The following is a 54,781-nucleotide window of genomic DNA, read 5'->3' as shown; positions in this document are numbered from 1 at the left end:
TCTGCCGGGCGCCGGACACCGGATCGGTGCGGGACACCGCGGTGCGGGGCTCCGGATCGGTGACGGGCTTGGACTTCGGCACGGACCGCGTACGTGACGGTGCAGGTGCGGGCTCTGGGCGAGCGACGCCGCGGAGCCCGTACGACTCGATGCGCTGCATCACGTCACCGACCCTCGGACCAAGCCTGCCGGGCGGCGACCATGCTGGCTCGGGCCTGGTTCATGTTCCGCCGAAGCTGTTCCAGCCGGTCGAAGTGCGCATCGGCCAGGTTGAGCACCCGCTTGCCCACCTGAGGCATCGTCTCGATGGCGCCGCGCCACTCTTCGGGGTCGGACTCGTACTTGCGAAGCTCTGCGGCGGCCTCGTTGAAACGCCGTTCCGCAGCCTCGATGTCTTTCAACATCAGCACGGTTTTACTCCTCACGCGCTGCTCGCTGGACCTCTCGGCCCAGCGGTGATGGATGTTCCAGTGGACGGCGAGTGCCACGCCGCGTGAGGGCTCCGACCAGTGCCAGGTCCGCGCCTTACCGCCCATCCTCCCACCGGCCACCGACAACCGCTGCTACACCGCGCCGCACCACGGGCACCGCTTCGGCTTGTCCTCGTTGGCGGGGTTCGTCAGCAGCCATCGCTCGCCGCCGCAGGTCCAGCACGGCGCCCGGTCCGGCTCCTCATGCTCCGAAGAGGGATCGCCGTCCCCCGGGACGATCGCCCAGGTGCCCGTCACGTGTTGCTCCCATCGTCCAGGAGGTCACGCAGCCGGTCGCCCAGCCGCACCCGCTCACGCTCCCAGAAGGCGACCATCAGGTCAGGCGGGTCGCCCAGGTAGCCGACCTGCGTCGGCATCCCCTTGCCCTGCTCGGCCGCACGCACGGACACGAGCATCCGGCCCCACGCGGTCACCTGCCGCTCCGCGTCGTCCACCTGCCGGTTGAGTCGCTGGATCTCCAGCTTCACCGCCCGCCGACATCCCTCCGAGCAGTACAACGGGGGCCGACCGCGGCCGGTCGGCGCTGGAACGGCCCTCGTGCAGCCCTGACGCCTGCACGAGCGTTCTCGTTGGTTCATGGCCTGCTCTCACCCCTTCGCTGGGAATAACCGCCTCAGAAGGCGTTCTGGAGACTTGGCAGCGGGAAACTTGCCCTATGGGGGGTCAAGGGCTGTGAGCGGCCCGTCAAGTTTTGACCCGCCCCTGCCCGTGTCACGGCTGTGTCGCGCGTTGTGCGCATCCGTGGTGTGTGAGCCCGTCGCCGTCGAGGGCGGGCCGGTCCTCGGCCCGCAGTGGTCGGCCGCACCGTGCACATGGTTGTGGGCCGCTCTTGCGTAGGGCTTCGGTCAGTAGGTCGAGGCGGAGCTGGTCGGTCCAGTGCAGGTGTGTCCGTCGTCGTGGTCGGGCTGCGCGTGGTGGCATGGCTGTCTCCTGTCTGCTGTGTGCCCGTCTGTCGTGTCGTGTCGGTGGTGGTGGCCGGTTACCCCGGGCGGGTGGTGCTGGGCTGGGAGGTGGGCGCCGTGTCGCAGTCGCAGGTGGTGTGGCGTTGCCCGAAGCACTCGGCGCACTGCTGGACGCTGCATCGGGGGTGGTGCCGCTGGCCGAGTGGGGCGGTGCAGCCGGGGCAGTGGGGCGGCGGCTGGGCGGCGTAGTAGGGCCAGGTGCCTTCGTCGCCGTAGGCGGGCGTCTGCGGTGTCGTGTTGCTGGGCATGGCGGGTTACCCCTTCCGGTCGGTGCTGGGCTGGGAGGTGGGCGTCTGCGGCTGGGACGGGGCACTGCTGCCGCTGCCGCCCCACACGTCGGGGATGGCGGCCGGGTCGGCGTCCGCCGGGCGGGCGATGTAGTCGTCGTCCTGGTGGCCGACGCAGGTGTCGGCGTCGGGCCGGGCCGGGAAGATGCAGCCCTTCAGGCGGCATCGGCGGCTGGGTGGTGGTTGCTTGCGGCGGGGTGCCGGTACGTCTCGCCAGCTACCGGGCAGGGCCTCGGTTGCGCGGTCAGCCATCGGTGTCCTCCCCGCCGGGGCAGAAGTCGAGTGGGCCGTACTGCGTGCCGCAGTGCGCGCAGTGAGCCCAGGCGGGGTGTTCGTCTCCGCAGTCCTGGCAGCGGGTGTCGGGGCCGGTGCCGTCGTCGTCGACCACGACGGTGGGGTCGCCGCAGCGCGGGCAGAGGATCGCGTCTGGGCAGGCGTAGGTGTGGCCCGCGTCGCTGGCCGACCCGCAGGTTGAGCAGTCACTCATCGGTGTCCCCCTGCTGGCCCGCGGTCCATGAGTTGTTGGACCTGGCGGCCGGACAGAGTTCCCTGTTCGGCGAGGGCTTCGGCGACGCGTTCCACCACCGGCCAGTGTTCCGTCAGTACGTCGGTCATGACGCGCTCGAACCACCCCACCGGATAGCCGGGAACGTCCTGCTGATCGAAGTCCGCGGCACACCCGCCGAAGATGATCCGTGCCGTCACCTCGTCCTCATCGAGTCCCAGTTCCTGAAGGTGTCGGGCCTCGGCGACCGGACCGGCCGCCGCCACCGATGCGTACGTGTACGCACTCATCCGCCGGGGCCTCCAGATCATTACGTGTCCAGTGAGTCCGGCCGTGCGGGGCCGCACCGTGACGTAGCGGAACGGCAGCCGGTGCAGAAGGTAGGCGACGGCGTGACCCGCTTCGTGGTAGGCGACGGTGCGGGGGTCGTCGAGATCCAGGTCAGTCATTCCTCGGTGGCCTTCCTCTGTTGAATCATCCGGAGTCTGCGTGCGTGTCGCTGGCGCAGCCCGTACGTCCGGCGTCGCTTCCGTTCGGCCCGGTCGTCTACGGGTTCGCGTGGCTCGGGGAAGCCAGTGAGTACCTGCGGGCCGATCGGTGTCGTGGACCGGGGCCGCAGGTGTGGGCGGCAGACCAGGCAGGCGATGGGGTGGCCGTCGCCGTCCTCACCGAGCCAGCCGTCCACACACCGCGCGTCGTGGCTCACCGGAGAGCACCGCGCATGTGTCGCCGCACGCTGCCCGGCGGGGTGAAGGTGTGGTTGTCGTCGATGCGCGGTGCTCTCCGGCAGTGCTCCTCGCTGCGTCCGCAGTAGTCGCACAGCACGCCGACCGGCACTGTGGACGTAGCCCGCTCCATGTCGCCGGGCTCGGCGGTGGTGATGCGCCAGTGTGGGCCGTCGAGTGCGATGCCTGCCGGTGTTCTGGCGGCGGGGTTCATCGCCCAGCGCAGGGCAGCGACGCCCAGGAGCGCGGGCCTGGCCGACCGGCGCGCGCCGAGTGCTGCCATCACACCTGGCTCATCCCACTCGGGTCGTTCGGCGCACACGAGCGCAGCGATCAGCGCAGCCTGTTCGCGGGTTGTCTCGTGGCTCTGGTTGTCATTCATTCATGCGCCGCTTCCGGGCTGGGCCTCCATGAATGAAGTGACCTTCAACCACAGAGGCAGAACGGGGTACAGAAGACTCAAGAGAGGCGCGCACAAACCCGCAGGTCAGCGCGTTGGCCGCGGACACTGAAGGTCCGGCAGGCGGACACTGAGCGTCCGCTTTTCCCCCCGTAGGCGGACACTGAGCGTCCGCCTCGGGAGCTCCAACCTGCGGAAACGTGGTCATGTGCGGCGCCGTTGACGTGCCAGCTTCGGCGCCCTGCCGATGCCGTGGTGGTGACACCAGTGACCACTCGTGCCGTTGCACAACCGCTCAGCATCGAAGTGCAGACAGAGCACCGACGAGTCGGGCTCGATGACCTTCAACCCGCGCAGCCCTTCGACGGCTCGGCGCACGTGCCGTTCTGTCACCGCATGGACCACCTCGCCAGTGATCGGGTCCATGACGGACAGCAGGCGCGCAAGCTCACCAGATCCGAACTCCGCATGGCCGATCGCGTTCACCCGCAGCACGGCCAGGTCGATCAGCCGACGCTCAACCGAACCGATCGTGGACATGGCCCAGGCCAGGTCGCATGAGTACTTGACCCACTCGCCGCTCACCGCGTCACCGCCCCGATGTCGGTGGGGCGTGCCATGCTGGTGTCGGTGGCAGTGGGGCGGGCGCCGGTTCTTCTGGGGAACGGCGCCCCGTCCGCCGCCCCCATTACCCGGCCGCCCTGCGCTCGCCATCTGCCCGCACGATCGGGCGGAAGATGCGGCGGATGGTGTCGCGCTGCTCCTCGGTGAGCTTCGGCCAGCCCTCGATGATCCGGGCCGCGTCGTCTTCGAGCTTCGCCGCCTCGTACTCCTGGCGGGCGATCCGTTCTGCTTCGCGGTTGCCAGTCAGGGTGGCGTTGCCGATGGCTGACCGCTTCTGTCGAGCCTTCTGTGACAAGGGCATCGTCGATGGACGCCTTCCGTGCTGCGGCTACCCGTCCCCATCGCCGCTGTGTGTTGCAGGTGCCCGCGCGCCACTACGCGCTGCCGGGGGCCGGTGGTAGATCCCGGCTTACCTGTCTCCGACCTTACCGCCACAAGGCAGGGCCAACCGAACGACTACGGCGCCGAATCCCCTTATCTGTAAGGGTGTTCTCTGACAAAACCGGACCTGGAGTGGACCTAATCCCACCGTCCCCCGCGTGAAAGCTGCACGGTCACGTTCGGCGACGGTTCGGCGGCAGTCATTGAAAGTTGTATCCGCCGCGGTCGCATGGTGAGACAGCAGAAGCCCCCGGCGCATGGCCGGGGGCTTCGTGGCTGGACGGCTTGGTCAGGCCTTCGGGGTGAACTCCACCCAGGACGAGTCGAAGGCGCGACGGCCGCCGCCAGCGGGCCGCAGGGTGACGGTGAACAGAACGTCGATGACCGCGCGCTGCTGGTCGAGCCCGAGAGCGTCGAACGCGGCGTGCACGTCGTCGGCGTGCACCAGCCCGGCCAGCAGCGGGGACCGGTCGAAGTCCTGCATCCCCGCCTCCGCCTCGGCGAGCTTCTGCGTCAACCGGGCCTTGCGCTCCTTGTACTCCCCCGGGCTCATCGAGCCGTCTTCCACCAGGTCACCCAGGCCGCGGATGCGCACCCGCAGCGACTCGGCCTCGGTACGCAGTGCGGCAGTGTCCGGGCGGGTGTCATCCACCAGCAGGTCGGCCGCGTCCGGCTCCCGAAGCCGCTTGCACACCACGGCGCGCACCAGGGCGTCGACCGGCTCCGCCTTCAAGCTCATGTGCGCCTTGCGGGTGCACTTGTAGATCCGCACCGGTCCGGCCGTACGGCTGCGGCTGGTGCACACCACCACCGACGTGATCCCCTCGTCCGCGCACGGGCCGCACAGGTACAGTCCGCCGCCCACCCACCGGCGCGCCAGCGGCTTCCCGTGGAACCGGTCCGGGTCGTCCAGGATGCGCTGCACCGCACGCCACTTCTCCGGGTCCACGATCGGCTCCCAGGTGCCCGGCCGCTCCTGCCCGTCGTAGACCCGGAAACCGGCGTACTGCGGGTTCCGGAGCAGGCCGTGCACCTTGCCCGCCGTCCAGGGCTTGCCGCCCCGCTCCGGCGGCTTGCCAGTGCCCTTCACGAGCCCGTTCTCGTCCAGGTCGGGCAGCGGGGTGAACAGCCCGGCGCCGTTCAGCTCGCCGATGATGCCGCGGACGCTGCCACCGGCCAGCACGCGGTCGAACGCCGCGCGCACCGCGTCGGCCTCGGCGGGCACGTGCGCCGCCTTATCCCGGGTGAAGCCGAACAGTCGCTTGGTCACGGGTGCGATGCCCCTCTCTGCGCGCTGGGCGTTCGCGAGCTTCTGCCGCGCGCCCTTCGTGGTGATCTCCAGCTTCGCGACGTTGCCCATCAGCTCCGCCACGAACATGCCCATCGGGCTGTCCAGGTCCAGCTCGCCGCCGTTCGCCAGGACGACGCGCACCCGCGCCGCCTTCGCCGCCTCCAGGAACCGAACCGCGTCGCGGCTGTTCCGGGCGATGCGGTCGAAGGCGTACGCCAGCACCACGTCCACCTGCCCGGTCTCCATGAGCCGGAGCAGCCGCTCGAAGCCGGGGCGGCGGATCTTGCCTGCCGCGCTGAGGTCGTTGTCGGACAGCTCCACGGCGGCAGCCCAGCCGCGCGAGGTGGCGATGCCGGAGAGCGCCTGCCGCTGCCGGGCGACGCCCAGCTCCTCGCCGGTGGCGTCGAGGCTGATCCGTAGGTAGGTGGCCGCGCGCAGGGTGGCCGGGACGAGCGGGGTGATGGTGGCGACGCTCATGCCCGGGCCGCCGCTTCGGTCCAGACCTGCGCCGCGTGCTGCGCCTGCGGGGTGGTGTCGTAGTCGCCGAACACCTGCCCGTCGAGCATCAGCAGGCCGACGCCGTACACCACCCAGACCAGGCTCTCGTCGGTGGTGCTGCCGGTCCACCGGCCGTCGTCGTGGTGGGTCCAGGTGAGCTGGTTCATGGTGCGTCCCCTCGGGAGTGAAAGGCGGTACAGGACGCACTATACGGGGCGCAGGCGGTAGCCGCCGTAGCGACCGCGCTCGGCCTCCACGGGTACGCCGAACTCGGTCAGCCGGGTGGCGTACCGGCGGACGGTGCGCTGGTCGACGCCCAGCCGGTCGGCGAGCTCGGCGCCGCCGAGCCGGTGGTGGGCCTGCAGGAGCTCGAGCAGCGCGAGCACCCGGGTCGTGGGGTGCGGCCGCTCGGCGGGTGACGGGTTCGGCGACATGTTCCCAGCATGCCGCGCAATGCGGGCGGATTCGGTCCGGATTCGGTTCTACGGTGGCCGACGTGGGTCAGGTAGGGACCGTTCAGACCCCTTCACGGAAGGAATCCGCACATGGCCACATACGTACTCGTCGCCGGCAACTGGCTCGGCGCCTGGGCATGGACCGACGTCACCGCCCGCCTGCGCGCGGCCGGCCACGACGTCCACCCCGTCACGCTCACCGGTGTCGGCGACCGGGTGCACCTCGCGTCCCGGGAGGTCGACCTGGACACCCACGTCGCCGACGTCGTGCACACCATCGAGTACGCCGACCTGCACGAGGTGATCCTGGTCGGCCACAGCTACGGCGGCTTCCCGGTGACGGGCGCGGCCGAGCGGGTGCCGGACCGGATCGCGCGCCTGGTCTACGTCGAGAGCGGGCCGCTGCCGAGCGGGACGTCGCAGCTGGACATGGCCGGGCCGGAGGAGCGCGAGGCGACGCTGCGGCGGATGAAGGAACGCGAGGACGGCTGGCTCCTTCCGCCGCCGTCACCGGCCGAGCTCGCCTCCGGCGCACCGGTGTACGCCGGACTCGACGAGGCGGCCAGGGCGGTGTTCACCGCCCGGGCGGTCCCGCAGCCGCTGAACGCCAACGCCCAGCCGCTCCACCTCGCCGGCGACGGCCGCCGCGACGGCCTGCCGCACACCCTGGTCACCTGCATGTTCCCGCTGGAGCAGGTGCGGGCGATGATCGCCGAGGGTCATCCGTACTTCGCCGGGTTCGGCGGCAAGGAGTGGACCTACGCCGAGGTGCCGACCGGGCACTGGCCGATGCTGTCCGAGCCCGAGCGGCTGGCGCGGGCGCTCGCCGACCTCGGCTGAACGACCAGGCGACAGGGCGACCGAGCGGCGGGTGAACGACCAGGCGACGGGCGGCTGGGCTCGCGTCCCGGCGGAGGTGGCCTACTTGGCGCCGGTCGAGGCGCCGGCGAACGCCGAGCCGTACCGGTCGCCGACCGCGGGCGGCAGCGCGTCCAGCTCGGCCAGCGCGTCGGCCGGCAGCTCCAGGTCGCCCGCGGCGGCGTTCTCCTCGAGGTAGCGCAGCCGCTTCGTGCCGGGGATCGGCACGACGTACTGCCCCCGCGCGACCACCCAGGCCAGCGCGACCTGGCCAGGCGTGGCGCCGACGCGCTCGGCCACCGCGCGCACCTTCGCCACCAGCGCCTGGTTGGCGTCGAACGCCTCGCCCTGGAAGCGCGGCAGTTGCTTGCGCATGTCGCCCTCGGGCAGGTCGGCCGCGGAGGTGATGGCGCCGGTGAGGAACCCGCGCCCGAGCGGAGAGAACGGCAGGAACGCGATCCCCTGCTCCTCGGTGTAGGGGACGATCTCGTCGAGCTGGCCGCGGGTCCACAGCGACAGCTCGGACTGGACACTGGCCACCGGGTGGATCGCCTGCGCCTCCCTGATCTCCGCCAGCGTCGCCTCGGACAGGCCGATCGCCCGGACCTTGCCCTGCGCGACGAGCTCGGCCAGCGCACCCCAGCTCTCCGCCAGCGGGACGGCCGGGTCGACGCGGTGCAGCTGGTAGAGGTCGACGTGGTCCACGCCCAGCCGGGCGAGGCTGCCCTCGATCGCGCCGCGGATGTACTCCGGCCGCGCGTTGCGGTGCAGCTGACGGGTGCCGTCCGGGATCAGCCCGACCTTCGTGGCGAGGACCGCCTGGTCGCGCCGGCCGCGCAGGGCCCGGCCGACGAGCTGCTCGTTGGAGTACGGGCCGTACGCGTCGGCGGTGTCGATCAGCGTGACGCCGAGGTCGAGGGCGCGGTGGATCACCTTGATCGAGGTGGCGTCGTCGCGTTCACCCTCGCCGTACGCCCAGGACATCCCCATGCAACCCAGGCCGATCCGGCCGACCTGCGGACCTCCGGCACCGAGCGTCGTCGTTCGCATCGTTCACTGACCCCTTCCGTCGCGGCGGATCGTCACACCTCCCGAGCCTGCCAGACCGGCTGCCGGCAGCCCAACGGCAAATCCGCACCACAGGTCGGCGCGCCGTCCTTTCTTGACGTTCGCTGTCAAGTACCTTGACGCCAGTCGTCAGGTCACTTGACGGCCGACGTCAAGCAGCTGTCACCGCCGAGGAGACACCATGAGCGCGGCCGATCGGGAGCACCGCGACCTCGCCGAGCACCTGCTGCAACTTCTGGAGCGACGGCTGTTCGACCCGCTGGAGATCCTGCTCGGCAGCGGCCCACAACTGGAGGTGCTCCGCGACCGCGCCGTCGCCCAGGCGGCCGAGTGGGCCTCCGACCTGCTCGACGACACCGAACGCCAGGCCGCCCACACGCTGGCCCGGCTGGTGAGCACCCTCTGGCCGGGCGAGGAGGTGTTCGACCCGCCCGCCTCGTGGTGGCGGACGCCGCTCGGGCAGGTCGCGGCCCGCCGGGTCGGCCACCCGACGGCCGCCGCGGTGACGTACGCCGTGGCGGGTGCGATGCTCGGCGTCACCCGGCAGGGCGTGCACGACCTGCTCACGAGGGGGAGGCTGGATCGCCATCCCGACGGCGGCGTCACCGTCGCGTCGGTCCGCGAACGGCTCCGGCTGCGTGAGGCGGCGTACCACCGGTGGTGACTGCCGACCCCGCTCGGGCCGAATGTCAACCGCGCCTTGACGGGCCTCGGCGCCGCACCCGACCAGCCCACCCTCGACATCCAGGAGCGCACATGCCCACGTCAGCGGTCGACCCGGTAAGGGATCTCGTGGTCGGCGACGGGTCGGTACCGATCGCCGTACGCGACTTCGGCGGGGACGGGCGGCCGCTGGTCCTGCTGCACGGGGCAGGAGGGAACCTCGCCCACTGGACGTCGTTCGCACCACTGCTGGCGCCGGACTTCCGGGTCGTGGCGCCGGACCTGCGCGGGCACGGGCATTCGGCGAACGGGCCATGGACCTGGACGGACGTGCTCACCGACGTGCAGGCGGTGGTCGACCACCTCGGACTGGCCAACCCGGTCGTCGTCGGGCACTCCCTGGGCGGCTACGTCGCGGCGCGGTGGGGGCGTACGCATCCCGACTGCCCCGCGATCGTCGACCTGGACGGATTCCGCAGCGCCGAGACCGGTCGGGACAACTACCCAGGGATGGATCCCCGAGCAGCTCGGCCGCGACCTCGCCACCCTCTCCCAGCTCTTCGCCGGCCAGGCGAGGACGATGGCCGAACCGCTCGCACCGAAGCAGGTGGCAGCGCTGCGCGACCAACTGGTCGGCACGATGACCGCGCTGGGTCAGCCGGCCGGACAGGTGACCGAGGTGTTCGACCGGAACCTGGTGGTGCGCGACGGTCAGACCTTCCTCCGACCGGAGGCGGAGACCGTGCAGGAGATCCGGTCACTGCTGCGGGACGACGACCTGCTGGAGACGCTGCACGAGGTGCGCTGCCCCACCCTGCTCTGCGTGGCGACCGACGACCCCCCGTCCCCACCGGCGGTCGGTGAGCTGATGGCGGCGTACCGGCGAGGACTCGACCGCGACCTCGACTCGTTGGCGGCCGCCAACCCGGCCGTCACTCTCCGACGACTGGACACCACTCACGCCATGCCACTGGAGGCGCCGAAACGGGTCGCCGGACTGATCCGCGAATTCGTGTTCGCGCAGGGCTGACCCGACCACCCCTCCGAGATCAGGGCAAGGCCCCGTCAACCGGTCCTTGCAGCCGGCGCAGCTGTCAACCGGTAGTTGCCGCGGAGCGCGACCGTCAACCGGTCGTTGCGGCCTGGAGGACGGCGCCGCGTTCGTCGGTCTCGCCCGCGGCCCACGCGTCGACCCACTCACTGAGCAGGTGCAGCAGGAGCAGGTGCATCTCCTGGGTCCGCGCGGTCGTGTCCGACGGAACCAGCAGGGACACGTCGGCGTGCTCGGCCGCCTTCCCACCCGAGCCGGCGGCGAAGAGCACCGCCCGGGCACCCGCCTCGTGCGCGGCGGCCAGCCCGGCCACGACGTTCGCGGACGTGCCGCTGGTGGTGAACCCTGCGACCAGGTCGCCGGGCCCGGCCAGCGCGGTGACCTGCCGGGCGAACACGTCGTCGAAGCTGTAGTCGTTGCCGATGCAGGTCACCACCGACGGGTCCACGCTCAGCGCCACCGCGGGCAGCGGCCGGCGTTCGCGCTTGTAGCGGCCGATCAGCTCCGCGGCCAGATGCTGCGCGTCGGCGGCACTGCCGCCGTTGCCGAACGTGTAGAGCCGCCCGCCGGCCGCGAACGTCGTGCACAGCAGCTCGCCGAGCTCCGCGACCCCCGCCAGCAGCGGCTCGACCGCCCGCGCCGTGTCCACGTGGTCGGCCAGCTGCCGGGCCAGAACGTCGTGCATCACTCGGTGACTCCTTCGTCGGTGGCGGCCGGGGTCTCGGTCAGAGGCTGCTCGAGCAGATCGGTCTCCACGATCGGCCGGTCGGCGTCGAACGGCACCAGGAACGACCTGATCTCGTACGGTCCGAAGGTCGCGGTGACCGTACGCCCGGCGAAGCCGAGGTCCAGGCTCCAGGTGGCCGGCACCCCGGCCGACTCGTACGCCCGGACCACCAGCGCGCCGCCGTCCTCGGCGCGCTTCAGGACGGTCGTGACCACCGAGCCGCTCTTCCCGACTTCGCCTTGCGCAGCGGCACCTTCCACGGCGTACGACGCGGTCGCCGGCCGTGCGCCCGGGTGGAACGACTCGTACGTCGGCTGGGCGGGTTCGGTCAACTCCGCCGCCAGCCGCACCACGCCCGCGTCGCGCCAGTCACCCGCGTGCGGCACCAGGAGGTAGCGGAAGGTCTGCCGGCCCTGGTCCTGGTAGCTGTAGAGGCCGTCAGGCTCGAGTTGACGCGGCTCGTGCCAGGCGTAGACCGGACTGCGGGCGGCGGTGATGCCGATGTCGGCACCGCTGACGTCGTAGGCGGACTTGGCGTCGTTGACCACGGCGAGCCCGGCCCGGGCGCCGCCGGGGAGCGTGCCGCTCACGTCCACCCAGGACTGGCCGGGCTCCTCCGCACCGTCGGCGGGCCGGGAGAGGTGGCCGTAGGGAATCTCGTACGTCGCGGCGGGATCCTGCAGTCCGACCGGGAACCGCAGCTTCAGCAGCCGCAGCTTCTCCTGCCAGTCCAGGTCGACCCGCACCTCCAGGTGCCGGGCGTCCGCGGCGAGGATGATCTCCTCCACCAGCGTGGACTTCTCGTACCTGCTCTCCACCCGGACGACGGTGCGCACCGGGCCGTTCTCCACGATCCGCGCCGACGTGCAGGTGAACGGCGTACCCGGGCCGGCGTAGGACACCACCCGGTGGCCCCAGGTGTCGGTGGGGTCGTCGGTGACCACCGTGTGCGGCGCGTCGATACCGGCGACACCCGCCATCAGGTCGACTCCGGCCGCCTTGTCCAGCAGGGTTTTCAGCCACCCGGTCGCCGGGTCGACCTCGGCCCGCAGGTGGGCGTTCTCCAGCACGGGCCCGGACGTGGCCTCGACAGCCACCGTCTCGGAGGCGCGATCGCCAACGGAGACAGGGGCCTGCGACCCCGGCCGGATCCAGTACAGCCGATGTCCCAACGGGGGAAGGTCTGCCGGGAAGGCCAGCCGTTTCGGGTTGGACGTGGTGGCCAGCGCGCGGGTGGACTGGGACGGCACCGGCTGCCCGGCGTCGTCCTCCACCCACGGCCGCTCGATGGACAGGCCGAACTCGCACTCGACGTCGGCCCGGACCCGCCACGGGTGCGGGTTGAACACCAGTACTGGCTGACTTCCCTCACGGAACGGGATGTCGGTGTCGCGCGCCAACGTCTGCAAGGCGAGGTTGACAGTACGCCGGGCGATGGACCGGGCCTCGCCCAACTGGTCGCGGGCGTCGTCGTAGGCGGGCTCGATCGAGGTGCCCGGCAGGATGTCGTGGAACTGGTTGAACAGCACCTGCTTCCACGCGTGGGTGAGTGCCTCGTGCGGATACGGAGTGCCCGCGACGGCCGCGGCCACGCTCGCCCAGCGTTCGGCCACGACGAGGGCGTGCTCGGCGGAGCGCATCCACGCCTTGATGCCGGAGTGCGCGGCGTAACAGCCGGCGGCGTGGTGCTGGAGGTCGCCGCGCCACACCGGAAGCTCCACGCCGGAGGCGAGCACGTCCTCGACGTAGGCGGGCGGGCTGGACAGCCGGAGTTCGCCGTACGAACCGAGCCGATCCAGCCGGTGCACGCTGTCGATGTTGTCCTTGGTCGGCCCGCCGCCGTGGTTGCCGACGCCGTAGAAGACCATCGCCGAGCCGAGTCCCGGCGGGAGCTGGGCCAGCGCCTTGTCCGTGTGGTAGGCGATGTCGGCGCGCGGACTGCAGTACTCGTGCGGGATGCGGTAGGCCAGCACGCGGGATCCGTCCGCCGCCTCCCACCAGAACGGGTTGCCCGGCAGCTCCGCCTCGTGCGGGCCCGGACGCAGGAAGCAGTACGCCGTCAACCCCTGCTTGCGCAGGATCTGGGGGAGCGTCGCGTTGTGCCCGAACGGGTCGGCGTTCAGCCCGACCGACGCGGTGACACCGAACTTCTCCCGCAGGTAACGCTGGCCGTAGAGGCCCTGGCGTACGAACGACTCACCGGTGGGGACGTTGCAGTCGGGTTCGACCCACCAGCCGCCGACGTTCACCCAGCGGCCGTCCGCGACCCGCTTGCGGATCTCCTCGAACAGCGCGGGATCGGCCTCCTCCACGAAGGCGAGCAGCGCCACCTGGTCACAGGTGAAGGCGAAGTCGGGGTACTCCGCCATCCGGTGGATCGCCGACCAGAACGTCGACCGGGCCTCCTGGAACCCCTCCGGCCACTGCCACAGCCACACCGGGTCGATGTGGGCGTTGCCGATCATGTGCAGGAGCCGCGCGGGGGCGGCCGCTGGTCGAGACATCGGTGGGGCACTCCTCTGGGATGGTCCGGCGGGCCCGCGTGGCATCGTTCCCACACGAACGTAGAGGGGCCTCACGATCTACGTCAACGCGCCGACCGGCCGCCCGCGCACGGCGGATCCCAGCGTGCGTTCGCAGCACACCCTAGGGCCGCGACGACGTACGCCGACGACCCAGCCGGGCGGTGGATCCGCGCACGATCAGCGGGCAGTCCAGCCGGGTGGTGCGCGGGCGACCGGGTTTGGCCATCCGGTTCAGCAGCAGCCGGGCGGCCAGGGCACCCAGCTCCACCGACGGCTGGGCGACCGTGGTGATGCCGGGGCTCACCATGCTCATCCACGGCGAGTCGTCGAACGCCACGAAGGACAGGTCGTCGGGGATGCGCAGGCCGAGCCTGGCCGACTGCCGCCAGACCGCCTCCGCCACGACGTTGTTGGCCGCGAACACCGCGGTCGGCCGGCGCCGGCGCGACAGCAGCTCACCGACCTTCTCCTCGATCTGGTCCGGGTCGAAGCCCACCGGCTCCACCCCGTCGGCCGGCACCTCCCTGCCCGCGGCCGCCCAGGCCTGGTGGTAGCCCCTGATCCGGCCCGCGCTGGTCGTCCATCCGGTCTCGTTGACCAGCAGGGCGATCCGCCGGTGGCCGAGGCCGAGCAGGTGCTCGGTGAGCTCGCGGGCGCCGGTGACGTTGTCGACGAGGACCGCGTCGCACTCTCCACGGCAGAACTGCCGGTCGATCTCGACGAGGGGCACGCCGTGCCGGGCGACCAGCCGGCTGGCCTCGGCCGAGACCGGCGTGACCAGCACCCCGGCGACCCGCATCGCGAGCACCGTACGGGCCGCGGCCACCTCCTCCGGGTCGCTGCCGGTGTCGTCGACCAGCACGATCGTGTAGCCCTCGTCCCGCAGTACCGAGCTCGCCCCCGCGGCGACCTCGGCGTAGAAGCGGTTGCGCAGGTCGGACACCAGCAGACCGACGGCCGGGGTGTGCCGCGCCTTGAGGCTGCGGGCGTTCCCGTCGGGTACGTAGCCGAGTTCCTCCGCCGCGAGCAGGATGCGTTCGCGGGCGGCGGGTGCGACGTACCCACGGCCGGTGAGCCCGCGCGAGGCCGTCGAACGGGACACCCCTGCCCGCTGGGCGACGTCGGCCAGTGTCGCCCGGACCGGTGCGGTGGGGATGACCGGTGGTGTGGGCCCGGCCGGCCCGGCCGCCACGGTGGCGCTCGGAACCGCGACCGGGGCGACCTCCAACGCGGCGGCATCGGCGCGTCGACGGGACTGGGGCACAAAACCTCCAGAGGGAGCGGGCGGCCACACGATGACGCCCTCCCACGTCGCCCCGCGGCCGAAGAAAATGCCGACATGTCGGCATGGACTACCGGACGGTAGCCATCGGCTCGATGAAGCGTCAACGTTCGGTGACCGCGGTCGGCTACTTTGTGGACCGCCGGTCCCGTAGCTGCGCGGTGCCGCCGCCGTCCCGGAAGGCGCCCGGCGGGACGCCCCAGTGCCGTCGGAACGCGGTCGTGAAGTGACGGACATCGGGGTAACCGCACTCCCGCGCGACCTCGGCGATGGCGGCGTACTCCCCGTCGGCCGCGTGTTCGAGCAGTCGCTGTGCCGCGATCTCCAGCCGGAGCCGGGTGAGGTACGCGTGCACCGTCGTGCCGGTGTGCGCCCGGAACAACCGGCTCACCTGCCGCTCGCCGAGGTGCACCTGGGCGGCGACGTCGCGGACCGCCACCGCCCGGTCGTAGTTGTCCTCCAGGTAGCGCACCATCGTGGCCGCGGTCCGCTCGTCCCGGCCGGCCGAGTCGGCACCGGGCCGCGGGCTCAGGCCGGGTTCGTCCACCACGGCCCGCGCCGTCTCCACCACCAGGGCGCCGGCCAGTGCGGACAGCAGTTGTTCGTACGCCGGACCGGGTGCGGCTGCCTCGGCGGTGAGCAGGTCGAGGACCGGCGGGATCCGCTCCGTCGCCCGCGACAGCACCCGCGCACCCGGTGCCGCGAACAGATCCAGCACCTCCCGCCCCTCGGCCCGCGCCGGCGTGCCGGACCGCGAGCGCCGCGGCCGGACGGGCACCAGCGTGTACGACCAGTAGTGGATGCACAGCGGGTCGGCGGTGCCGGACACGATCTCGTGCACGTCGCCGGGCCGGGCGACGAAGAGCGTCCCCGGGCCGACCGCGTACTCCCGCTCGCCGGTCCGGAAGACGCCCGTACCGGCGTAGGCGTAACAGATCTCGAAGAACGAGTGCGTGTGCAGGTAGTTCCGCCACGGGCGTGGCTCGTAGTAACCCCAGTACAGGAACTCCGCGCGGTACCCGGCCACGTCGGCGCCGACGCGGGCGGCGGTCAGCGACGTGAGCGCCCGGCCGTCGGGGGGCGGCCCGGGCGGGCGCTCGCGTGGCTGCCTCTCGTGGCCGGGCACCGGCGGGTCGCTCACATCGCCGCGGCCGCGGCGCCGCGCGAGGTCGGGTCGACGCCGCGCAGGATCATCCCCTGGCCGAGCGAGTGGGTGTGCAGGTCCTCGGTCGGCGGGTCGGCCGGGTCGCGGTACTGCACCAGCAGCGTCGTACGTGCCTCCGGCGTGGTGTTCACGCCCGAACCGTGCACGGTGAGATAGGTGAAGAACAGCACGTCGCCGGCCTCCGCCTCACACGGCGTTGCGTTCTCCAGCGGCCACTCGGAGTACGGCAGGTGCCAGCCTCCCTCCGACCGGTGGGTGAGCGGGCCGCCGCGGTGGCTGCCCGGCATCACCTGTACGCAGCCCTTCTCCAGCGGGGCGTCGTCGAAGTGGAAGATCGCCGCTCCCACCGAGTGCTTCGCATGGGGGAAGAACGGATGGTCCTGGTGCATCGGGAACGGCGAGCCCTTCTCCGGCGGCTTCACGAACAGCTTGGTGTGGTGCAGTTGGACGTTCGGCGTACCCATCACCGCGGCGGCCACGTCGGTGAAGCGCGGGTCGACCAGCAGCCTGGAGAACGCGGCGGCCTGGAACTGCACGTCGTGACAGTGCTTGAGCTCGGTGCGTTCGCCCATGCCGAGGTGCCGGGCACTCTCCCAGGTCGGGTCGGCGTCGCGGTTCAGGCGTTCGATCAGCGCGTGGCTCTCCTCGCGGTAGGCCCGCGCCTCCGCCTTGTCCAGAAGGCCTTTGACGAGCACGTAGCCGTGTTCGGCGTACGCGGCGGCATGGGACGCGAGCTGGGACTCCTCCACCATGAGGCTCATGGGGTTCCTCCTGCGGGGTCGGGTGGAAGTGGGTGCGCATCGGCGACGCGTTCGACGGTAGGCGTAGCGCGCTGCGCGTCCGCAGGCCCTGGACGGACATCCTTGTTGAAAATCCGGACACGCCGCGACCCACCCGCCGCTCCCGGACAGCCGCACCCCCGTTGGTCCGACTCGGGCCGAGGGCACAGAACGTGTCAGCTTGGTGTCGGTGCGTACCTCTAGCCTCCCGGTGTGCACCCTCAAGACGCCTGGGCCGACGAGTCCTTTGCCGAGTCCGATGACGGCAAGGGCGTTTACGTGGTGGCCGCCGCGTTGTTCGAGGGCGAGCTGAATCATGTCCGCCACGTCATGCGCGGCATCCGCACCAGGCAGCACCAGGACAAGCTGCACTGGAGCAAGATGGATCCGGCAGAACGAAGGAAGGCGGCAGAGCAGGTCGCAGCTATTGGCGGTCTCAACATCGTGGCGATCGCCTCGCCTGTACCCCGCCGAAGGCAGGAACGAGCTCGCGCGGCCTGCCTGGGCGCGTTGGTACCCGAACTGCACGGGTACGAAGTAACCCGCCTGTACGTGGAGTCTCGCGGCCAAGTTCTCGACAGGCGGGACGTCGACGTTGTGCGGGCCTGTCGTTGGTCGGCACCGGCTTCCCCGCCACTGCGGTTGGAGCACAGGCGGGGTGCCGCCGAACCACTGTTGTGGGTGGCGGACATCGTCGCCGGCGCGTGTCGGTCACATCGCCAGGGCCGGGAACCGGAATACCGGGAGGCACTTGGAGATCTGGTCTACGACATCGAGGTCGATTCGGGATGCTGAACCGGACCCCGAACATGCGAGGGGCCCGCCTCCCGGTCATGCCCCAGGTCGGTCGGGCCCTACGTCTCATCCGCCGCCCTCGACAACGGATTGCGACAAGTCTGGCACCGCGGGTGCACCCATGTCCAGCACATCCCAGTAGTCGATGGCGGGAGCGACCCGAGGCGAGATCACCTCCCGTCGACTCTCCACCCGCCGAGCGTCGCCCTGGCATGATCGCCCGAGAACGAGCTGCCCGAACGACCACGGCGACCGACCACCTACCAATCATGTGGGAACGATCCCAGGACTGTGAGGCACCGATGCCGGATCCCGGCCTGCGCGGGCTCGCCCGCCCCGACGGCACGTTCGTGATGGTCGCGATGGACCAGCGGGAGTCGCTGCGCGGCATGCTGGCCCAGACCTCCGGCCGCGGCACCGACGCGGTGCCCGATGCGGAGCTGCGCGAGTTCAAGCAGGACGTGGCGGTCGCGCTGGGACCGGAGGCGTCCGGCTTCCTCGCCGACCCGGAGTTCGGCGAGGACATCCTCGCCGGCAGCCCGTCACCTGGTCCGCGGACCGGACGGATCGTCGCCGCCGACCGGTTGGCCGCCCGTCCGGGGGAGGTGGTCGGCGACGCGGTGTTCGACCAGACGCTGGACCTGCCGAAGTACGCCGCACAGGGAGTGGTCGCGGCCAAGCTGCTGATCGTGTGGCGCGAGGACGAGCACATGGCCGACCGCGTGGAGGACGCCGCCCGGTTCGTCGCGGCCTGCCGGGACGCGGGGATGCCGAGCATCGTCGAGGGTGTCGTACGCCCGACCGGGGACCAGCAGGCGAGCGGCACGTTCGACCGGGAGGCGGCCCTGCTGCGCTGCGCGCGGGAGCTCGGCGCGGTCGAACCCTCGCTCTACAAGGCGGAGGTGCCGTACTTCGGCCGGGGTGACGCCGACCGGATCACCGCCGCCGCGGCCGAACTCACCGGATCCGTCGCCTGCCCGTGGGTGGTGCTGTCCTCCCACGTCGAACGCGCCGACTTCCCGGCCGCGGTGGCGGCATGCTGCCGGGGCGGCGCCTCCGGGATGCTCGCCGGCCGCGCACTGTGGACGAACGCGCTGCCCGCCGCGGACCGGAAGCGCTTGCTGCGCGAGGAGTCCGTGCCCTACCTCCGCGAACTCGCCGCGATCGTGTCCGCGAACGCCCGGCCCTGGCCGGACGCATGAGCCGGCTGGTCTTCGTCGGCTCGGTGAACGACGACGCGATCGCGGTCGTCCCGCACCTTCCGGGGCCGGACCAGCGGCTGCTCGCCGAAGCGCTCGTGCACGCGGGCGGCGGCAACTCCGCCACCGCCGCGGTGGCCGCCGCCAGGCTCGGCGGGGACGTCGCGTTCGTCGGGCCGATCGCCGAGGACCCGACCGGGGAACGCATCGTGGCGGACCTGACCCGGGAGGGTGTCGACGTGTCCGGCGTCGTTCCCGTACCCGCCGGTGCCGGTGGCGCGAGTGTCGTCCTGGTCGACCGGTCCTCGGGTACGCGGGCCATCTGCACCCGCCCGCTGCCGGCGTTCGAGCTCGGGCCGCGCGCACGGAAGCTCGTGGCGGACGCGGCCTGGGTGCACCTGGACCACCTGGGCTGGCCGGCGGCCCGCGACGTGCTGGCCGTCGGGTCCAGGATCGGGCCGCCCGCGCCGAGGATCTCGGTGGACGAGGGCAACCCGATCCCCGGCTTCCACCCGCGCGGCGTGCACCTCTACGGCCCGACGCTCGACCGGCTGCGGCTGACGTACGGCGACCAGCCCGTGGTCGCGCTGCTGGAACGCGCCCGCGCCGACGGCGCCGGCCTCGTGGTCGCCACCGCGGGCGGCGACGGCGCACACCTGCTGCCCACGACCGGCGGGCCGGTGCACGTACCCGGATTCGCCGTCGACGTGGTGAGCACCCTCGGGGCGGGCGACGTCTTCCACGGCGCGCTGCTGCTCGCCGTCGACCGCGGCCTGGATCCCGCGGACGCCGTACGCTACGCCAACGGCGCGGCGGCCCTGGCCTGCCGCGCGATCGACGGCCGCTCGGGCATCCCCACCCACGACGAGCTCACGAGGTTCCTCACGTCTGCGCCTTGAACGTCCGCCCCAGCCGCGGCCCCGTACCGAAGTAGTGCCGGAACACGTACAGCAGCGGGTGCCACCGGTCGGTGTCCACGTGGCTGGTTCCCGGGACGGTGATGTCGTCGGCCGCGTGTACCCGGCGCACCTGCGTCTCCACGATCCGGAAGCCGCCCTCGGCGCCCGGCCGGATCGAGACGACCTCGGCCTCGAGGTGCAGCGCACACTCGGCGACGCGCGGCGGGCGCACCGTCTGCGAGGGCACCGGGGTGAGCCCGGCCGCGCCGAACTTGTCCGGCTCGTGGCGATATCGGTCCGCCTTCGCGTCCGGGACCGGGTGGCGGCCGGTCAGCGGAGCCAGCCGTTCCACGCGTTCCCACAGGTCCGCCGACGGGAAGTTGAGGACGCACTCACGTTCGCGCTCGAGGTTCGGCACCGCCTGGCCGGAGTCGCCCAGGCCCAGGACGACGGTCGAGCCGAGCGCCCACGCCGACGACATCGGCGTGATGTTCGCCGATCCGTCCGGATTGCGGGTGGTGATCAGGACCACGGGGGTGCCGAAGTACAGGACCGAGGGCGTGATCGTCCGGTGGGCGGACGACGTGAGCTGGGTCGAGCCGAGATGGACTGACATGCCTGCGACGCTAGGGTTCCGATCGTTCGGGCGGTGCCGAAACGTGCCGTGGGTACGGTGGCGGCATGCCCGCAGACGTGGACCTCGCCCGGATCGCCGGCCTGCTCGCCGACCGCAGCCGCGCGGCCATGCTGCTGGCGATGTTCGACGGCCGCGCCTGGACCGCGAGCGAGCTCGCCCGGGCCGCCGAGGTCGCCCCGTCGACCGCCAGCGAACACCTTGCCCGGCTGGTCTCCGGCGGCCTGGCGACGGTGGTGACGCAGGGCCGGCACCGATACTTCCGGCTGGCGGGGACCGAGATCGCCGAGGCGATCGAGCCGCTGCTGCAGATCGCGCCTCCGACCCCGGTCACCAGCCTGCGCGCCGCCTCCCGCGGCCGGGCCCTCGCCGCCGCGCGTACCTGCTACGACCACCTCGCCGGGCGCGCGGGCGTGGCGCTGGCCGACGCGCTGCGCGCCCGCGGCATCGTGACCACCGACGGCCCGGCGCTCACCCCGGCGGGCCGGGACGCGCTCACCGACTTCGGCGTGGACGTGGCCGGGCTGGCCCGCGGACGCCGGCCGCTCGTCCGCGACTGCCTGGACTGGACCGAACGCCGCAACCACCTCGCCGGCGCGGTCGGCGCCGGCCTGACCGAGCGGCTGTTCGCGCTGGAGTGGCTCACCCGGGTGGGCAGCGGCCGGGGCGTGCGGGTGACCGAGGCCGGCGAGGACGGACTGCGTACGACGTTCGGCATGGCACCGCTCTCCGCGGTCGCCTGAGCGACTTTTCCCTACCGGCGCACTCGGTCATGGGTTAGGCTGCCCGGCATGCAGAGTCACGCGCAGCAGTGGTGGTGGCGCCCCCTTCCGGCGGCCGCCCCGACCTGCGCATCCTGACGCATTCGCAAGCGACGACCGCCCTCACCGGCGGTCGTTTCTCGTTGTCCGGCAGGTAGAACCACCTACGGCACGGACGCCGAACCACCGGTGCGGGCCCTCCCGAAAGGCCCACCGACGTGCTCGAACCACCCCAGCCCGCATCGACCGCGTACGCCACCGCCGGTGGCGTCGCGATCACCCGCACCGCCACTCCCGTCGAGGAGAGCGTCCTCACCAACCTCGTCGCCGATCTCGACAACCGCCGGGGCGCGGTCCTCTCCTCCGGCGTCGACTATCCGGGCCGCTACAGCCGCTGGCACCTCGGCTATGTCGACCCGCCGATCGAACTCCTCGCGTACGGCCGGCGGATCGAGGCCCGCGCACTGAACGAACGCGGCACGGTCCTGCTGCCCGTGGTCGCCGCCGCGATGTCCGGCGCCGGCGAGATCGTGCTGGACGAGGAGTCGCGTTGCGCGGTCGTCGTTCCCGAGTCGGCTGAATCCTTCGCCGAGGAAGAGCGCAGCCGGCAGTCGACGGTCTTCACCGCGCTGCGGGCGGTCGTCGCGGCGTTCGCCAGCCCGGTCGACCCGCACCTCGGGCTGTACGGCGCGTACGGCTACGACCTGGCGTTCCAGTTCGAGCCGGTACGACTGCGGCACGACCGCTCGGCCGACCCGCACCGTGATCTCGTCCTGCACCTACCGGACCGGCTCGTCGTGGTGGACCGCAAGCGGGAGACGAGCATGTTGTATTCGTACGACTTCGAGGTGGGCGGGCGGACCACGGCCGGGCTGGCGCGGCACACCGCGCCCACGCCGCCACCGGAGACCCACCCGGTGCCCGCGCCGCCGACACCCGGCCGGTATGCGGAGATCGTCCGTACCGCGCGGGAACGCTTCCGACGTGGCGATCTGTTCGAGATGACGCCGAGCCACGTGCTCAGTGGCCGCTGCGACTCACCGGCTGCCTTCTACGAACGACTGCGCACCCAGAACCCTGCCCCGTACGAGTTCTTCTGCAATCTCGGCGAGGGCGAGTACCTCGTCGGCGCCTCGCCGGAGATGTACGTACGCGTCCAGGGGGACCGGGTGGAGACCTGCCCGATCGCGGGCACGATCCGCCGTGGCCGGGACGCGCTGGAGGACGCCGCCCAGATCGCGACGTTGCTCAACTCCACCAAGGACGAGAGCGAACTCACCATGTGCACCGACGTGGACCGCAACGACAAGGCACGGGTCTGTGTGCCCGGCAGCGTGCGGGTCATCGGCCGCCGTCAAGTCGAGCTTTACAGCAGGCTGATCCACACCGTGGACCACATCGAGGGCAGGCTACGGCCGGGCATGGACGCGTTCGACGCGTTCCTGACGCACATGTGGGCGGTCACCGTGACCGGCGCGCCGAAGCAGTGGGCGATGCAGTTCATCGAGGACGCCGAGTCCGCGCCGCGGCGCTGGTACGGCGGCGCGGTCGGGTTCGTCGGCTTCGACGGGTCGATGAACACCGGGCTGACGTTGCGTACCGCCCAGGTCGAGAACTCGGTCGCGAGCGTGCGCGCGGGCGCGACACTGCTGTACGACTCCGACCCGGACGAGGAGGAACGCGAGACCCTGCTCAAGGCGCAAGCTCTCCTTGACACCATGTCCGCACCCGATCGTGGACCGTCCGGCGGTGATCGCCACATCTCCACCAGCACGGACGAATCCGCCGGTGCGGGCCTGCGGGTGCTGCTGGTGGACCACCAGGATTCCTTCGTACACACGCTCGGCGACTACTTCCGCCAGCACGGCGCGGAGGTGGTGACGTTGCGGTACGGCTTCCCGGTCGAGCGACTCGACACCCTGGAACCCGATCTCGTGGTGCTGTCACCGGGGCCTGGCCGGCCGGCGGACTTCGGCTGCGCACACCTGTTGGCCGCGCTGGAGGCTCGTGGCCTTCCCGTGTTCGGGGTGTGTCTCGGCCTGCAGGCGATGGTGGAGTACGCCGGCGGGTCGCTTGACCTGCTTCCCCGGCCCGCGCACGGCAAGCCGGGGTCGGTGCGGGTCGTGACAGAGGACGAAGAGGCCAACAGGGACAGCGGATTGCTCGCCGGACTGGGTTCGTCGTTCACCGCCGGGCGATACCACTCGCTGTACGCCACGCCGGAGAACGTTCCCGGCTTCGACGTCCTCGCGGTGACCGACGATCCGGGCGAGGTGCGGGTGGCGATGGCGCTCGCGGACGACGTACGGCGACGCTGGGCGGTGCAGTTCCACCCGGAGTCGATCCTCAGCGCGACCGGACGTGCCGGACACCACCTGGTGGCCAACGTACTGCGCCTCGCGCGATCCTCGGACCGCCACCCGCAGGGAGCCGCGGCCGTCTGACGCTGCCTTCGAGGTCATAGGCTGAGCGGCCGTGGAGTACTTCGTCTACGGCCGCGACCGCCCTGGAGCGTTCCCGCTCAAGGTCCGGATGAGCAACGAGCACTGGGACTTCATGGACCGGTACGCCGATCGGCTGGTCGCCCGTGGTCCCACGCTGACCGGGCACGGCGACGACGCCGAGTCCACGGGCAGCCTGCACATCGTGGACCTCCCGGATGTGCGGGCTGCACGTGAGTTCGCCTACGAGGAGCCGTACTTCCGTGCGGGCGCCTTCGAGTCGGTGCTGCTGTGCCGCTTCGACAACGTGCTCGGGCACACGATGTGGGACTTCACCGGAGCTGTCGAGGGCTACGGCCGGTACCTTCTGGTCGCTCTCGACGGCTCCGAGCCCGAGCCGCTCACCTCACCACACCTGATCGTGTACGGCGGTCTGCGCAGCCTCGACGGCGAAACCGTCCTCGGCCGGGCGGCTGCCGTGGAGGCACCGAACCCCGAAGCCGCGGCAGCCCTGCTCCCCGCACGCGGAGACGCTCACACCGAGGTGCATCTCTGGCGCTTCGGCGGCCGGCCAACTGAGTAACTAGGCGGAGAACCGGCTGATCAGGGCGGCCATCCGCACGTCGTGCTCCTGCACTCGGAGCCGGCCGTTGCGCATCAGGGTGACCAGCCCGTGCAGGGCGCTCCAGAACGTTTCGGCGAGCACGTCCGGACTCTCCTCGCCCGCGAGCGGACGCATCGTCTCGCGGAGTTCGGCGAAGCCCTCCTGCAGGGGAGCCGGCGACTCCGGGCTGGCGAACGGCAGGTCGACGGGGAGCGTGAACATCACGTCGTACAAGGCGGGGCGGCGTTCGGCGAAGGCGGCGTACACGGCTCCGACCCCGGTCAGGGCGTCACGAGGGTTCGGCGCCGCCGTCCGGGCGGCACGGAGATCGGCCGTGAGCTCGGCGAAACCCTCCAGCGCCACCGCGGCCATGATCGCGTTCTTGCCCTTGAAGTGGCTGTAGAGAACGGGCTGGCTGTACTCGATCTCGTCGGCGAGCCGACGCGTCGTCACCGCGTCCCAGCCCTCCGACTCGGCCAACTCGCGCGCGGCCGTGACGATCAGGCGTTCCCGCTCGGCGCGCTCGCGTTCCCGGCGCTTCTGGATCGGCATACCCGCAGGCTAGCACCGCTAGTAATCCTGCCGATGGCATGTTAGCGTCACTCTCGAATCTAGCGACGCTAGCAAAGGAACCCCTGTGCTCACCTACCTCGCCTACGGGCTCGCCATCGTCCTCGGCCTGTTCATCATCTTCATCGGCGCGCGGTTCCTGCTGGTTCCGCACGCGGCAGCAGCCGGCTACGGCGTCCCCGCCAAACAGGACGGCGACTCGGCGTACCTCACCATCAAGGGAGTGCGCGACGGCACGTACGGCCTTGTCGGGCTCGCGCTGCTCGCGTTCGCCGGCCCGCGGGCGGAGGCCTGGTTCATGCTGGTGGTCACCATTGCTCCGATCGCGGACATGCTGATCGTGCTCCGCCACGGCGGGAGCCGGGCCACCGCGTACGGCATCCACCTCGCCACGGCTGTGGTCATGGTCGTCAGCGCGGCACTTCTGTTCGCGGTGTGAGGGCTGCGATCCGCAACCCCGTAAGGCCTCTCGTACACCGTGAGGCTTCTCGTACTCCCGTAAGACTTCTCGAAAGGACCAGTCGCATGTCGCTGATCGCTTCGACCTTCGACAGTTCCGTGATCGTGCGCTCCGCGGACGCGGAGGTGGTCGGCCGCGCCCCGACCACGATCCGGTTGCTCGCGGACAGCAGTGCCACCGGTGGCGCGTTGTCCACCCAGCGGGTCAGCCTGACCGACGGCGCGGACGGCGCCAGGCCGCACCACCACGCCAACTCGGCCGAGCTGTTCTACCTGCTGGACGGTACGGCGCAGCTGCTGTCCGGCGAGCAGGTCGTGACCGCCGAGCGGGGCGATCTGGTCGTCGTACCACCAGGTCTCCCCCACGCCTTCGCCGCCGCACCGGGAGAGGACGCCGACATTCTGATCGTCATCACCCCGGGCGTCGAGCGGTTCGAGTACTTCCGCCACCTCGAGCGCATCGCCTACGGCAAGGTGCCACCGGAGAGCCTGCTCGAGGTGCAGGAGCTCTACGACACCTACTTTGCAACCAGCGCGAGCTGGGAGAACGCCCGGGCCGCGCGCTCCTGACAGGGACGGACGACGCTGAGGGTTCGCGAGATCGCTCAGGCCAGCCAGTCGTACGACGTGCCGAGTCCGGTGGCGCGCACGGCGTCGTAGGCGAGCCAACTCAGTGCGAGGTCCTGCCACGGCAGACCGACCGGCGCGTACACCGTGACCTCCTCCGGCGCTGTCCGCCCCGCCCGGCGGCCGGTCAGCACCTCCGCGAGGGTTCCGGCCGCGTGGTCGGGTCCGAGTCCTACGTTGCCCAGCGCGCCGGTGCCGGCGGCCAGGCCCACGTCGTCGACGAACACCCGGGCATGCCGGAGCAGGTCCGCTGTCAACTCCACCTTGCCTGGTTCGTCGGCGCCGAGGGAGGTGAGCTGCGTTCCGGGTGGTACGTCCGTACGCGACAGCAGCGGCTCCCGAGTCCAGGTGGCCAGCACGACCACGCCGCACTGCCTGGCCACCTCGGCAGGGTCGGCCGCGACGTCGACGTCCACCGCCCAGCGGTCCCCGTGCGCCGCGGCGAAAGCACGGGCACGCTCCGGATCGAGGTCGTGCACGACCAGCCCGCGCACCGGCCGCAGAGCGAGTAGTCCGCGGACCACGAGGTCGGCCTGCGCACCCGCGCCGACGACGCCCACCCGGTCGGCCTCGGGCCGGGCCAGCAGGTCCGTGCCGAGCGCGGCCGCCAGTCCGGTCCGCCACGCGGTGACGGTCGCGGAGTCCAGGACGGCCAGCAGCTCACCGGAGGCGAGGTCGTGCAGGCACACCAGCCCGCGCAGGGCGGGCCGCGCACCGGGGAACTTCGCGTTGACCTTCACGGTGTACGCCGGGACGCCCGGCACCAGGCCCGGCAGCAACGCGGTCGCCGTCCCCGGGCCGGGCAGGTCGGTCCGCGTCCTGCGCGGCGGGATGTCCGGCTGATCGGACCCGACCGCCACGAACCCCTGCCGGAGCGCGTCCAGGCAGGCGTTCACGTCGAGCAGTCGTTCCAGGTCGGAGCAGCCGAGCAGCAAGGTCACCGCGCAAGTCCACCACAGGGCGCCGGCCGAACCGCCCCGGCCGAACCGCCGCCGGGATCCGGTACGGAAACCGGCACAGAACCGACCCCGGCGTCCGAAGCGCCCGGCCGGGTCCCACCCCTCGTCGCCCCCGGCCCGGCGGCGCGTGGAAGGCTCGGATCCGTGCAGAGTCCCCCCCAGACCCAGAACAGCGCGGCAGCGCGGCCGAGGTCGGCGGGCGCCGACGGCATCGGCACCGACCTGACCGAGTCGGTACGCCGCGAACTCGCGAAGGCCGTCCGCGGCGCGGTCCGGTTCGACGCGGGGTCCCGCGCGATGTTCTCCACCGACGCCTCCAACTACCGTCACCTGCCGGTCGGGGTCGTGCAGCCGGTCGACGTGGATGACGTACTCGCCACCGTCGACGCGTGCCACCGGCTCGGCGTACCGCTGCTTCCGCGCGGCGCCGGCACCAGCATCGCCGGCCAGGCGGTCAACACCGCGGTGGTGATGGACTTCAGCCGGCACCTCGACGCGATCGTCTCCGTCGACCCGGACCGGCGGCGGGCGCGGGTGCAGCCTGGTGTGGTGCTGGACGACCTGCGCAAGGCGGCCGCGCCGTACGGTCTGACGTTCGGACCGGACCCGTCCACCCACAACCGCTGCACGCTCGGCGGCATGATCGGCAACAACGCCTGCGGCTCGCACTCGGTGGCCTGGGGCAAGACGGTCGACAACGTGGCCGAGCTCGACGTGGTCCTCACCGACGGCACCCGGCTCACCGCCGGGCCGACCAGTGAGGACGAGCTGGCCCGGCTGTGCGCCGACCCCGGCGCGGTGGGCCGCCTCTACCGCGACCTGCGCGCGGTCCGGGACACCTACGGCGACCTGGTGCGTACGGAGTTTCCCGACCTCACCCGCCGGGTCTCCGGCTACAACCTCGACCAGCTGCTGCCCGAGCAGGGCTTCCACCTCGCCCGGGCGCTGGTCGGCACCGAAGGCACCTGCGCGACGCTGCTCGAGGCGGAGGTGGACCTGGTCGAGTCGCCGCCGGTGCGGGCGCTGACCGTGCTCGGGTTCCCGGACCAGTTCGTGGCCGCCGACAATGTCGTACCGCTGCTCGACCTGCACCCGCTCACCATCGAGAGCGTCGACTCCAAGATCGTCGCCATCGTGCGTGCCCGCAACCCCTCCAACCCCGCGCTGGAGGCGCTACCGGACGGCGGCGCCTGGCTGTACGTCGAGACCGGCGGCGAGTCGGTCCCCGAGGCCGAGGCCCGCGGCCGCGAGGTGGCCCGGGTGATGGCAGGCCACGGAGCGACCAGCGTGGTGGTCAGCGACCCCGGCCGGATGAAGGCGCTGTGGCGGGTACGCGAGGACGGCGCCGGCAGCACCACCCGGCTGCCCGACGGCAGCGAGGCGTACCCCGGCTGGGAGGACGCGGCGGTCCCGCCGCAACGGCTCGGCGGCTACCTGCGCGGCTTCGACGCGCTGCTCGCCGAGCACGGGCGACAGGGCATCTACTACGGCCACTTCGGCGACGGCTGCATCCACGTCCGGATCGACTTCGACCTGCTCTCGACGGAGGGCGTGGCCGGGTTCCGGCGGTTCATGGAGGACGCGGCCGACCTCGTGACCTCCCACGGCGGCTCGCTGTCCGGCGAGCACGGCGACGGCCAGGCCCGGGCCGAACTCCTGGACCGGATGTATCCGCCGGCGATCCTGGGCGCGTTCGAGGACTTCCGGTCCGCGTGGGATCCGGCCGGGCTGATGAACCCGAAGCGGATCGTGCAACCGGCGAAGCTGGACGAGGACCTGCGGGTGTTCGTCGCGCCGCCCACCATCCGGGCGGACACGACGCTGGCGTTCTCCCACGACGAGGACGGCTTCTTCGGGGCGACCCGGCGCTGCATGGGCGTGGGCAAGTGCCTGTCCGCCGACGGCGGCGTGATGTGCCCGAGCTACCGCGCCACCCGGGAGGAGAAGCACTCCACCCGCGGCCGTGCCCGGCTGCTGTTCGAGATGGCCAACGGCGAGGTGGTCAAGGACGGCTGGCGTTCGGAAGAGGTACGCGAGGCACTCGACCTGTGCCTGTCCTGCAAGGGCTGCAAGACCGACTGCCCGGTCAACGTGGACATGGCGAGCTACAAGGCGGAGTTCCTCAGCCAGCACTACAAGGGACGCGTCCGGCCGGCGTCGCACTACTCGATGGGGTTCCTGCCGCTGTGGCTGCGGCTGGCCGCGCCGTTCGCCCGGCTGGCCAACGCGGCGACGAAGGTCCGGCCGCTGGCCGCGCTGGCCAAGCGGCTCGGCGGCATCGCTCCCGAACGCGACATCCCGGAGTTCGCGCCGACGACGTTCGTACGCCGCTTCCGCTCCCGTCCGGCGCCGTCGCTGCCGGCGGACGCGCCGCGGGTGCTGCTGTGGCCGGACTCGTTCACCAACGCGTTCGACCCCGACCTCGGCATGGATGCGGTGGCGGTGCTGGAGTCGCTGGGCTACCGGGTGGAGATCCCGGACAAGCCGGTGTGCTGCGGGCTCACCTGGGTGTCGACCGGCCAGCTGGGCACCGCCAAGCGGGTGTTGCGCCGTACGCTGCGCACCCTGCAACCCTGGCTTGACGCCGGCGTCCCGGTGGTGGGCCTGGAGCCGAGCTGCACGGCGTTGTTCCGCGGCGAGCTGACCGACCTGCTGCCCGACGAACCCGCAGCGGCGACGCTCAAGGGGCAGACGCGCACGCTCGCCGAGGTGCTCGCCGAGCACACCGACGACCTGGACGTACGCCGGCCCGGTCAGCGCGCGCTCGTCCAGGTGCACTGCCACCAGCACGCCGAGCTCGGCTTCGTCGCGGACCGCAAGGTGCTCGGCGCGCTTGGGGTGGAGGCGGAGGTGCTCGACTCCGGATGCTGCGGCCTGGCCGGCAACTTCGGCTTCGAGAAGGGCCACTACGAGGTGTCGATGGACTGCGCCGAACGCAAGCTCCTGCCGGCGGTGCGGGCGGCCGACTCCGACGTGGTGATGCTCGCCGACGGTTTCAGCTGTCGTACGCAGGTACGCCAGGCAGGCGAGCGTGAACCCGCCCACCTGGCCCAGTTGGCCGCCCGTGCCCTCGGCGTCGGCTCCGCGGCCCCCGACCCGGCCCCGCCGCCCGACCGCGAATCAGTCGAGTAGCGCGGTCGCCTCGACCTCGACGAGCACGTCCGGCTCGAAGAGGTAGTCGACGCCGATGAGTGAGGCCGGCGGCATCGGCATCGGCAGCCGGATCTCCTCGGCGACGGACTGCACGCCTGCCATGAAGTCGTCGATCTGCTCCGGGCTCCAGTGGGTGACGTAGAAGGTGAGGCGCAGAACGTCCGCGAACGACGCACCTGCCCCGGCCAGGCCGGCAGCTGTGTTGCGCAGCGCCTGGGCGACCTGGCCGGCAAGGCCTCCCGGCGCCACCGGCGTTCCGTCGGCCTGGCGGGCGATCTGGCCGCTGACGTGCACCTGGGTCGTTCCGGTACCCACGGCCACGTGGTGGTACGGGGTCGGCTGCATCATGCCTGGCGGGGTGAAGTGGCGGACGGTCATGACTGCTCCTGTTCTCGTGGATCCTGCGGTATACCCTTGATACCTGGTACCTCCAGGACACTTCAACGAGACCAGGTTTCCCCATGGATACCGACGGCACCGACGACACCGACGACACCGACGACATGGACACCGATGGCGAGCTGACCGTCGACGCGCCGCACCGCGAGCTTCTCGACCAGGTGCTCGACAAGTGGTCGCTGAGCGTTCTCAACGAGCTGTGCGGGCGGCCCTGTCGCTTCAACGAGCTGCGGCGCTCGATTCCCGCGGTCACGCAGAAGTCTCTGACCGCCACCCTTCGGCGCCTCGAGCGCAACGGCGTCATCGAACGCGACGTCATCTCCACGCGTCCCACCGCTATCCAGTACCGCATCACGCCACTGGGCAAGACCCTTCGGCACCCTGTGGACGTACTCCTGGCCTGGGCATCGGACAACCTGCCCGCCATCGAACGTGCCCGCGCCGCTTTCGACGCGCAGGAGAACCCCTGAGCCACGGCGCGCTGCGGAGCGGCCGGTCGCCCCGCAGCAGGCGGTCGGAGCTCAGCGCCTGGGCCCGACCCGCGCCAGATCAGGTACGTCGATCTGCAGCGGCCACGGCTGCCGGGTGCCGAACGTGTCGGTCACCGGGGCGTGCTCGAGGTAGTCCGCACCAACGAGTTCGTGCGCGACCAGCGCGAGCGCGCCTCGGGTCTCGATCCGCCAGAACACCGGGATCCCCGCCTGGGCGTACTCCCCGGGCTTGTCCTTGCGGTCCGGCAGCTCGGATCCGGGCGAGACGACCTCGACGATGATCGCGATCTCACTCGGCGGCGTCGGGTTGACGTCGATGCTCTCCTCGCGGACCACCGCCAGATCCGGCCGCCGCCAGGTCGGCGGCGCCCCAGCGCGGCTTGTACGGCAGATGGGCGGTGGTCACCGGCGTTCGCGAGGGGCGAGGGTGGGTGCGGCCAGGCGGGGGCGTTCGGCGGGACGCGGCGTGTGCGGCGGCTTGGCCTCCAGCTCGGCGAGCGCCGCCTCGATCGCCCGGTCCAGCTGCGGGTCCCGCCCGGCGCTGTAGTCCTGCGGCGTGATGTCGACCTCGATGTCGGGGTCCGTGCCGTAGTTCTCCACCCGCCAGCCCACGTCGTCGAACGCGAAGGAGTGCTCGGGCTGGGTGGTGACCGTACCGTCGGCGAGTGAGTGCCGGGGCGAGATGCCGATGACACCGCCCCAGGTGCGCTTGCCGACGAGCGGCCCCAGACCGAGCATCTTGAACGCGTGGCAGAAGATGTCGCCGTCGGACCCCGCCCACTCGTTGGTGAGGGTGACCAGCGGCCCGCGCGGCGACTCGTACGGATAGGGCTCCGGCTCCAGCCAGCGGGAGAAGTCGTAGCCCAGCCGGCGCCGGGCGAGCTTCTCCAGCAACAGCCCGGAGACGAAGCCGCCGCCGTTGAACCGCACGTCGACCAGCAGCGCGTCCCGGTCGTACTCGCCCAGGAACCCGCGGTGGAACTCCGCGAACCCGCGGCTGCCCATGTCGGGGACGTGCAGATAGCCGACCCGGCCGTCGGTGTGCTCGGCGACGTAGGCGCGGTTGGCCTCCACCCAGTCGCGGTAGCGGGCGGCTCGCTCGGAGCCGGTGGCCCGCACGGTGACGGTGCGCGGCGCGTCGTCACCGCGGACGACCGTCAGCTGGACCTCCTCGCCGGCCTGGTTGACCAGCGGAGCGCCCGGCGGCAGGTGGGTGCCGTCGGCGGCGGTGCCGATCGGCTGGCCGTTGACGGCGAGCACGGTGTCGCCGGCGGCGACGTCGACGCCGGGCCGGTTGAGCGGGGAGGTGAGGTCGTCCTTCCACCGGTCGCCGCCGAGCAGGTGCCCGATCCGGTAGTGGCCGGTGTCGGGGTCGAGCTCCCAGTCGACGCCGAGGAAGCCCTGCGCGTAGTGCGGGCCGGGCCGGTAGGCGCCGCCCATCTCGTACGCGTGGGAGGTGCCGAGCTCGCCCTGCAGCTCCCAGATCAGGTCCGACAGCTCCGACCGCGTGCTCACCCGGTCGACCAGCGGGAGGTAGCGGTCGTAGATGCGGTCCCAGTCGACCCCGGACATGTCGGCCACCCAGAAGTGGTCGCGCTGCAGCCGCCAGGTCTCCCGGAACATCTGCCGCCACTCCGCGCCGGGCCGCACCGACACCTTCACCCGGCCGAGGTCGACCCAGCCGGTCGCCCGCCTCGGGTCGTCGCCGTCGTCCTGCGGCTTCTCTCCCGCGCGCAGCACCCGCAGCCGGTCGCCCGAGTGGTAGAGCAGCGTGTGCGCGCCGCGGTCGAGGGTGAAGTCGGACAGTCCGTCGATCAGCCGGTCGGACTTCTGCGTCTCGAAGTCGTAGACGTCCAGAACGCCGCCCTCGCGGTGACCGGGTCCCTCGGGCGGGCTCTGCAGCGGCCAACTGGAGTACAGCACCTTGCCGCGGATCCCGGCGATCCGTTCGTAGCGCCCTTCCGGCACGGGGAACGCGACGATCCGGTCCGGCAGCCCGTCCACGTCGATCTCGACCGGAGGCACGTGGTCGTGGGAGACGTCCTCCTCCGCCTTGCGTTCCTCCTCCGCCTTCTTCTGGGTGGCGGCGGCCTCGCTGACCACCGGCCGGGGCTGCGGCACGAACGGCGAACCGACCGAGGTGCGCAGCGCGAGGGCGTACGGACGGGTGCCGAGCGGGAAGCCCGCCTCGAACTGCAGCGCGTCGAACACCGGCACGAAGTCGCGCTGGCCGAGGAAGTAGAGGTACCTGCCGTCGGGGTCGAAGCTCGGCGAGTGGTCGGCGAGCACCGGACGCGACGCCGGCCAGGTTTCCCCGCTCTCCACGAGGCACAGGGTGATCGCGCGGACCTTGGCGCTGCTGGGCCGGGAGTACGCCAGCCATCGGCCGTCCGGCGCCCAGGTGATCCCGGTGATCGAGCCGTGCGGCGTCTGGTCCATCGGGCGTACCGACGGGGGCTCGGCGGCGAGGTCGACCAGCAGCAGCTCGTTGCGGTGGTTGGTCACCGCCACCTGGTCCGCGTGCGGTGACACGGCCAGCTCCACGACCCGGCCGAGGTCGAGGTCGTCCAGCCACCGTGGCAGCGCGCTGCCGTCGGCGGTGAGGACGACCAGTCGTTCCTCCGGGCGGTCGTCGCTGGCCAGTGCGACCAGCCTGGCGTGGTCGTTCAGCCAGGTCAGCAGCCGGTGCCGAACGCCGTCCGGCTCGCCGTGCTGGCGGACCGCGCCCTCCCAGTGGGCGAACGAGAACGCCTTGCCCCGGGTGGTGATGGCCAGGTCACTGCCGTCGGGCCCGAGGCCGACCGAGTCGAGGTGGTCACCCGCCGGGACGAACTGCCGGTTGCGTTGCGTACGGGAACTCCCGAACTCCACCGGGACCTGCCGCGGCTCATCCTGCGCGGGATCGAGGAGGTAGAGGTCGCCCGCGTGGTGGTAGACCAGCCGGGCGCCGTCGGAGGAGAGGTTGCGGGCGTAGTAGTCGCCGTGGTCGGAGTGGCGGCGCAGGTCGTCGCCGTCCGGCGTACAGGAGTAGACGTTGCCGATGCCCTCGTGGTCGGACAGGAACCAGACGCGGTCGCCGACCCAGCACGGGCTGGCGAGGTTGCCGGGCAGGGCGACCAGCGGGCGGAACTCCCCACTGCCCTCGGGGTCGGTCCACAACCGCCCGGCGGTGCCGCCGCGGTAGCGCTTCCATCGGGCCGGGTCGGCGGTGTTGCGGCCGAGCACCACCCCGCCCGCCGGGCCGAACGCGATCGACTGGGCCTGGCCGTAGGGAAGCTCCGCGGACGGGCCACCGTCCGCGGACACGCCGCGCAGCCGGTATTCGTCCACCGGCCGGCCGGTGGTGCTGGCGTAGACGATCGTGTCAGCATCCAGCCAGCCGGCGACGCCGACCCGCGCCGCCTCGAAGGTGAGCCGCCGGGACTCACCGCCTGCCGCGGGCATGACGTAGACCTCGCCGGGACCTTCCTCCTGGCCGACGAACGCGATCCGGGAGCCGTCGGGTGACATCCGGGGGCGACCGGCCTCGGCAACGCCGGCAGTCAGCCGGAAGGCCCGGCCGCCGGTCGCCGGCACGCTCCACAGGTCGTCGTCGGCGCAGAACACCACCGTGTCACCGCTGATCGTCGGAAACCGGAGGTAGCCCGTGTTGCCGCTGTTGCCGGTGTTGGCTGAGTCGTCTGCGTTGGCTGCGTAATCGGCGTTGCCGGTCTCGCCCATACCTGGATGACCCCCTGTCGAACGACCGTGGTCCTCGGGCCCGCGCCGTCGACGCGGCGTGGGATTTCCGAGCCTATGCCGTCGTTCCGACACCTGTGATCGGCCTGTCCGCGAGCGGGCCGGGATGGATGCGGGGGCCGCGAGAACCGGCCACGATCCGCGGGAGATCCGCAGGAGATCCGCGGGAGTTGGGCTAACGGCGTACCGGCGAGACGCTCCCCTCCAGCGTCTCGCCGGTACGTCCCCCGTCACCGCTTGTCCGCGGCGACGCGGCCGGAGTCCGTGCGGAATCCGGCCGCGTCGCCACGTCCCCCCAAAGAGTGGCGCGGTCGGGCCTCCCGATCCCGGCCGCGCCGTCCCCCCGACGCTGGCGTGGCCGAGCCCCCCAGCTCGGCCGCACCGTCCCCCCACGCTGGCGTGGCCGAGCCCCCAGCTCGGCCGCGCCGCCCCCCCAGTTGCTGTGGATGAGCATGCGGGCTCAGCGTCAACGGAGCGTGAACAAGGTACGGAGCGTCAGGGCGACTCCGTCAACTCGATGACTTGACGTCACCGTCACGGCCGGGCGCGAGGCTTCCCCTCGTTTCCGGCCGATCGGCCGGCCGACGTCAGGAGGAGTACGTCCCCATGTTGGGAGTTTCGCCCACCCACATCCTTGGTCGACCGGCTGAACCGGTCTACGGCGAGGAAGCCAGGCGGCTCGTTGCCGGGCGCCGCGTCCTCGTCACCGGCGCCGGCGGATCGATCGGCGGCGAGATCGTCCGGCAGCTGTCGCGACTGGGAGTAGGCGAGATGTTCTTCGTCGACAACGATGAGTACGCGTTGTACTCCCTGCAACGGGAACTGTCCGGCAACGCGCTGCTGGACGACTCGCACTTCGTGCTGGCGGACGTCTCCGACGAGGCGAAGCTGAACCGGGTGTTCGCCTGGGCCCGGCCGAGCATCGTCTACCACGCGGCCGCACACAAGCACCTGCCACTTCTGGAGAACTCCCCCGAGGCGGCCGTCCGGACGAACGTCCTCGGCACCGCGGTCGTCCTGCAGGCGTCGATCACCCACGGGGTGGAGCGGTTCATCAACATCTCCACCGACAAGGCGGCCCGGCCCACGTCGGTGCTCGGGATGTCCAAGCGGCTGGCGGAGATGGCGGTGGCGGGCCGGGCCGGCTCGGCCACCACGGTCGCCTCGGTGCGCTTCGGGAACGTGCTCGGCAGCCGCGGCTCCTTCGTGGAGACCCTGCGCTGGCAGCTCGCCGCCGGTCGGCCGGTCACCCTCACCCATCCGGCGGCTTCGCGGTACTTCATGACCATCCCGGAGGCGGCCGCGCTGGTGATCGAGGCGTCCGTGCTGGCCCAGGCGGGTGAGACGTACGTGCTGGACATGGGTGAGCCGGTGCGCATCCTCGACCTCATCCAGCGGTTCGCCGCCCTGTCCGGCGGCCCCGAACCGCAGATCGTGGTCACTGGTCTGCGTCCGGGCGAGAAGTTGCACGAGGAGCTGTTCGACCCCTCCGAGGCGCAGCGGCCCACGGCGCATCCGCGGATCCGGGAGGTCGACGTGGCCGAGAACGGTGCCGCGTCCTGGGCGGCGATCAGGACGCTGTGCTCCCGGGCCGCCACCGCGCGCCCGGACGAGGTACGCCGGGCGATGGCCGAACTGCTGGCGGGCGCCGACCTCGCCGTCCTGGCGAGCTGAGGGCCGGTAGCCGTGACACCCATGGCAGCAACGTCAGCTCTGACGGCCGCGCTGGTCGTCCTCGCGGTGGTCGGCGTGCCGGCCGTCGCCGTGGCCGTGGACGCACTGGCGAGTCTGCGGGCCCGCGGACGGGTCTACGCGTTCGCGGGAACCCGGGCGAACTCCGACTTCGAGGTGCTGGTCCCGATCTGGGGCAGCATCAGGTACCTGGAGAACGCCGACTATCTCTCGGCACACGGCGACCGGGTGGTGCTGTGCACGCCCGCCGGCGAGAGCGACGACTTTTACTCCGACCTGTACGCGCTTGCCCGCCGGCACGGGTTCCGCGTGTTCGTCGCGTCGTTCACGGCTCCCCGGACCGGCGGGCGCCGGGCCACCTCCGGCACCGTGCGGGACCGGCTGATCAGGGACGCGCTGGAAATGGTGCGGGCGAAGTACGTCGTTCCGCTCGACGCCGACACCACGACGGTGCGGCCGCTCGACCTCCTGGTCGGCGAACTCGTACGCCAGGGTGCCGACCTCGCGTCGGTACGGCTCGTTCCACTCAACTCCGACACCCTGCTCGCGAGACTCCAGCACTACGAGTACCGGCTGGCGATGCAGTTCCGGTTCCTCGCCTCGTGGCTGGTCTCGGGCGCGTGCCACGTGGCCCGAACCGAGGTCCTCGCCGACGTGATGAGCCGCCACTCGCTGTTCTTCCAGGGCAACGACGTGGAGGTGGGCCTGATCGCGCGCGCACTGGGCTACCGGGTGGCGCACATTCCGTTCGAGGTGCCGACGACGGTGCCCGGCACACCCCGGGGGTGGTTCCGGCAACGGCTGGCCTGGGCCGGTGGGGAGTTCCGGCTGTTCGTGGTGAACGCGCGGTTCGTGGGCCGGCATCCGTGGTTCTGGGTGTACGGCGGGGTGGTCACCATCGCGCTGGCGCCCCTGCGCTGGCTCGCGGTGGACGACGTGGCCGGTGGCGTGGCACTGGTGTCGTCGCTCACGGTGGCGCTGGTGCTGTACGCCGCGCTGGTGGCGTGCCTGCACTGGAAGCACCGCGGGCCGGCGTTGTTGGTCCTCCCGTTCTACATGCTGTTCGTCAGTCTGGTGATGCCGCTGCTGGGCGTGCTGTGGTACGCGCGGATGGCCTGGCAGGACCGCAACCTGGGCATCATCCGGCCGAACCTGGTGCGGGTCGCTCCTAGGGCTCCCGAACCGACACCGGCTGGGCACGGCAGTAGCTGAGTCGAAGGTTCAGCCGACGGGACGTTCGCCGGCGGCACTGGTCCGCGGCGCGGACGACGTGGCCGAGTCCGCCGCCCGGGCCAGGTGTTCCAGCCCGGCCGAGCGGAACGCGCGCCCGGCGGCCGCGGCCGCGAGCCGGGCGTCCACCCAGGAACCCGCGGCGGCGAGGTGGCGCGCCCGGTCGAGTTGGGCCCGCGCGGCGAGCATCACCAACCCGGCTGATTCCGCGACGTGCGCGGCGAGCGCGCTGGCGCCGGCGGCCGCGGCGGGCCGTCCGTCAGCCGAGCGGATCGCGGCCCTGGCGAGCAGCCGCCAGCAACTCTCCCGCGCCAGGTCGCCCTCGGACCCGATCGCCCAGTCGAGCAGGTCGAAGTACTGGTGCGCGGCCCGCAGGTCGGTCGGCGACCGCAGCACCACCAGCCGGGCGGCGGCCTCGGGCACCATCAGGATGCACCCGTCCTCGGTCGCCCGGTCCAGCAGCGTCTGCGTGATCGCGGCGGCCTCGTCGAGGTGGCCGAGAGCGATCAGCAGGTCGGCCCGGGCGCTCGCGTGCAACTGCGTGATCAGCGGCCCGGACGCCGCCGGCAGGTCCACCCGGTCGGCCACCTGCGCGGCCTCGAGGTCGCCGCGCTCGGTGTGGATCCGGACCCGCGCCCATCCGAACGACGGGTCGTCCTCGGGCCGCGGGTACGCGGTGAGGTACTCGGCCCACATCGGCTCGAACGCCGGGGAGCCCGCGTCGTGCGCGGCCAGGCAGCGCAGCAGGTTGATCCGGCCGAGCAGGGACGGGTGGATGCCCTCGCCCGCTGCCAGCTCGGCCGCCTCCGCCAGCGGGCGTTCAACGATGCTCGGACTGCCCAGCACGACGTCCGGAAGGTTGGCGATCAGCAGGGCCTGCGCCCGCAGGTCGGGGCGGGTGGCCAGCGCGAGTGCCTCCCGCGCCAGGTGCCGGCCCTGGTGGAGGCGGCGCCTGGGGAAGGCGACGATGCGGGCGAACAGCAATCGCGCGTGCGCGCCGGCGTCGGCGGCGGCTGCCTGGTCGGCGTCCTCGACGGCCGCCCGCAGGACGCGTTCGGCGTCGGCGGTGGGCGGCGAGCCGGGCTCGACACCGAACTCGCCGTTGCCGCCGGCCGGTGGCGGCGCCGGAAGGTGCTGGACGGACCGGTCGGCGCCACCCGGGCCGCCAGGGGCGATCAGGCCGGAGCCACCCGACATACCGGCGTCGCGGCCGGGCGCGTCGTCCAGGGTGCGCAGCTTGCGGACGAGCCGGCTCTCCACCGGCAGGTCGTGCGCACGGGCGATCCGCAGCGCACTGGCGTAGGTCTCCCGGGCCTCCTCCCGCCGGCCGATGGCCGCCTCGGCGTCGGCGATCCGCTCGTCCAGGTCGGCGCGGTCGAGGGCGTCGGAGTCGGCGGGGCCGAGCGCGCGGGCCCGCAGCAGGAAGTCCCGCGCCTGGTCGGGCAGGTCCTCGGCCACGGCCTCGTTGGCCGCGTCGACGGCGGCGAGGTACGCCAGCTGCGGCTCACCCGCCGCCAGCCAGTGGTGCACCCGGTCGCCGGTCGGGATCGGGGCGTGCGCGGCGATCCGGCCGTGCAGCCGCCGCCGGACGGTGGGGCGCAGCCAGTAACGGACCGCCGACCGTCGCAGCGGGTCCCGGAACGCCACCGCGCCCCGGTAGTCACGGACCAGCAGGCCCAGGTCGACGAGCCGGTCGAGGCGGGCCTGCATCCGCCCGCGTTCCACGGCTGCGTCGGTGGCGTGGCCGACGTCGGTGGCTGCTCGTCCGCCGGAGGGGTACGCGGAGGTTCCCGCCGTGGTGCCCGCGGCGATTCCCGCGGCGATGGTGGTATCGGTGGCCTGGTCGTCGGGCCGGAGCAGCGGTACGAGCAGTTCCGGGGTCAGCGGGCGCTCCAGCAGTGCGGCGTACTGCAGAACCGTCAGCGACTCCGCGTCGAGCTGGTCGAACGCACGGGCGAGGACCGACTGCGGAGCCGACCCGATGTCCCCCTGCCCGTCGTCGGTCCGGACGGCGACGTCGTCGAGGTCCGGCATGGTGGACGCACCGCGCTCACGCACGGGCATCAGCGCCAGGCCGTCCGGGGTGGAGACGATGCGTCCCCGCCGCGACCAGGTGTTCAGGGTGGCCATCGCCCGGCCGGGCAGGCCGCCACTGACCGCCAGCAACTCCGCGACCAGCGGCTCGGTCGGCGTACCCGCGAGCAGGCCCTCGGCGAGTTCGGTGAGCTCGGTCGCGTCCAGGGGCGGCAGGTCCAGCCGGTGCACGCGGTCGACCTCGGTGCCGCCCCGGTGCACGTAGAGCAGCTCGCAGGTGTCCTTGCCGGTGCCGGAGACGAGTACGACGACGACCGGCCCGGTCGCCCGGAGCACGGCCCGGCACAGGGCGTTCCGGTACACCGGCGGTGTGTCCTCGCTCTCCCGGACGAGGACGACGGTGGGCGCCGAACGGGACATCGTGGCGGCGAGGCGTTCGGGTGGCTCGCCGCCGTCCGGCCGCTGGTCGAGACTCATGAGGACGCGGTCCACAAGGTCTGCGCGGTCTGCGCGGCCGGCGCGGCCGGGGTTCGGGCCGTCGCCGTCCGCGCGGATCAACCGCACGTCGAGCGCCCGGCACACCTCCGCGACCAGCGCGGACCGGCCCACACCCGGCTCCCCTCCGAGGTGCACGATGCTCGGCAGGCCATTGCCGACGGTGGACCGCACGATGTCGCCCAGCCACCGCGACTCCGCCGTACGTCCGACGAACGGGCACTCGGTGTGGGTCACCGGGTCGGCCGACAGCAGGTGGAGATGCACCGCCCGGGTCTGCGGCGAGGGGTCGGCGCCGAGTTCCTCGGCGAGGACGGCCCGGCAGCGCTCGAACGCGCGCAGCGCCTGCGCAGTCTGCCCGAGGCCGCCGTAGCCGTACATCAGTGCGCGGTACGCCCGCTCGGACCAGCTGTCGGTGGCGAGCACCCGGGACGCGAACTCCACCGCGTCGTGCATCCAGCCCAGCGCGACCGCGGCGTCGGCGGCGTCGGACAGCAGCGACAGGTAGGTCACCGCGAGCCGCTCGCGGTGCTCGCTCGCCCACACCGAGTCGACGTCGTACGCCCGGAAGTCGTCGACGTAGAGCGCCTCCGCCTCGCGGGTGACGGTCAGGCAGTCGGCGTGCCGTCCCTCGCGGTAGGCCCGGGCGGCGTCGGCGGCCAGCCCGGTGAACGCGACGGAGTCCACCCAGGCGTCCAGCAGCACCAGTCCGCCGGAGCGGCGGCCCACGCAGTCGACGCCCATCGCCTTGCGGATCTGGGACGCGGCGGTACGTAGGCTCGCCCGGGCCCGGGACTCGTCGACCGTGGGCCACAGGGTCTCGGTCAACGTCATCGCCGGGACCGGCTCGCCCGCGTTCAGCGCGAGCAGCCGGAGCAGGTCGGTGGTCTTGCCGGTACGCCACGCGCCGCTGGCGACGATGGAGCCGTCGGGCCGGCGGACCCGCAGTGGCCCGAGCAGGCGCACCTCGATCCGGTCGAGTCCGACGTCCCCGCTGTCCAGCAGGCCTGTCCCCATGCCACCCCCATGGCGCAGACGATGCAGCTCCGGTCCGTTGCGGTTCTGCCCGATAGGTACCGTTCTCTTTTTCGCTAGATGATGGTAGTTCGCCGGGCCTCCCAAACGCAGATTCGCGCGAGCGGCCCGGTCAGGTTGCCCGGTGACCCGAACTGGCCACGTGGCCAAACCACGCGGCAGGCATCAGCAACAACGAGGTGCGGCCGGGAAGGTCACGGGCTGAGACGCTTCGGTTGCGTAAATGGCCGGGATCGGGCGTACACCACGACGGCCTGGCACCGCGTCAGGACAACGGGCGGTAGAGGTCGGCCTGGAAGCGGTAGGCGTCCCCGCGGTAGAGCGTCGTGCCGCACAGCACCGGCAGGTCGTCGGTGTCGTAGGCGACCTCCGAACCGACCAGCACGGGCGCACCGACGGCCAGGTCGAGCAGCCGGGCCGGCTCCGGCGCGGCCGCGTGCGCCTGGACCGTGTAGGAACTACGGGCCACCGCCACCCCGCACAGGGTGTGCAGCGCCTCGTACAGCGACCGATCGGTCAGGTCCGCGCCGTCCAACCCACCGGACCGGTCACCGGCGAGGACCGTCGTGTCCAGGCAGACGGGTGCGTCGTCCAGCCCGCGCAGCCGGCGGATCTCCAGCACCGTCGACGCCCCGGCCAGGCCGAGGCGCCGCGCCTCCTCCGGCGTGGCCGGACGCGACTGCGTGCTCAGCACCCGCGACGTCGGGCGCAGGCCGCGCGACCTGGCCATCTCGGTGAAGCTCTGCAGGACGCTCGGAGGTTCGCCGACCATCCGCCGGGGAACGAACCAGCCGCGCTGCGCGGAGCGTTCGAGGTGCCCCTCCCCGGCCAGGCGGGCCAGCGCCTGGCGCAGCGTCATCCGGCTGACGCCGACCTGGCCCGCAAGGTCGCGTTCACCGGGCAGCCGGGTCCCTTCCGGGTAGACGCCGCGGCGCAGCGCGCCGGCCAGGCGGGCGTACGCCAGTGCCGCCGCGCTGCCGACGCCGGCGCCGTCGGAGTCGGTGCCGGCGGTGAGGTCGGCGGTGGGTGCGGCAGCCGCCCGGGCCGGGTCGTTCGTACCCATCTGGACCCGCTCAGGTGGCCAGGAACGCCGGGGGCGGCGCGGTGTCCCGCAGCCGTTCATACACGGCGGGTACGAGACCGACGCCGGCATCGGCCAGCGCGTCCAGGACCGCGCCGGACACCGGGGGCAGGGTGGCCAGACGCGGACGGGCCGCCGGGAAGACCCGCGGCAGGGCGTCCAGCAGCGCGGCCGTCACCGGCGAACCCGCCGCACACAGGACCGGTCCGGCGAGGACGACCGGAACGCCCGGTCCGGCATCCACACCGTCAGCATCATCCACACCGTCCGCGGGCACCGCGTCGACGGCGAAGCCGACCCGCCGGGCGGTGACCCGGGCGTAGTCGGCCAGGTGCCGGCCCTGGTCGAGGACCAGCGCCGCGGCCACCTCGTCCCCTTCGACGGCGGCCGCGACCACCTCCCGCGCGGCGGCGGCCTGCCGGGCCCAGCCGTGGCCGGTCTCCCGGCCGGTGAACGAGTGCAGCAGGGCCTCGACGTCGGTGGCGCCGAAGAACGCCAGCAGCCGCGCGGTCAGCGCCGTTGCCGGGCCGAGGTCGAGCTCGGCGCGGTAGACCGCGCGCAACGCGCTCCCCACCAGGCCGGAGGCGCCGTGCGCGTCCTGGATCCAGAAGCTCATGCTCCATTCCGTACCCGTCGGGCCGCGCCCGGCCACCGCCGAGCCGGTACCACCGATCACGGCGACCCCGGCACCGATGGCGCCGACGGCGTCCCCGGCGACACCCGCTCCGCCCGGCCCCCCGCACCGAATGGCGGCGAACCCGTCGTTGAGCACCGACGGCGTGCGCAGGGCGGGCAGCCGACGGGCGAGGGCGTCCATCCAGTACGCGTGGTCCTCGGGCCAGTCCACCCCGGCCAGCCGGAACGCCGACGCACGTACGTCGCCCTCCCGGGCACCGGCCGTTGTCAACGCGTCCTTGACGGCGGCGACGACCGCGTCCACGGCGGCCGCCGCTGACTCCGCGCCGTAGATGTCACCGTTGCCGGAGCGGGCGTACCCGACGACGCGACCGTCCTCGTCGCAGAGCAGGGCGACCGTCTTGCTGTTCCCGGCGTCCACGCCGAGGTGCAGTGGCTCCATCTACGGCAGCAGCCGCTCGGGCAGGTGTGCGGCGTGGGCGTGGGCCATCTCGGCGTACAGCTCCTCGGCCACCGGCAGCGTGGGCACCAGCGGGTGCGCCGCCAGCGCACGGACCCCGGCGGTCGCGTCGCCTTCCCAGCCCGCCTTGGCGGCCAGCACCTGGTGTTCGGCCAGGGCCTGGACCAGTCCGCGGACCGCGTGCGGCAACGGCTTCTGCGGCAGCGCCCGGAAACCGCTCGCGTCCACGTGGGTCGGCACTTCCACCACGACCTCCTCGTCGAAGCCGGGCAGGACGCCGCCGGTGTTGGGCAGGTTGACCGGGAGCACCTCGCCGGTGTCGTTGTAGAAGGCGTTCATCGCGTCGATGGCGAGCTCGAGCTCGTGGATGCCGCCACGCGAACGTGCCGGGTCGAGCTCGGGCGCCTCCGAGGTCGCCTGCTCGGTGTAGTGCTGCCAGTAACCCGGCACCGCCGCCACGATGTCCTCCGCGCGGGTGGTCGGCTTGCCCCGCAGGTGCCGCAGCACCTCGTCGCGGAAGTAGTAGTTGAGGAAGTAGTACGACGGCACCGACTCCATCGTGACCGCGAGCTGCAGCAGCCGCTTCGTGTCCGCGGGCACGGCCGGGTCGTCCCGGCGTGCCTCGTAGGCGTCGCGCAGCAGCGGGATCAGGTCCTTGCCCTCGTAGGTGTGCTCGGTGCTCCAGCAGTTGTGGTTGATCCCCACCATGGTCGTCTTCAACAGGTCGGGGTCCAGGCCCGCTGCCTCGGCGACCCCGCGCGGGAAGATGATCGGCCCCTCGCACAGCGACACGATCGGGATGTCGGTGTAGCTGGTCATCGCCTGGGCGACGATGTTGACCGGGTTGGTGTAGTTGAAGATCCGGGCGTTCGGCGCGACGGCGGCGAGGTCGTCGGCGACGCCCTTCATCACCGCGATCGACCGCAGGGCCATGAAGAAGCCGCCGGGCCCCTGCGTCTCCTGGCCGATCACCCCGTGCTTGAGGGGGATGCGCTCGTCGAGGGCGCGGGCCTCGAAACCGCCGGGCCGGAAGCTGGAGAGTACGGCGTCGCAGTCGCGCAGGCCCTCGCGCCGGTCGGTGGTGGCGGTGATGGTGAGGTCGAGGCCGGCGTTGCGTGCCATCCGCTCGGCCAACTGCTTGACCAGGGCCAGCCGGTCCGCGTCCAGGTCGATGAGGACGACCTCCGACCCGTCGAACTCCGCGCCGTGGTGCACGAACGACGCCATCGTCCCGGCGGCACGTGTCGAGCCGCCACCGAGGTAGGCAAGTTTGATCCGGGCCATCAGTGGTCCTCCGAGCTTCGTACTGTCAGGGTTTCTCGTGAAACGGACGTGGGTCCGCCGTGGCTCTGTCGTGGCTGTCGTGGCCTCGTCATTCGCCGCGGCTGATCAGCGGATGGGTGGGATCACCGCGACCGAGCCCGACGGCGGCCGCCTGGTCGACGTACAGGCCGGGGCGGGCGCACTCGCTGACGATCGTCGCCGGCCACGCCGGGTCGTAGCCGTCGGCGGCGGCCACCTGTGCGGCGGCCCGCGCCTTGTCCGCGCCGTGCACCACCATGACCGCCCGGCGGGACTGCGTGCGGATGGTGGCCACGCCGACGCCGACGCCGTGCGTCGGGACCCGGTCGAGGGTGCGCAGATGCGGGAACGTCACCAGGTTGTCCTGGCGGGTGCTCGGCGCGAGCGGCACGATCCGGGTCTCCGCGTCGGTGGGGGTTCCGGGCGGGTTGAACGCCACGTGCCCGTCGGAGGCGCCGGAGGCGAGGATGAACAGGTCGATGCCTCCGGCGGCGGTGAGTTGCCGGTCGTACGCGGCGGGGTCGGCCGGGTCGGGCACCCACAGGTGGTCCTCGCGCACGCCTCTTTCCGGGCCCGCGGCGGCGGACAGCGGCGCCGCGATCAGGTCCCGGCCGAAGCCGCGACAGCTGTGCGCGAGGTGGTCGGCGACGCACCCGAAGGTCCCGGACGTGGGCCCGGCCTCGACGTACTCGTCCATCATCACGATCACCAGGCCGGACAGGTCCACCCGGCGGATGCGCACCTGGTCGGCGAGTGCCGCGTAGGTCGTCATCGCGCTGCGCCCGCCCGGGCAGCCGAGGAGATAACGCCGGCCGCGTGAGTTGGCCGCCTCGATGCCGTCGGCGATCTCGGCCGCAAGTGCCCGGCCGAGTGCGTCGGCATCGGTGAACAGGGTCGGCCTGATCCGCACGGCCCACCACCTCCCGGCTCGTCTGGGCTTCTCGGTGTTTCGGTGTTTCGGTGTCTCGGTGTGTCGGTGTCTCGTACTTGCCACGTTCTCGGTTCGCCGCTCGGACCCTAATTGGTCCAACTGGTCTATTCAAGTCGAGACCGGTGAAAAGGATCACTTCGGGTCACAGGTGTCGTTCAGGTTCGTCTGGGTGTCCGTTCAGGTGCGGACGGAAGCGTGGCGGTGATGACCTCCGCAGCGCCGCCACCCGCCCAGGCCACCGACGTCGCGCCGACGGACGCGCGCCCCACGACCGGTGGAGGCGTACGGACCGGCCCGTCGGCTCCGTCGGCTCCCCCGACTCTCCCGGCGCGGCCCGCTCGTCCGCTGGACGTCCGCAGCGCCGGCGTGGACGGGCTGCGCGCGGTCGCGGCCGGGGCGGTCGTCACCGGTCACCTGCGCCCGGATCTGCTGCCCGGCGGATCGGTCGGTGTGGACGTGTTCTTCGGCATCAGCGGGTTCGTCATCACCACGCTGCTGGTCACCGAGTACGAGCGGACCGGCCGGATCGGGCTGCGGCGCTTCTACACCCGGCGGTTCCTGCGGCTGGCGCCCGCGCTGATGGTGCTGTGCGGGCTGGTCGCGGTGCTCGCGCTGGCCACCCCGCTGCGGGCGTTCGAGGGACAGTGGCTGGCAGCGCTGCTGGCCGCGACCTACGTCGCCAACCTCGTCCGGGCCGGGCAGCCGGGTCCGTACGGCGACACGATGGGAGCGTTGCCGCACACCTGGTCGCTGGCCGTGGAGGAGCAGTTCTACCTCGCCTGGCCGATCGTGCTCCGCGCGTTGCTGGGCAGGCTGAGATCCCGGACCGTCCTCGCCGTCGTCGGCGGCCTGTGCCTCGCGCCGACGGTTCTCCGGCTGCTGATCTGGGAGGACGACGCCGCGCACCGCATCTACAACGGTTTCGACACCCGCGCCGACCAGCTCCTGGTCGGATGCCTGCTCGCCCTGGTCCTGTGGCACCTGCGCGACGACGAGACGGCGGTCGCCCGGATCCGCACCTGGGCCGGCCGGCTGGCCTGGGTGGCCGCGGCCGCGCTCGGCCTGGTCGCGTGGCGGCTGCGGATCACCGGCTGGGTCGACGGGTGGACCCCGGCGTGGTACACGTTCGGGTTCCTCGCGGTCGCGGTGCTCACCGCCACGGTGCTGGCGGTCCTGGTGCTGGACCGGCGCCATCCGTTGAGCCGGCTGCTGGCGTTGCCGCCACTGGCCTGGGTGGGGCAGCGGCTCAGCTACGGCCTCTACCTGTGGCACTACCCGATCCTCGCCTACGTCGGCACGCTGCACCTGGTGCCGCAGGTCGAGGTGATGCTGGTCGTCGGTGGGGCGTTCGCGATGGCCGGCCTGTCGTACCGGTTCGTCGAGCGTCCGCTGCTGCGCCGCAAGCAGCGGTACGCCTCGGCTTAGATCGCTCCTGCCCCGGATCCGGTGATTACCGGCAACCGGAACACCGGCGGGACACTGGAGCCGTGCGGCTGATCCTGAACGTCATCTGGCTGATCTTCGGCGGGCTGTGGCTGGCACTCGGGTATGCCGTCGCCGGAGTCGTGCTGTGCGTCCTGATCATCACCATTCCGTTCGGCGTCGCGGCGTTCCGGATGGCGAACTACACGCTCTGGCCGTTCGGCCGCACCCTCGCGGACAAGCCGGACGCCGGCGCCGGGTCGCTGATCGGCAACGTGCTCTGGCTGATCCTCGCCGGCTGGTGGCTGGCCCTCGCCCACATCGTCACCGGCGTCACGCAGTGCCTGACGATCATCGGCATTCCGCTCGGGCTGGCGAACTTCAAACTGGTCCCGATCTCGCTGTTCCCGATGGGCAAGGAGATCGTGGACGTCGACGACCCGATGGCGTTCACCAAGCGCTGACAGGCCGGTACGCAAAACCTCTACGCGCCGTCGGACTCGGCTGGTAGCTTCCGACACCACACCTCGACGACCCGACCCCCCGGAGTTCCTTTGACCACTCGTGTCCGCACGTTCTCGATCGACTGCGCCGACCCGTACACACTCGCTCAGTTCTGGAGCAAGCTCCTCGACGCCCCGCTCGGCGAGGACGACTTCCCCGGCGACCCCGAGGTGCTCGTGCAGCTGCCCGAAGGGCCGCCGTTGCTGTTCCTGCAGGTGCCCGAGCCGAAGACGGTGAAGAACCGCCTGCACATGTGCCTCGAGCCGGGGACCACCCGCGACGTCGAGGTCGAACGCGTCCTCGAACTCGGCGCCACGATCTTCGACGACCGGCGCAACACCGACGGCACCGGCTGGGTGGTCTTCGCCGACCCGGAGGGCAACGAGTTCTGCGTTCTGCGCAGCGAGGCCGAGCGCGCCACGACCTCCTGATCACACCGGCTCCCGGCGTGCACCGACCCGTGGTTGGCGCACGCCACGTCAAGTGCGGATTGACAGTACGTCCCGACTCAGGCCGGGTCCCGCCGGAACACCACCACCAGGACCCGCAGCACCAACACGACGGCCACGATCAGCAACGCGTACCCCAGCACGCCGAACAGGCCGAAGGTCTCGGTGACCCGGGGTCCACCCTCGGTGCCCAGCAGCATCACCGCGAGCACCCCGGCCGCCGCCCCGACGAACGCCAGCAGCGCCTGGTGCACGAGGCCGGTCACCACCCGGCGGTCCCGGGCGTCGGCGAACAGCCGGACGTTGACCGTGAACCTGCCGTGCTCGACGGCGTCGGCGATTCGGTCCACCCGGCGCGGCAGCCGGCGCAGCATCGGCAGCAGGGTCACGAGCTCGTCCTCGAGCGCCTGCCGCAGGCGTATCGGCTCCACCGCCTCGGCGAACTGCGCACGCCCGACCTCGCGGGCACCGGCCACCAGGTCGAAGTCCGGGTCCACCACGGTGAGCGTGCCCTCCAGCGTGGCGAACGTACGGAAGATCGCCGCCACCTGCGGCGGGATACCGAGCCGGTGGGTGGTGACCAGGCGGAACAGCTCGGCGAACGCGGCGGCACCGGCGCTCGCGCCGGGTGAGGCGTACCGGACGATCAGCACGCCGAGCGCGCGTTCGAGAGTGCGTTCGTCGATCTCGTCCGGACGGTCGACCAGCTCCAGCAGCGCGTCGCTGGCGGCCATCGAGTCGGCCCGCCCCAGCGCGGCCAGCAACCGGCCGACCGCCAACCTGGTCGTCCCGTCCAACCGGCCCACCGACCCGAGGTCCAGCATCCCGAGGGAGCCGTCGGCGGCGACCAGCACGTTGCCCGGATGAAGATCCACGTGAAACATCCCGCGTACCAGCACCTGGTCGAAGACCGTCTCCAGCAGAGCGTTCGCCACCTGCCGCCGGCGACCGGCACCGAGGGCGGCGAGGGTTTCCTCGGCCGCGCCGAGCGGCGTGCCGTGCAGGCGTTCCATCACCAGGACGCGTTCGGAGGCGAGCCCGGCGTGGGGTGCGGGCACCCGGATCTCCCGGTCCGGTCCGTCGGCGAGAGCCGCGGCCATCGCCTGCAGGTTGTCGCGTTCGACGGTGAAGTCGAGCTCCTCGCGCAGCGCCTCGGCGAACCCACCGGCGAGGTCGGCGACCCGCAGGGACCGCCCCCAGTCGGTACGGAACTCCAGCGTGCGGGCCAGCCGGAGCAGGATGTCGAGGTCACGCTCGACGGTCCGCTCGATGCCGGGACGCTGGACCTTCACCACGACCGGTCGGCCGTCGGGCAGCCGGGCGCTGTGCACCTGCGCGACCGAGGCCGCCGCGAGCGGGGCGTGGTCGAACTCCGCGAACACCTCACCGACGGGACGCCCGAACTCCGAGACCAGCACCTCCTCGACCAGCGGCCAGGCGATGGGCGCGGCGTTGTCCTGCAGTTGGGTCAGCTCGGCCACGAACTCCGGCGGCAGCAGGTCGCGCCGGGTCGACAGTTGCTGGCCCAGCTTGACGAACGTGACCCCGCCCTCGTCCAGCGCCCGGCGCACCGACCTGGCCAGGTCGCGCCGGGAGACGGCCGACTCCAGACCGCGGTGCCGGTGCCCGCGCAGGAACCGGCCGAGTCCGTGCCGCGCGGCGATGCGCACGATCTGGGAGTAGCGCCGTGCCCGGACCAGCCGTGAGCGCCAGCCACGCCAGAGTTCGATCGGCCCGGGCAGCGAGCCGTCGGGTACGAGCACCTCGGCGATGACCAGGACGATCATCGCCACCAGGCTGGCGCAACAGGCGGCGAGGACGATGAGCAGGATCCCGGAGCCCGTGTCGATGGCCTCGGGCCCGGGCACCATCGCGGCCAGCAGCGGACCGCAGACCACCAGGGCGAGAGCGGCGGCGAGCACCGTCCGGACCAGGCCGATCCGGACGCCGAGCAGCCGGCGGATGGCCACGGCGAAACCGAGGCCGACGACGAAGAGGGTTGGCAGGAAGAAGACGGTGCCGAGCAGTTTCTGCACCGGTTCATCCTGGCAGCGACGGTTTCGTCCTGTCAGTCCGGATTTCATCGCCGAACCCGGCGGGCCTGTCCCAGCTCGGGAGGCCGGCTCCCGCGAGATGTGGCTCCCGTGAGATGTGGACTGTCAGCATGCGCTGGTTGTTCACTGTGACGTGCGAAACAACGGGGCCTCCGGTGGCCGCGGATCTGCGTGGGCACGAGGAGCACGGGGTGGTCCTCGGTCATCGCGGTGGGCCGTCGTCGAACTCGTCGGTCTCGCTGCCTGGTTCGTCGTCTTCACGCGCCTGCATGCACTCACCGGCCAGGACGTCTCCGCCGCGACCCGCAACGCCGTCGGCCTGCAGTCGCTGGAGCGGGCCGCCCATCTGGACATCGAGCTGGCAGCGAACCAGTGGCTCGCCCAGGCGCCGGTCCTGATCCAGCCGTCGGTGTACTTCTACCGGTTGTACTACGTCGCGCTCATCGGGGTGCTGGTGTGGGCCGCCCTGCGGCACGGCGACCTCTACGTGCGGCTGCGGCGGGTGCTGGTGGCGATGACCGTGTTGGCCCTGCTCGTCTGGTGGGCCCTGCCGATGTCTCCGCCGCGGTTCGCCCTCAGTGGGGTCGTCGACATCATCGGCGAGAACGACCTGCTGGGCAGCAGGGCGTCCACCACGATGGACAACGGTCAGAACCACTTCTCGGCGATGCCGAGCATGCACGTCGCGCTGGCGGCCTGGTGTGCGTTCGCCGTCTGGTCGGCGCTGCGCCGAACCCACCCCCGGGCAGCGCTGCCGGCCTGGCTGTTTCCCGTTCTGATGGTCGTCGTGGTCATCGCCACCGGGAACCACTACGTCCTCGACATCGCGGGCAGTGCCGCAGTGTTCGCGGTGGCGGTCGCCGCAGCCGCGGCGTGGGCACGCGTACGTCGTCGATCCCCGAGGCCGCCCTTGTCAACGCACTCTTGACAGATCAGCCCTGGGCCATGTCGACGAAGCGGGAGTAGTGGCCCTGGAAGGCGACGGTGATGTTGGCGGTGGGCCCGTTGCGGTGCTTGGCGACGATGAAGTCGGCCTCGCCGGGCCGGGACGACTCGCGTTCGTAGGCGTCCTCGCGGTGCAGCAGGATCACCATGTCCGCATCCTGTTCAATGCTGCCCGATTCGCGAAGGTCGGAGAGCATCGGGCGCTTGTCGGTGCGCTGCTCGGGACCGCGGTTGAGCTGGGACAGCGCGACGACGGGGACGCCGAGCTCCTTGGCCAGCAGCTTGAGGTTTCGGGAGAACTCCGCGACCTCCACCTGCCGGCTCTCCACCCGCTTGCCGGACGTCATCAGCTGGATGTAGTCGAGGACGATCAGCCGCAGGTCGTTGCGCTGGCGCAGCCGCCGGCACTTGGCCCGGATCTCCATCAGCGTCATGTTGGGCGAGTCGTCGATGAAGAGCGGGGCGCCGGAGACCTCGCCCATCCGCCGCGCCATCCGCGCCCAGTCGTCGTCGCTCATGCTGCCCTGCCGCATGTGGTGCAGCGGGACCCGGGCCTCCGCCGACAGCAGCCGCATGGTGATCTCGGTACGGCTCATCTCCAGCGAGAAGATCACCGACGCCAGGCCGTGCTTGACCGACGCCGCCCGGGCGAAGTCGAGGGCCAGCGCGCTCTTGCCGACACCGGGCCGGGCGGCCACGACGATCAGCTGGCCGGGGTGCAGGCCGTTGGTCAGCGCGTCCAGGTCGGTGAACCCGGTGGGCACGCCGACCATCTGCCCGCCGCGGGAGCCGATCGCCTCGATCTCGTCGAGCGCGGACTCCATGATCTCGCCGAGGACGGCGTAGTCCTCGCTGCTGCGCTTGTCGGTGACGCTGTAGATCTCCGCCTGCGCCCGGTCGACCACGTCGTCGACGTCACCGTCGCCGGCGTACCCGATCTGGGTGATCTTGGTGCCCGCCTCGACCAGCCGGCGCAGGATCGCCTTCTCCCGCACGATCACGGCGTAGTAGCCGGCGTTGGCCGCCGACGGCACCGAGGCGATCAGGGTGTGGAGATAGGGCGCGCCGCCGATCCGGGGCAGCTCGCCCTTGCGCTGCAGCTCCGCCGCCACGGTCACCGCGTCGGCGGGCTCGCCCCGGCCGTAGAGGTCGAGCACCGCCTCGTAGACCATCTCGTGCGCGGGCCGGTAGAAGTCGGGCCCGCGGATCTCCTCCACCACGTCGGCGATGGCGTCCTTGGACAGCAGCATGCTGCCGAGCACGCACTGCTCCGCGGCGAGGTCCTGTGGCGGCATCCGGTCGGGTGCACCTTCGACCGCGCGGGGGACAGGGAACTCACTGACACTCACTGCCGCACTACCTCCGACGCTCCACCCGTGACGAACACCTGTGCGACAGTTCTAGCGGCGACCACCGACAAGGCGGTGAACCCGACCGGACAGGGTTCGACGTGAGAGGCGACCGTACGCCGTGCGGGCCGGTGAGCGGCAACTCTGTCGTACACAGGGGCTGTGGGTAGCCGGTGGATTGCCTGGGGATTCGCTGTGCACAGCCTGGGGATTTCTCTGTGGAGAAGATCTCGCCCGCCCGGCGATCAGGCGCTTCGCCTGCGGATTCGGCGTCCCCACGCTGTGGACACGGGATGTGTCCGGAGAAAGTGCCCGGCAATTGCTTGCCCGGGCGTGTCGGTCACGCCGGGCGCGCCGCGTCCGCCCGGCCCACCTGGGGCCGACGACCGGCCGCGCACCGTGGTGGCCGCATCATAGGGACGGCCACCCCCACAGCCCCCCACCCGCACCGTGCCGCGGCGTCCCCGGAGGTACCCCGCCCGTGTCCCTCACCCGGCTCCGGAGCCCGTACGACCGGGACATCCTTCGGCTGGCGATCCCGGCGTTCGGCGCGCTGATCGCCGAACCCGTCTACCTGCTGGCCGACTCCGCGATCGTCGGCCACCTGGGCACCCCCCAGCTCGCCGCCCTCGGCCTGGCCGGCACGGCACTGCAGACCCTGGTAGGCGTGTTCGTCTTCCTCGCCTACGCCACCACCGCGTCCGTCGCCCGTCACCTGGGCGCGGGCGATCGCCGGTCGGCGCTGGCGTACGGCATCGACGGGCTGTGGCTGGCGCTCGGGCTCGGGGTGCTGCTCGCGCTCGTCGGCACCCTGGCGGCCCCGGCCGTCGTCGGCGCGTTCGGGCCCTCACCGCAGGTGCACGAGTTCGCGGTCACCTATCTGCGGGTGGCGGTGCTCGGCATGCCCGCGCTGTTGCTGACGTTCGCCGGGACGGGCGTGCTGCGCGGGCTGCAGGACACCCGGACGCCGCTGTGGATCGCCGGCGCGTCGTACGTCGGGAACGTCGTGCTCAACGTGCTCTTCGTCTACGGCCTGCACCTGGGGATCGCGGGCTCGGCGTGGGGCACGGTGCTCGCCCAGACCGCCGGCGCGGTGGCGCTGGTCGTGGTCGTGGTCCGAGCAGCCCGCCGGCACGGTGCGCCGCTGAAGCCGGACCTGCCCGGCATCCGGGCGAGCGCGCACGCGGGCGTACCACTGATCATCCGCACGCTGACGCTGCGGGCCGCGCTGCTGGTCACCGCGTACGTCGCCACGTCGTTCGGCGACGTGTCCCTGGCCGCCAACCAGGTGGCGTTCACGCTGTGGAACACCCTCGCCATCGCCCTGGACGCGATCGCGATCGCCGGCCAGGCCATCGTGGGCCGCTACCTCGGCGGGTCGGACGTGGCGGGCACGCGGGCGGCGACCCGCCGGATGGTGGAGTGGGGCATCGGCGCGGGAGTGGTGTTCGGCGCGGTGGTGGTGCTGGCGCGGCCGGTGTACGTGCCGTTGTTCAGCGCCGATCCCGCCGTCCAGGCGCTGCTCGCCCAGGCGGTCCTCGTGTTCGCCTGCTTCGAACCGGTCGCGGGGATCGTGTTCGTCCTGGACGGCGTGCTCATCGGCGCGGGCGACGGGAAGTACCTCGCGTACGCCGGGCTGATGACGCTGGTCGCGTTCCTGCCGCTCGCGGTGCTGGTGTACGCCACGCACGCGGGCCTACTCGCGCTGTGGTGGGCGTTCGGCGGGTTCATGGTGGCCCGGCTGGTGACCCTGGCGGTGCGTGCCCGCGGCGACGCCTGGCTGGTGACCGGGGCGGGCGCCGCCCGCCGCTGACGGGCCGGAGAACGACCCGGAGAACGACCGGAGGGGCGGCCCCGGACTCGGGACCGCCCCTCCGGGCAGCAATGCGCTCGGGTGCGCCGAGGCGCACCCCGCGGTGCTCAGGCCGAGACGACCTCGAGCGACAGCGTGGCGGCCAGCTCCTGGTGCAGGCGAACCGACACCTGGTGCGAGCCGAGCGTCTTGATCGGCGTGCCGATCTCGATCCGCCGCTTGTCGATGTCGGGGCCGCCGGACTTCTTGACCGCCGCCACGATGTCGGCGACGGTGACCGAGCCGAACAGCCGACCGCTCTCGCCGGACCGCGCCGGCAGCTTCACCGACAGGCCCTCGAGCTGGCTCTTGACCTGCTCGGCGTGCCCGAGGTCGCGGATCTCGCGGACCTCGCGTGCCTTGCGGATCGAGGCGACCTGCTTCTCGCCGCCCTTGGTCCAGCGCATGCCGAGACCGCGCGGGATGAGGAAGTTACGGCCGTAGCCGTCCTTGACCTCGACGATGTCGCCCGGAGTGCCCAGACCGGACACTTCCTGGGTGAGGATGAGCTTCATAGCGTGTCAACCTCCTCGTCAGCGCGCGGTGCTGGTGTAGGGCAGCAGGGCGACTTCGCGCGAGTTCTTGATGGCAACCGCGACGTCCCGCTGGTGCTGGGTGCAGTTGCCGCTCACGCGGCGGGCACGGATCTTGCCGCGGTCGGAAATGAACTTCCGCAGCAGAGTCGTGTCCTTGTAGTCGACGTAGGAGATCTTCTCCTTGCAGAACACGCAAACCTTCTTCTTGGGCTTGCGTACAGGGGGCTTGGCCATCGTGGTGCTCCTCCAGGAAGCCCCGCTTCACGCGGGAATGGTCGCGGATGGGGAAAGAACGGGATGACGTCGGT

General features: G+C 71.9%; 56 protein-coding genes (1 of these 56 cut by a window edge). 22 read left to right on the top strand and 34 right to left on the bottom strand.

Annotated elements, in window-relative coordinates:
* The 4 genes from FHR37_RS27305 to FHR37_RS27290 all read right to left on the bottom strand — a co-directional run.
* Positions 1–82, bottom strand: partial view of a hypothetical protein gene (locus tag FHR37_RS27305; RefSeq protein ID WP_092884031.1) — the beginning only. Its footprint begins 140 nt before the window's first position; the window shows 82 of its 222 coding nt (coding positions 1–82); the start codon lies at positions 80–82; its stop codon lies beyond the left edge, outside the window.
* Positions 83–164: 82 nt separating this feature from the next.
* A complete protein-coding gene (locus FHR37_RS27300) occupies positions 165–488 on the bottom strand; it encodes a hypothetical protein (protein WP_139239001.1) in 324 nt (107 codons plus the stop codon).
* 75 nt (positions 489–563) lie between these two features.
* Positions 564–728 (bottom strand): hypothetical protein, encoded by a 165-nt coding sequence (locus FHR37_RS27295; protein WP_175542556.1) that lies wholly within the window; start codon positions 726–728, stop codon positions 564–566.
* Positions 725–958, bottom strand: coding sequence for a hypothetical protein (locus FHR37_RS27290; RefSeq protein ID WP_092884029.1), 234 nt, complete (start codon positions 956–958; stop codon positions 725–727). The genes FHR37_RS27295 and FHR37_RS27290 overlap by 4 nt, the downstream gene beginning before the upstream one ends.
* Before the next feature lie 417 nt (positions 959–1,375).
* On the opposite strand from FHR37_RS27290, the gene FHR37_RS27285 reads away from it, so the two are divergent.
* Positions 1,376–1,642, top strand: a complete 267-nt coding sequence (locus FHR37_RS27285) for a hypothetical protein (protein WP_092884028.1) — start codon at positions 1,376–1,378, stop codon at positions 1,640–1,642.
* A 65-nt stretch (positions 1,643–1,707) separates the two neighbouring features.
* On the opposite strand, the gene FHR37_RS27280 is transcribed toward FHR37_RS27285, so the two are convergent.
* From FHR37_RS27280 to FHR37_RS27240, 9 genes are all read right to left on the bottom strand, one after another.
* Positions 1,708–1,992, bottom strand: a complete 285-nt coding sequence (locus FHR37_RS27280; protein ID WP_092884027.1) for a hypothetical protein — start codon at positions 1,990–1,992, stop codon at positions 1,708–1,710.
* Entirely contained in the window at positions 1,985–2,227 is a 243-nt protein-coding gene (locus FHR37_RS27275; protein ID WP_092884026.1) for a hypothetical protein, read from the bottom strand. The genes FHR37_RS27280 and FHR37_RS27275 overlap by 8 nt, the downstream gene beginning before the upstream one ends.
* Positions 2,224–2,694, bottom strand: a complete 471-nt coding sequence (locus tag FHR37_RS27270; RefSeq protein WP_092884025.1) for an FtsH/Yme1/Tma family ATP-dependent metallopeptidase — start codon at positions 2,692–2,694, stop codon at positions 2,224–2,226. The genes FHR37_RS27275 and FHR37_RS27270 overlap by 4 nt, the downstream gene beginning before the upstream one ends.
* A gap of 253 nt (positions 2,695–2,947) precedes the next feature.
* Positions 2,948–3,253: a hypothetical protein gene (locus tag FHR37_RS27265; RefSeq protein WP_092884023.1), complete on the bottom strand. Its 306-nt coding sequence runs from the start codon at positions 3,251–3,253 to the stop codon at positions 2,948–2,950.
* 321 nt (positions 3,254–3,574) lie between these two features.
* On the bottom strand, positions 3,575–3,955 hold the full coding sequence (locus tag FHR37_RS27260; RefSeq protein WP_092884022.1) for a hypothetical protein: 381 nt from the start codon (positions 3,953–3,955) through the stop codon (positions 3,575–3,577).
* A gap of 103 nt (positions 3,956–4,058) precedes the next feature.
* Positions 4,059–4,295 (bottom strand): hypothetical protein, encoded by a 237-nt coding sequence (locus FHR37_RS27255; RefSeq protein WP_139239000.1) that lies wholly within the window; start codon positions 4,293–4,295, stop codon positions 4,059–4,061.
* A 369-nt stretch (positions 4,296–4,664) separates the two neighbouring features.
* Positions 4,665–6,143 (bottom strand): recombinase family protein, encoded by a 1,479-nt coding sequence (locus tag FHR37_RS27250; RefSeq protein ID WP_092884020.1) that lies wholly within the window; start codon positions 6,141–6,143, stop codon positions 4,665–4,667.
* Positions 6,140–6,331, bottom strand: coding sequence for a hypothetical protein (locus FHR37_RS27245; protein WP_092884019.1), 192 nt, complete (start codon positions 6,329–6,331; stop codon positions 6,140–6,142). The genes FHR37_RS27250 and FHR37_RS27245 overlap by 4 nt, the downstream gene beginning before the upstream one ends.
* A 39-nt stretch (positions 6,332–6,370) precedes the next feature.
* Positions 6,371–6,598, bottom strand: coding sequence for a helix-turn-helix transcriptional regulator (locus FHR37_RS27240; RefSeq protein WP_237768849.1), 228 nt, complete (start codon positions 6,596–6,598; stop codon positions 6,371–6,373).
* Between the two features lie 111 nt (positions 6,599–6,709).
* Here FHR37_RS27240 and FHR37_RS27235 point away from each other — a divergent pair, with 111 nt between their 5' ends.
* Positions 6,710–7,459 carry an alpha/beta fold hydrolase gene (locus tag FHR37_RS27235; RefSeq protein ID WP_092884018.1) on the top strand — a complete coding sequence of 250 codons (750 nt, stop codon included), beginning with the start codon at positions 6,710–6,712 and terminating at the stop codon, positions 7,457–7,459.
* A gap of 81 nt (positions 7,460–7,540) precedes the next feature.
* Here the strand turns inward: FHR37_RS27235 and FHR37_RS27230 are convergent, their stop codons facing one another.
* The gene (locus FHR37_RS27230; protein WP_092884017.1) at positions 7,541–8,527 is read right to left on the bottom strand and encodes an aldo/keto reductase; all 987 of its coding nucleotides are present in this window, start codon (positions 8,525–8,527) and stop codon (positions 7,541–7,543) included.
* A gap of 199 nt (positions 8,528–8,726) precedes the next feature.
* Here FHR37_RS27230 and FHR37_RS27225 point away from each other — a divergent pair, with 199 nt between their 5' ends.
* From FHR37_RS27225 to FHR37_RS33540, 3 genes are all read left to right on the top strand, one after another.
* The gene (locus FHR37_RS27225; protein WP_092884016.1) at positions 8,727–9,209 is read left to right on the top strand and encodes a hypothetical protein; all 483 of its coding nucleotides are present in this window, start codon (positions 8,727–8,729) and stop codon (positions 9,207–9,209) included.
* A 92-nt stretch (positions 9,210–9,301) separates the two neighbouring features.
* Complete coding sequence (locus FHR37_RS33545) at positions 9,302–10,072, top strand: alpha/beta fold hydrolase (RefSeq protein ID WP_092884015.1); 771 nt, start codon at positions 9,302–9,304, stop codon at positions 10,070–10,072.
* Complete coding sequence (locus tag FHR37_RS33540; RefSeq protein ID WP_092884014.1) at positions 10,032–10,238, top strand: hypothetical protein; 207 nt, start codon at positions 10,032–10,034, stop codon at positions 10,236–10,238. The genes FHR37_RS33545 and FHR37_RS33540 overlap by 41 nt, the downstream gene beginning before the upstream one ends.
* A gap of 94 nt (positions 10,239–10,332) precedes the next feature.
* Here the strand turns inward: FHR37_RS33540 and FHR37_RS27210 are convergent, their stop codons facing one another.
* From FHR37_RS27210 to FHR37_RS27190, 5 genes are all read right to left on the bottom strand, one after another.
* Positions 10,333–10,944 carry a D-sedoheptulose-7-phosphate isomerase gene (locus FHR37_RS27210; RefSeq protein ID WP_092884013.1) on the bottom strand — a complete coding sequence of 204 codons (612 nt, stop codon included), beginning with the start codon at positions 10,942–10,944 and terminating at the stop codon, positions 10,333–10,335.
* Entirely contained in the window at positions 10,944–13,490 is a 2,547-nt protein-coding gene (locus tag FHR37_RS27205; RefSeq protein ID WP_092884012.1) for an alpha-mannosidase, read from the bottom strand. Before FHR37_RS27205 ends, FHR37_RS27210 begins: the two co-directional genes overlap by 1 nt.
* Before the next feature lie 142 nt (positions 13,491–13,632).
* Positions 13,633–14,775 (bottom strand): LacI family DNA-binding transcriptional regulator, encoded by a 1,143-nt coding sequence (locus FHR37_RS27200; protein ID WP_269086085.1) that lies wholly within the window; start codon positions 14,773–14,775, stop codon positions 13,633–13,635.
* Positions 14,776–14,920: 145 nt separating this feature from the next.
* Entirely contained in the window at positions 14,921–15,919 is a 999-nt protein-coding gene (locus FHR37_RS32745) for an AraC family transcriptional regulator (RefSeq protein ID WP_175542555.1), read from the bottom strand.
* 11 nt (positions 15,920–15,930) lie between these two features.
* On the bottom strand, positions 15,931–16,719 hold the full coding sequence (locus FHR37_RS27190; RefSeq protein WP_237768847.1) for a phytanoyl-CoA dioxygenase family protein: 789 nt from the start codon (positions 16,717–16,719) through the stop codon (positions 15,931–15,933).
* A 231-nt stretch (positions 16,720–16,950) separates the two neighbouring features.
* Between FHR37_RS27190 and FHR37_RS27185 the strand changes: the two genes are divergently transcribed.
* The 3 genes from FHR37_RS27185 (at position 16,951) to FHR37_RS27175 (ending at position 19,630) form a co-directional block, all read left to right on the top strand.
* Positions 16,951–17,532: a hypothetical protein gene (locus FHR37_RS27185; protein ID WP_092884009.1), complete on the top strand. Its 582-nt coding sequence runs from the start codon at positions 16,951–16,953 to the stop codon at positions 17,530–17,532.
* 302 nt (positions 17,533–17,834) lie between these two features.
* Complete coding sequence (locus FHR37_RS27180; protein ID WP_092884101.1) at positions 17,835–18,734, top strand: hypothetical protein; 900 nt, start codon at positions 17,835–17,837, stop codon at positions 18,732–18,734.
* Positions 18,731–19,630 (top strand): carbohydrate kinase family protein, encoded by a 900-nt coding sequence (locus FHR37_RS27175; protein WP_092884008.1) that lies wholly within the window; start codon positions 18,731–18,733, stop codon positions 19,628–19,630. Before FHR37_RS27180 ends, FHR37_RS27175 begins: the two co-directional genes overlap by 4 nt.
* Here FHR37_RS27175 and FHR37_RS27170 read toward each other — a convergent pair.
* Complete coding sequence (locus FHR37_RS27170) at positions 19,614–20,246, bottom strand: flavin reductase family protein (RefSeq protein ID WP_092884007.1); 633 nt, start codon at positions 20,244–20,246, stop codon at positions 19,614–19,616. The genes FHR37_RS27175 and FHR37_RS27170 overlap by 17 nt on opposite strands.
* 65 nt (positions 20,247–20,311) lie before the next feature.
* Between FHR37_RS27170 and FHR37_RS27165 the strand changes: the two genes are divergently transcribed.
* From FHR37_RS27165 to FHR37_RS27155, 3 genes are all read left to right on the top strand, one after another.
* Entirely contained in the window at positions 20,312–21,007 is a 696-nt protein-coding gene (locus FHR37_RS27165; RefSeq protein ID WP_092884006.1) for an ArsR/SmtB family transcription factor, read from the top strand.
* Positions 21,008–21,243: 236 nt separating this feature from the next.
* Positions 21,244–23,469, top strand: a complete 2,226-nt coding sequence (locus FHR37_RS27160) for an anthranilate synthase component I (RefSeq protein ID WP_092884005.1) — start codon at positions 21,244–21,246, stop codon at positions 23,467–23,469.
* Between the two features lie 31 nt (positions 23,470–23,500).
* Positions 23,501–24,049 (top strand): YciI family protein, encoded by a 549-nt coding sequence (locus FHR37_RS27155; protein WP_092884004.1) that lies wholly within the window; start codon positions 23,501–23,503, stop codon positions 24,047–24,049.
* On the opposite strand, the gene FHR37_RS27150 is transcribed toward FHR37_RS27155, so the two are convergent.
* Positions 24,050–24,622 (bottom strand): TetR/AcrR family transcriptional regulator, encoded by a 573-nt coding sequence (locus FHR37_RS27150; protein ID WP_092884003.1) that lies wholly within the window; start codon positions 24,620–24,622, stop codon positions 24,050–24,052. It abuts the gene before it with no gap.
* Positions 24,623–24,707: 85 nt separating this feature from the next.
* On the opposite strand from FHR37_RS27150, the gene FHR37_RS27145 reads away from it, so the two are divergent.
* Positions 24,708–25,079 (top strand): DUF4267 domain-containing protein, encoded by a 372-nt coding sequence (locus FHR37_RS27145; protein ID WP_092884002.1) that lies wholly within the window; start codon positions 24,708–24,710, stop codon positions 25,077–25,079.
* 86 nt (positions 25,080–25,165) lie between these two features.
* Positions 25,166–25,669 carry a cupin domain-containing protein gene (locus FHR37_RS27140; protein ID WP_092884001.1) on the top strand — a complete coding sequence of 168 codons (504 nt, stop codon included), beginning with the start codon at positions 25,166–25,168 and terminating at the stop codon, positions 25,667–25,669.
* 35 nt (positions 25,670–25,704) lie between these two features.
* Here FHR37_RS27140 and FHR37_RS27135 read toward each other — a convergent pair whose 3' ends face one another.
* Positions 25,705–26,667, bottom strand: a complete 963-nt coding sequence (locus FHR37_RS27135) for an ornithine cyclodeaminase family protein (RefSeq protein ID WP_092884000.1) — start codon at positions 26,665–26,667, stop codon at positions 25,705–25,707.
* Positions 26,668–26,829: 162 nt separating this feature from the next.
* Here FHR37_RS27135 and FHR37_RS27130 point away from each other — a divergent pair, with 162 nt between their 5' ends.
* A complete protein-coding gene (locus FHR37_RS27130) occupies positions 26,830–29,817 on the top strand; it encodes an FAD-binding and (Fe-S)-binding domain-containing protein (RefSeq protein WP_092883999.1) in 2,988 nt (995 codons plus the stop codon).
* Here the strand turns inward: FHR37_RS27130 and FHR37_RS27125 are convergent.
* Positions 29,806–30,216, bottom strand: coding sequence for a RidA family protein (locus FHR37_RS27125; protein WP_092883998.1), 411 nt, complete (start codon positions 30,214–30,216; stop codon positions 29,806–29,808). The genes FHR37_RS27130 and FHR37_RS27125 overlap by 12 nt on opposite strands.
* A gap of 83 nt (positions 30,217–30,299) precedes the next feature.
* On the opposite strand from FHR37_RS27125, the gene FHR37_RS27120 reads away from it, so the two are divergent.
* The gene (locus tag FHR37_RS27120) at positions 30,300–30,707 is read left to right on the top strand and encodes a winged helix-turn-helix transcriptional regulator (RefSeq protein ID WP_202818133.1); all 408 of its coding nucleotides are present in this window, start codon (positions 30,300–30,302) and stop codon (positions 30,705–30,707) included.
* Positions 30,708–30,758: 51 nt separating this feature from the next.
* Here the strand turns inward: FHR37_RS27120 and FHR37_RS27115 are convergent, their stop codons facing one another.
* Positions 30,759–31,070 carry a Uma2 family endonuclease gene (locus FHR37_RS27115; protein ID WP_238345634.1) on the bottom strand — a complete coding sequence of 104 codons (312 nt, stop codon included), beginning with the start codon at positions 31,068–31,070 and terminating at the stop codon, positions 30,759–30,761.
* A 60-nt stretch (positions 31,071–31,130) separates the two neighbouring features.
* Positions 31,131–34,448 carry a S41 family peptidase gene (locus FHR37_RS27110; RefSeq protein WP_092883996.1) on the bottom strand — a complete coding sequence of 1,106 codons (3,318 nt, stop codon included), beginning with the start codon at positions 34,446–34,448 and terminating at the stop codon, positions 31,131–31,133.
* Between the two features lie 624 nt (positions 34,449–35,072).
* Here FHR37_RS27110 and FHR37_RS27105 point away from each other — a divergent pair.
* Both FHR37_RS27105 and FHR37_RS27100 read left to right on the top strand, forming a co-directional pair.
* Positions 35,073–36,140 carry a polysaccharide biosynthesis protein gene (locus tag FHR37_RS27105; RefSeq protein WP_092883995.1) on the top strand — a complete coding sequence of 356 codons (1,068 nt, stop codon included), beginning with the start codon at positions 35,073–35,075 and terminating at the stop codon, positions 36,138–36,140.
* 21 nt (positions 36,141–36,161) lie between these two features.
* Positions 36,162–37,370: a glycosyltransferase family 2 protein gene (locus tag FHR37_RS27100; RefSeq protein ID WP_092883994.1), complete on the top strand. Its 1,209-nt coding sequence runs from the start codon at positions 36,162–36,164 to the stop codon at positions 37,368–37,370.
* 9 nt (positions 37,371–37,379) lie between these two features.
* Here FHR37_RS27100 and FHR37_RS27095 read toward each other — a convergent pair whose 3' ends face one another.
* The 5 genes from FHR37_RS27095 to FHR37_RS27075 all read right to left on the bottom strand — a co-directional run bounded on the left by FHR37_RS27095 (position 37,380) and on the right by FHR37_RS27075 (position 45,341).
* Positions 37,380–40,934 (bottom strand): BTAD domain-containing putative transcriptional regulator, encoded by a 3,555-nt coding sequence (locus FHR37_RS27095; RefSeq protein WP_092883993.1) that lies wholly within the window; start codon positions 40,932–40,934, stop codon positions 37,380–37,382.
* A 283-nt stretch (positions 40,935–41,217) separates the two neighbouring features.
* Positions 41,218–42,015, bottom strand: coding sequence for a GntR family transcriptional regulator (locus tag FHR37_RS27090; protein ID WP_092883992.1), 798 nt, complete (start codon positions 42,013–42,015; stop codon positions 41,218–41,220).
* Between the two features lie 10 nt (positions 42,016–42,025).
* Complete coding sequence (locus FHR37_RS27085) at positions 42,026–43,111, bottom strand: BadF/BadG/BcrA/BcrD ATPase family protein (protein ID WP_092883991.1); 1,086 nt, start codon at positions 43,109–43,111, stop codon at positions 42,026–42,028.
* Positions 43,112–44,413, bottom strand: a complete 1,302-nt coding sequence (locus FHR37_RS27080; protein WP_092883990.1) for a family 4 glycosyl hydrolase — start codon at positions 44,411–44,413, stop codon at positions 43,112–43,114.
* A gap of 88 nt (positions 44,414–44,501) precedes the next feature.
* Positions 44,502–45,341, bottom strand: a complete 840-nt coding sequence (locus FHR37_RS27075) for a 6-phosphogluconolactonase (RefSeq protein ID WP_092883989.1) — start codon at positions 45,339–45,341, stop codon at positions 44,502–44,504.
* A 225-nt stretch (positions 45,342–45,566) separates the two neighbouring features.
* Between FHR37_RS27075 and FHR37_RS27070 the strand changes: the two genes are divergently transcribed.
* The 3 genes from FHR37_RS27070 to FHR37_RS27060 all read left to right on the top strand — a co-directional run bounded on the left by FHR37_RS27070 (position 45,567) and on the right by FHR37_RS27060 (position 47,719).
* On the top strand, positions 45,567–46,787 hold the full coding sequence (locus FHR37_RS27070) for an acyltransferase family protein (RefSeq protein WP_092884099.1): 1,221 nt from the start codon (positions 45,567–45,569) through the stop codon (positions 46,785–46,787).
* Positions 46,788–46,849: 62 nt separating this feature from the next.
* Complete coding sequence (locus FHR37_RS27065) at positions 46,850–47,248, top strand: YccF domain-containing protein (protein WP_175542553.1); 399 nt, start codon at positions 46,850–46,852, stop codon at positions 47,246–47,248.
* Positions 47,249–47,338: 90 nt separating this feature from the next.
* A complete protein-coding gene (locus FHR37_RS27060) occupies positions 47,339–47,719 on the top strand; it encodes a VOC family protein (RefSeq protein ID WP_092883988.1) in 381 nt (126 codons plus the stop codon).
* A 77-nt stretch (positions 47,720–47,796) separates the two neighbouring features.
* Here FHR37_RS27060 and FHR37_RS27055 read toward each other — a convergent pair whose 3' ends face one another.
* The gene (locus tag FHR37_RS27055) at positions 47,797–49,773 is read right to left on the bottom strand and encodes an ABC1 kinase family protein (RefSeq protein ID WP_202818132.1); all 1,977 of its coding nucleotides are present in this window, start codon (positions 49,771–49,773) and stop codon (positions 47,797–47,799) included.
* A 151-nt stretch (positions 49,774–49,924) separates the two neighbouring features.
* Between FHR37_RS27055 and FHR37_RS27050 the strand changes: the two genes are divergently transcribed.
* Positions 49,925–50,719 carry a phosphatase PAP2 family protein gene (locus tag FHR37_RS27050; protein ID WP_092883986.1) on the top strand — a complete coding sequence of 265 codons (795 nt, stop codon included), beginning with the start codon at positions 49,925–49,927 and terminating at the stop codon, positions 50,717–50,719.
* Positions 50,720–50,723: 4 nt separating this feature from the next.
* Here FHR37_RS27050 and dnaB read toward each other — a convergent pair whose 3' ends face one another.
* Positions 50,724–52,031 (bottom strand): replicative DNA helicase, encoded by a 1,308-nt coding sequence (gene dnaB / locus FHR37_RS27045; RefSeq protein ID WP_092883985.1) that lies wholly within the window; start codon positions 52,029–52,031, stop codon positions 50,724–50,726.
* 535 nt (positions 52,032–52,566) lie between these two features.
* Here dnaB and FHR37_RS27040 point away from each other — a divergent pair.
* The gene (locus FHR37_RS27040) at positions 52,567–53,898 is read left to right on the top strand and encodes an MATE family efflux transporter (RefSeq protein ID WP_092883984.1); all 1,332 of its coding nucleotides are present in this window, start codon (positions 52,567–52,569) and stop codon (positions 53,896–53,898) included.
* Between the two features lie 107 nt (positions 53,899–54,005).
* On the opposite strand, the gene rplI is transcribed toward FHR37_RS27040, so the two are convergent.
* Both rplI and rpsR read right to left on the bottom strand, forming a co-directional pair.
* Positions 54,006–54,452, bottom strand: a complete 447-nt coding sequence (gene rplI, locus FHR37_RS27035; protein ID WP_092883983.1) for a 50S ribosomal protein L9 — start codon at positions 54,450–54,452, stop codon at positions 54,006–54,008.
* 18 nt (positions 54,453–54,470) lie between these two features.
* On the bottom strand, positions 54,471–54,707 hold the full coding sequence (rpsR, locus tag FHR37_RS27030; protein ID WP_092883982.1) for a 30S ribosomal protein S18: 237 nt from the start codon (positions 54,705–54,707) through the stop codon (positions 54,471–54,473).
* Positions 54,708–54,781 lie beyond the last annotated feature (74 nt).

Origin of the sequence: Actinopolymorpha cephalotaxi (genome assembly GCF_013408535.1) — a bacterium.
GTDB lineage: Bacteria > Actinomycetota > Actinomycetes > Propionibacteriales > Actinopolymorphaceae > Actinopolymorpha > Actinopolymorpha cephalotaxi.
The sequence above is the reverse complement of the archived record's forward strand: the minus strand, read 5'-3'. Positions and strand labels throughout refer to the sequence as shown.

What these genes read in the sequence shown, in the direction of transcription:
- FHR37_RS27280 (WP_092884027.1), bottom strand. Translation starts at nt 1,992, where the DNA reads ATGGCTGACCGCGCAACCGAGGCCCTGCCCGGTAGCTGGCGAGACGTA.
- FHR37_RS27275 (WP_092884026.1), bottom strand. Translation starts at nt 2,227, where the DNA reads ATGAGTGACTGCTCAACCTGCGGGTCGGCCAGCGACGCGGGCCACACC.
- FHR37_RS27270 (WP_092884025.1), bottom strand. Translation starts at nt 2,694, where the DNA reads ATGACTGACCTGGATCTCGACGACCCCCGCACCGTCGCCTACCACGAA.
- FHR37_RS27265 (WP_092884023.1), bottom strand. Translation starts at nt 3,253, where the DNA reads ATGGCAGCACTCGGCGCGCGCCGGTCGGCCAGGCCCGCGCTCCTGGGC.
- FHR37_RS27255 (WP_139239000.1), bottom strand. Translation starts at nt 4,295, where the DNA reads ATGCCCTTGTCACAGAAGGCTCGACAGAAGCGGTCAGCCATCGGCAAC.
- FHR37_RS27250 (WP_092884020.1), bottom strand. Translation starts at nt 6,143, where the DNA reads ATGAGCGTCGCCACCATCACCCCGCTCGTCCCGGCCACCCTGCGCGCG.
- FHR37_RS27245 (WP_092884019.1), bottom strand. Translation starts at nt 6,331, where the DNA reads ATGAACCAGCTCACCTGGACCCACCACGACGACGGCCGGTGGACCGGC.
- FHR37_RS27240 (WP_237768849.1), bottom strand. Translation starts at nt 6,598, where the DNA reads ATGTCGCCGAACCCGTCACCCGCCGAGCGGCCGCACCCCACGACCCGG.
- FHR37_RS27235 (WP_092884018.1), top strand. Translation starts at nt 6,710, where the DNA reads ATGGCCACATACGTACTCGTCGCCGGCAACTGGCTCGGCGCCTGGGCA.
- FHR37_RS27230 (WP_092884017.1), bottom strand. Translation starts at nt 8,527, where the DNA reads ATGCGAACGACGACGCTCGGTGCCGGAGGTCCGCAGGTCGGCCGGATC.
- FHR37_RS27225 (WP_092884016.1), top strand. Translation starts at nt 8,727, where the DNA reads ATGAGCGCGGCCGATCGGGAGCACCGCGACCTCGCCGAGCACCTGCTG.
- FHR37_RS33545 (WP_092884015.1), top strand. Translation starts at nt 9,302, where the DNA reads ATGCCCACGTCAGCGGTCGACCCGGTAAGGGATCTCGTGGTCGGCGAC.
- FHR37_RS27210 (WP_092884013.1), bottom strand. Translation starts at nt 10,944, where the DNA reads ATGCACGACGTTCTGGCCCGGCAGCTGGCCGACCACGTGGACACGGCG.
- FHR37_RS27205 (WP_092884012.1), bottom strand. Translation starts at nt 13,490, where the DNA reads ATGTCTCGACCAGCGGCCGCCCCCGCGCGGCTCCTGCACATGATCGGC.
- FHR37_RS27190 (WP_237768847.1), bottom strand. Translation starts at nt 16,719, where the DNA reads ATGAGCCTCATGGTGGAGGAGTCCCAGCTCGCGTCCCATGCCGCCGCG.
- FHR37_RS27180 (WP_092884101.1), top strand. Translation starts at nt 17,835, where the DNA reads ATGCCGGATCCCGGCCTGCGCGGGCTCGCCCGCCCCGACGGCACGTTC.
- FHR37_RS27175 (WP_092884008.1), top strand. Translation starts at nt 18,731, where the DNA reads ATGAGCCGGCTGGTCTTCGTCGGCTCGGTGAACGACGACGCGATCGCG.
- FHR37_RS27170 (WP_092884007.1), bottom strand. Translation starts at nt 20,246, where the DNA reads ATGTCAGTCCATCTCGGCTCGACCCAGCTCACGTCGTCCGCCCACCGG.
- FHR37_RS27165 (WP_092884006.1), top strand. Translation starts at nt 20,312, where the DNA reads ATGCCCGCAGACGTGGACCTCGCCCGGATCGCCGGCCTGCTCGCCGAC.
- FHR37_RS27150 (WP_092884003.1), bottom strand. Translation starts at nt 24,622, where the DNA reads ATGCCGATCCAGAAGCGCCGGGAACGCGAGCGCGCCGAGCGGGAACGC.
- FHR37_RS27140 (WP_092884001.1), top strand. Translation starts at nt 25,166, where the DNA reads ATGTCGCTGATCGCTTCGACCTTCGACAGTTCCGTGATCGTGCGCTCC.
- FHR37_RS27125 (WP_092883998.1), bottom strand. Translation starts at nt 30,216, where the DNA reads ATGACCGTCCGCCACTTCACCCCGCCAGGCATGATGCAGCCGACCCCG.
- FHR37_RS27120 (WP_202818133.1), top strand. Translation starts at nt 30,300, where the DNA reads ATGGATACCGACGGCACCGACGACACCGACGACACCGACGACATGGAC.
- FHR37_RS27110 (WP_092883996.1), bottom strand. Translation starts at nt 34,448, where the DNA reads ATGGGCGAGACCGGCAACGCCGATTACGCAGCCAACGCAGACGACTCA.
- FHR37_RS27105 (WP_092883995.1), top strand. Translation starts at nt 35,073, where the DNA reads ATGTTGGGAGTTTCGCCCACCCACATCCTTGGTCGACCGGCTGAACCG.
- FHR37_RS27100 (WP_092883994.1), top strand. Translation starts at nt 36,162, where the DNA reads ATGGCAGCAACGTCAGCTCTGACGGCCGCGCTGGTCGTCCTCGCGGTG.
- FHR37_RS27095 (WP_092883993.1), bottom strand. Translation starts at nt 40,934, where the DNA reads ATGGGGACAGGCCTGCTGGACAGCGGGGACGTCGGACTCGACCGGATC.
- FHR37_RS27090 (WP_092883992.1), bottom strand. Translation starts at nt 42,015, where the DNA reads ATGGGTACGAACGACCCGGCCCGGGCGGCTGCCGCACCCACCGCCGAC.
- FHR37_RS27085 (WP_092883991.1), bottom strand. Translation starts at nt 43,111, where the DNA reads ATGGAGCCACTGCACCTCGGCGTGGACGCCGGGAACAGCAAGACGGTC.
- FHR37_RS27080 (WP_092883990.1), bottom strand. Translation starts at nt 44,413, where the DNA reads ATGGCCCGGATCAAACTTGCCTACCTCGGTGGCGGCTCGACACGTGCC.
- FHR37_RS27070 (WP_092884099.1), top strand. Translation starts at nt 45,567, where the DNA reads ATGACCTCCGCAGCGCCGCCACCCGCCCAGGCCACCGACGTCGCGCCG.
- dnaB (WP_092883985.1), bottom strand. Translation starts at nt 52,031, where the DNA reads ATGCCGCCACAGGACCTCGCCGCGGAGCAGTGCGTGCTCGGCAGCATG.
- rplI (WP_092883983.1), bottom strand. Translation starts at nt 54,452, where the DNA reads ATGAAGCTCATCCTCACCCAGGAAGTGTCCGGTCTGGGCACTCCGGGC.
- rpsR (WP_092883982.1), bottom strand. Translation starts at nt 54,707, where the DNA reads ATGGCCAAGCCCCCTGTACGCAAGCCCAAGAAGAAGGTTTGCGTGTTC.